Genomic DNA, 54,913 nt, shown 5'->3' with positions numbered 1-54,913 from the left:
GCCAAAAAGTGGCAGACTTTTACTCCGCCCGCAGCAACACAACGCCGCCGCTTCAGTGGCCTACTTTTACACCGCCCTATACAACGGTGACATCGCAGGTGGCCCTTTACGCGCAATTTGCACCCGCGTCGGTGAAGACGGCAACCTCAACCAAATACCTGCCAAAGAAAATACTTATGACAGCCCAGCATCAAAAAGCTACGTCGAGCCATCTCGAGCGGAAAAGTCGCTACCTAATGCCGTTTCACCGCGCCTCCAGAACCGCTTCAATCGTAAAATCACTCGACGACTTGTCATGGCACAGCTGTTGTCAGGCGCTAGCCACAAGGCCCTCAGTGACCAAGACATCGCACTCATCAAGAAAGAATGCTTCGAGCTCCTCAGCGCGGGAGACCTTCAAAGCAGTCCCGCATGGGAAAACGCTCTATTTATCATGCTCTCGTTGGTCACGGGTCGCTCCACTAGTTTTCTTCGAAGTTTGAAGGTAAAACCTCAAACAGCAAAAGGCTTTCCAAGCGAACCATGCTGGGCAATACTCGATTTTCGGTATTGTCTCTATGATGTGCCCAACATCCCGAGAGGCAGCCGCCCTGACATGATTGGCGAACGCAATGCCAATGAGGCGCTTCCACAGAAAAAAACAGCCGGCGTCTTCATACACATTCCAGATGAACTGGCTGAAGGGCTGGTACGCCTTCATAACCGCTTTTCCCCAAAAAAGACGAGACTGCCTGAAACAGAAAGTCAGACTCTATCCGCCTTCGCCTCACTCAAGGACCGCAATGTCTCGCCGGCAAAAATTCAAGCGCACCTTGCCCTTTCTTTGAAGCATCAGGGTGTTGACGATGTCATTGCCGGATATGTCAGCGGCAAAACCGCTGATCAGTTGCCCGCTATGTATTACACTCAGGTGTCGCAGGCCGACATTACTGCAGCGCACTCCAATTACTTGGTTGGGCTTGGCTTCGCACCGTCACCAGCCATGCCCGATGATCAGAAGATCGGTAGCATGCTCGTACCCACCCCTGAGTGGACTGGAGAGCTTTTCAACTACATGCGTACACAAATCGCGAAGGTTGACACTGGCAAGCGGGAGGACCTCTTCAATCATCACAACTACCTAATGTTTTATACCTATTTGGTCCTTTGCCTTTCCACCGGGCATAGGCCAGTAAAGGCGCCCTTTCAATACCTCAGAGACTTTGACCTGACCTCAGGATTTGTTTGGATCAGCGACAAAGTTGTAAGGACAAATCACGCATCCCGTGTCGTACCTTTGTGCGACACAGCTCTTCAACAAATGCGATACTATGTGGAGCATTTACGCCGACTCCGCGATAGGCTCCGGCACACTGATTACGAAACCTCAAGCTATATCGAAAATGCTCTCAGAAGCGTAAACCCTGTCCTGTTCGTGTTTGATGAAGAAGGCAAGAGCTTTCTTACACCCAAAATTCTGCAATCCTGGCATGGCTTCATCAGCGCCCTACCCGGCAACTGGAACCGCCATACGTTACGAAGTCTCTTAACGAACGCTGTGCCTTATAACTGTCTCAACGCGTTCATGGGGCATGCTTTGATCGGTATTGGTCCGTTAAGCGGCACGAGTGGTTTTGAGTTTGCGTCACTCCGGTCTCTGAACTGTCATTTAGAGCAAATCTTGCAGCGCTACGGGGCCATTGCCCTCGCAGACACACCGCAGCACTATGTCATCGAACCATATGAACCAGCCGGCAATCATACTGCGCATGTCGGTCGCAATGGAAGGGCGAAAGACCGCGCCCACCTGCTAAAGCGAGCTGTAGAAAAGTGTGATGAAATACAAAACGAGGTAGGTTTCTGTCGCGAAAAGATCACGACCGCGGAGGACTACGAAGTCGCTCTTGCTGAAGCCGAAAACCAGTTGCATGCCCTGAACCTGTCCGCGGAGCAATATTGCCGTGCGAAGAGCCACCTACAAAAACGTGCAAAGGAAATTATTGATGCCCATGGCATCGCCGTAAGTCTGCCATCGGTCCCTGCACAAGTGTCATTTGAACCGTCTTTTCGCACCGAAAAATGGTTCACCCTTGCCCGGTATATCCATGCTTGGGACAAAGCTTTCTATGAAAGACTGGAAGAGTTTGGCCGGTCATCGCAGGAAGACGATCTGACCCTGATCGGGCTCATTCTCTATGCCGCGACCACTAGAGGCGGGTTGGCCAATGCAAAGCTGCTAGCGGATCTGGCGGTACAACTCTCGGACCACACTGTAAAACCTCAAACCATGGGGCCGTATGTCTGGTTTGACCTCGACATTCCCATCGACGGGAAGGAAGGCCGATATAGCCTCAAAGTTGGAAATAAGTGTCACCAGCATCGACATTGGTTCGTTGACGAAGTCAGCCTTGCGTTGATCATTCGCCTCTATAAAAAACGGTCGCCCAACAGCGATGTACCGCTAGGCAAGGCGCGGCTTCTGAAGGCGAATGTCTTCGACCTCATTAAAAAAGCAATTTTTGGTGAAGACACAAATCAAACCCCTATTACGGATCTTGAAAAACTCACCTCCGCGGCACTCTGGCGGCACGACAGCATAGCGGGCCCGGGCATCAGCGAGGCCCTACAGTCCCTGGCATCCGGTCGGTTCCAGACTTTCTCCATTGACCGCCAGGCATGGATTGGCTTGTTCAACGACATACCGGTAGCCACCCATATGCCGGCATCCGTTTCCTATAAGGCAGATGAACGAAAAGCGCCGTCGCGATATCGGGCTGAGGACCCACATGTGTGGGGGTCATTTTACGAAAACCACCTAATTCCGGCACTGCGACCAGTGCTGCAAAACCACACCAAAGTCAAAATCTCTGAAGTGTTGGTAAATTTGGAAGCGCTCAAGGAAACCGAAGACCTTCCGACCCATCTCCACTTGGCCCTCGACTGGCTAATCGATGTAGGGAAGCGCGGTGACAAACCTTCCACACTTCAACGGTATTGTTCCGCCTTTGTTTCCGTTTGGTTGCTGGAAACGCATGGTAGGATTCCGGACCTGCATGATGCCGAAGAACTTGAAGAGCTCTATGGTAACCTGTTGACCTATCATGACAGCCCTAGCGAAGTTGCCTATATGCTTGGACGAATGGCTGATTTTCATGCCTTTGGCATGAGGGATAGCCGCTATCGACTACCTCAGATCGAGAACCAGCAATGGCACCAGTTTAAGCGCCATTCCCTTGTACGCACAAAAGTGCTGTCGTTCCGGCAGGTTCAGGCAGCAATTGATTTAATGACAAGCGGTGAGCCCAGTGCGCGAGAAAGGCGAAAAATCTCTCTTTTTGTCATGCTCGCGTATCGCACCGGCATGCGCCTCACTGAACTCGTGAAGCTGCAATTGAAAGATGTGGAGATCTCAAAAGACTGTGTCATTTCGATCCGGGACAATCAATTCGGCAACAATAAATCGCGCGCAGGCCGGCGGCAGATAAACCTAGGTGTTTTCCTCGATGATAGGGAGATGGGTGAGTTTAAATCGCTGATGGCACAATATGCCAGAAAGACAAACCGCAACCTTCCTGTCTTTTCCTTTGGCAGCACAGGAGCGCCGTACCATGGAGGGCAAATTTCCAAAATGTTCTCCCAGGCAATTGAGCAAGTCACGGGTGATGCAGATGTCGTTTTTCATAGCCTGCGCCATAGCTGCTTGTCCTGTCTGCACGCAACGCTTGAGGGCGAGGCCGAAATTGCGCACATGATCGCCGGCTTATCGGTGGAAAAAATGGAAGCAATTCGGGAACACCTGGTGGGTCACATCGGCAACCGCATGGGCCTTTATTACACACTTGCGGCCTTTGCCGGTCATGCTGGTCCCAGGGAGACGATGCTGAGCTATCTGCATCTCTCTGACCTGATCATTTTCTCCAAGCTTCAAAGGCAGCGGCTGGAGATTGGCACCGACAAACTAGCCCAAATCGCAGGTGTGCAAGGCTCGAAGATCGCAGACCTCGACTCTAATGAGCGCCATCAATATTTGGTTCGGCACAAGGTACCAGCGATCGCGTCATCCTACCCATTTGTGTTGCCCGCCGAACAGAAACCTTCCTCAAGTGGTACAGAAGAGGGTCATACGACCCAAGCCAAGCATGACTTAATGCTGGTTGATGAGATTTTACGCGCGCTGCAAGAAGGCTCTAAAGCGCGAGATCTTGCTTTCCAATACGACGTGGACAGGGAAGTGATCGAAAAATGGCACCAAAAAGCCATCGAGCTCCAATCCCTTAAAACGCGCCGCGGAAATTCTCGGCTGTTTGGAAAGGACAAAGAAGCCTCCATTCGTCTCCGGGCACGGAACGATAATCGAGTGAAAGCGGAACTCGATCGGGTTTGCCGCGGCATGCACGCAAAATTGGACTGCTGGTCAGCGGAAGAGATCGAAAGGTTTATGAAAGCCATTCTCTTGGCATCATCGCCAGACGCAAGATCATATCGAATTCATGATCCAATTTTTGCCGCCGAAATCGTTGAATTTTTCCTGCCCGAGATTCCGGTTGGGAGATGGAGAATGGAAATCGACATCCCCGAAGGTCCGGACTTCAAGGCATCCAGGGATAGATGGAAGCTGCACAACCCGTGGCTTTCAGAGAGTGACTTTAAATCACGCCCGCAAAAGATTTCTGCGCATCACCAGGATGGAATCGGGCTTTTGCGTCTAACCCACCCAGCCAAATCCGATAATTCCAGTCTCCCAAAGCTGGTCGCTTACCTGGTATCCGTTTCATATGACGAGGCCGATTAATTTTTTCTCGAGCAAGCCATACGCAGGGGCCATCCTTAGCATAAAAGAATGTTCAACTTTTTTATGGATGGACTTTGGACCGACTGGCTACAATTGAAAGGCAAAAGGTTCTGCGCATTGCTGAATGTGGGGCTAGGCAGTTGTTTGTCCTGACCGGTGATGGCGGATAACCTGCGTGGGCACCGGGTCGGTTATATTCATTGATGGGGATTTAATAATGCAAAAGCAGGCTCTTGTCCTTGGAGCGGGCGGTTTTATCGGCAGTCACCTTGTTAAACGGCTGAAGGCGGAAGGTTTCTGGGTTCGCGGTGTCGACCTGAAGTTCCCGGAATTTGCCGAAACCGAGGCGGATGACTTTGTCATTGGTGACCTGCGTGAGCAGTCGATCTGCCGCGAAGTTATCGACCGCCGCTTTGACGAGGTATATCAGCTCGCGGCAGACATGGGTGGTGCCGGTTATATCTTCACCGGCCAACACGACGCCGACATCATGCACAACAGCGCAACCATCAATCTCAACGTGGTAGACCTCTGTCACAAGCGGAACATCAAGCGTGTATTCTACAGCTCGTCCGCCTGCATGTACCCGGCCTATAACCAGGAAGACCCCGATAACCCCAATTGCGCCGAGGACTCGGCCTATCCGGCGGCACCTGATAGCGAATACGGCTGGGAGAAGCTCTTCAGCGAGCGTCTTTACCTCGCCTACAACCGCAACTTCGGCATGCAGTGCCGTGTCGCACGTTTCCACAATATCTTCGGCCCCGAAGGCACATGGACGGGCGGCAAGGAAAAGGCCCCGGCGGCTATCTGCCGCAAGGTGGCGTCCGCGGCGCAAGGTGGCGAGATCGAGATCTGGGGTGACGGCACGCAGACCCGCTCCTTCCTTTTCATCGATGAATGTGTCGAGGGCATCCTGCGCCTGACCCGTTCCGATTTCGAAGGCCCGGTCAATATCGGCTCCGACGAGATGGTCAGCATCAACCAGCTCGTGGACATGGTGACGGAGATTGCCGGCAAGCCGCTCAGGAAGCGCCATATCGATGGCCCGCTGGGCGTACGCGGCCGCAACTCTGACAACCGCCTGATCGAAGAGAAACTGGGCTGGCGTCCGAACCAGCCGCTCTCCGAAGGCCTGAAACAGACCTACGCCTGGATTGAACGTCAGGTCAGGGGCAACAGGTAGTCAAAGTTCAGCACGACCAACGACACAGTTCGGACCCAATTATCTGCACGTAACAGACCGAATATGTTTTGCAGGATTGTGAAAATATTCAAATAGCCTCGCGACATTGCGTGCGTCATCGAGGGCCGAATGATGTCGGCCCTCGAAGGTCAGATTGACCAGCTCCAAGGCTTTTAGAAGCCCGACCTGTCTACCTTTGCGGATGTGCTGCTTCTGGAACAGCTTCTTGGCATTCCGGTGTGGCGGCAAAGGAAGAACAAGGTTGGATCTTTTGGCGCTCGCATCCAGCTCGAGCTGCTTCAGGTCATAATTGCCCCAGGAATACCAGCAATCCGGCCACGCCTGTAAGCCGAACAACCATTGTCGTAGTGCTTCCATCATGTCAGCAAAACCCGGAGCGTCAGCCAGCGTATCCGCCGTGATGCCGGTTACGTCCGTGCAGTAAGGAGAAACCTCTGTATAGGCCGGTTTGACATATGAATGAAACTCACCAACGCCTTCCCCGGCCTCATCAAGGGCAACCACGCCGATTTCGATCGTTTCCATATCCTCGACCGTGAGATCACGACCAAGGGTCTCCCTGTCAAAGCAGGTAGCTTCCAGATCGATGCAGAGAAATGTTTTCATCTGACTATCCTGTTTCATAGTCACCAATCGGCTCATAGGTGAAGGGCAGAAAGTTGCAGCTTCGGTCCAACTCGATCCGCTGCTGAAGGTTCGCCTCAAGTTCTTCGAGGGACTGGCCAATCTCAACCATGGTGAGGCGTCCATTTCTGAAGCCCGCGCCTGTATCCAGGTAGATTACGTTCCCCAAGCGCAAAATGGCATTATTGGAGGTATGGCCGACCAGTACGAGATCCACGTTGGCAACTGAAGTCTGATCCTTGTCCTTGATCCGCCTTCTACCCCACAGGGTTTCCATACGTGGTTGGTGCCCCTCTACCGCGGCGTGCCAATCAGTTGGGGCATCGGCATGCATGAGGCCAATATGGGAACCGTCAGGCAGTAGCAAGGTCATGCTGAGCGGCAAGCGCTCGACAAAGCGGTCACAGAGATATTGTACTTCTTCCTGCTGCTCTTCGCTCAACAGATCGAACCAACCGCCCCCGTTGACGCGCCAGAAATGTTTATCGGAGCGAGGATTGACGGCATTGAGCATCATTTCATCATGATTGCCGAGCACGCTATGAAACCAGGGCTCGGCAAGCAATTTGACACATTCATAATTCTTGATGCCCCGGTCCGTCAGATCTCCAAGAACGATAAGGTGATCCCGGGCTCTATCGAAGCCAGCTTGGTGCATTTCCTGCCAGAGCTCATCGTAGCATCCATGAAGATCGCCACAGACAAACGTTCGCCCATCCCTAGCTACAGATACGACCCGGTGGCTAGGGTGAATATTGTTCGGTAGCTTTGGCATCGCAGGCCTCAATCTTCATACATATTCCCGAGCTCGCGGCGCGTAATAGAAATACATTGGCATCAATGTCTCAACGAGTAAAACATCGTGGCGCAAGCATGAAACATGAATACGCGTAGCCATAAATTCAACCCGAAAGTAGGTAGGCGGTAGACCTAAAAATTGGTTTCGTTCCAGTTAGAAGACAGGGTCTGCAGCTGTGATGAGCCCGGAGGTGGCGCAATATCCAGTGCACGGATGCTCGTCTCGCCTTTCCTTTTTTTCCTTACATTGGGGTTTATAGTGTAGTGGCCCATTCGCTGGGCCAACCCCTCGCTTGAACGGTAGACATAGGCGCCCCCTTGGTACTGAAAACGGTACCCCCTTCAACTTTCGTCCGAAGAAAGGTATCGAAATCGATACTTTTTTGTTGAACGGTACCGAAAAGGATACCATACTAATACCACAACACATTCAAGGTATGGAAATCGGTACCATGGAAGCTCTCAGACAAGGCATTGTAACCTTCAAGGGACAGAAAGTTGGACATCTCGAGGAAGTTCCCGAAGGTGGCACCGCATTCACATATGATGCCGACGCACCTGAAATTGGCTGCTCGCTGCCCCGTAAGGTGGACCGCCATGCCTACCGTGCCGGTGTGCATCCATTTTTCAGTAACCTTGCCCCTGAAGGGTGGCTACGTGCCCGACAGGAAGCAATTGCTGACACGGAGGACGAAGACGACTTCGGTCTATTGCTGGCATTCGGGCAAGACTGCATTGGTGCCGTCGGCATTGCGCCAACCAGTGGAGAACGTCCCACAATAGCCCTGGCCTTGGGGGCAGACGCCGAGACACAAGCGATTGCAGGAAGCCGGCGTACGATCTCCGGCGTGCAGGCCAAGCTTCTATGTGTAAAAGAAGGAAATCGTTTCACCCCTGCAGCGCACCAAGGGCCAGCCCCCTATATCGCCAAATTTGCCCGGGACGATCTCGGCGACCTAGTTCAGAACGAGGAAGCCTCATTGCTTCTGACTAAAGCACTATTGCCCGACGATCAGGTTGTTTCTTTCCAGCGGGGTATCGTACAGAATATCGACAAACCGGGACTCATCGTTGAACGCTTTGACCGCTACTATGGTGACGGCACGGAAAACAAACTCCGGTGTGAAGACTTCGCACAAGTCCTTGCAATTTCACCCGGGCGAGACCGGAAAAACAAATACCGGGTAGACTATGATGCTCTTTCTGAGGCGCTAAAATATTCAGCCGCGCCGAAACTGGATGCCTATACCTTGTTTCGCAGAATTGTGGCCTTTGCAATTCTTGGGAATACCGACTGCCACCTGAAGAACTGGAGCCTACTGGAAACACCAACAGGACTTCGCCTGTCACCTATCTATGATGTACTCAATAGCTACATCTATGGTGGAAAGGGCTATAGCACTGTCTTCGGCCTGGAACTCGATGGCAAACGTTTGCAGTGGCAGGAATATGACCGATCGATCCTCACAGAAGTTGGCGGGAAATTGGGCCTCAATCAGCGAACAATCGAAGCCGTTTTCGCCGAAATCAAGAAACGCAAATCTGCCTTAAAGGAATGCCTCCAGAACAAAGTGTCCTTGAATGATGACCTGCAGTATCAGTTCACCGCAACAATTGAAGAAAAGTGGGAGACCCTTTATGGCTGAATCCACAATTGAAATGCCGGTGAATTTCGGAAAGCTCCCCAACCTCAAAGCCTTGGGGCAGTATGCCAAAAGCAAACGTCGCTATGAGAAGATCAGCATTAAAAAGCTGGCCTTGCTGGTTGGATGTTCCCATACGTCGATCATCGAATTTGAAAAAGGGTCCGGCAAGATCAACCTTTCGACTGCTTGGCGTATTCTGGATACCCTTGGCCTTGTAAACCCTGACGCAGCCGAATATCAGCATGTGATACGTAACGCACCAAGCGATACAAATACCTAGGAAAACTGAACCAAGCTACCTGGCGTCGTTTCTTCTTAGTGAGCAAGACGTCCGGGAATCTTAGGGGCTACTCAGGGGAGCATTTCCTGCCATACGGTTGCGAGCACAAACGTTATTTTGCGAAAATGTACACAAGTATAACCATGTATAGTCCGCTTGCGATATACTTGGTTATACTTCGTTAGAAGCGATTGAGCTTAGCTCTATCGATCCGGGAGATTGCACGGCGGACAGGACTACCTCGCAATACTATTCGCAAATATTTTCAATCAAATGCCTCAATGGGCCGGTAATACCCCCAATAAATAGCGGTACTCAAAAGTAGAATTTTCTCGTAACCAGAACGCAGGAGATTTTACATGAAGACATCACGTTATTCGGACAGCCAGATCATCAGCATCTTGAAGCAGGCGGAGGCTGGCACGCCGGTGCCTGAACTGTGCCGGGAGCATGGAATGAGCAGCGCCTGCTTTTATCGGTGGCGTGCAAAATACGGAGGCATGGATGCCTCGCTGATGAGCCGAATGAAAGAGCTGGAAGCGGAGAATGCCCGGCTCAAGAAGATGTATGCCGATGTGCAGCTTCAGAATGATGTCATCAAGGAAGCCATGGCAAAAAAGTGGTGAAGCCGTCCCGACGTCGCGAGATGGCAAGAACTGCTGTCTGCAAGGGGCGGCTGAGTATCAGGGCGGCGTGCAGCGCCTTTTCGATCAGCGAGACATGCTACCGGTATAAACCGAAGCTCTCAGACGAGAATGCCGAGATCGCTGACTGGCTTGTCGGCATAACCGATCGTCAGCGCAACTGGGGTTTCAAACTGTGCTTTTTGTATCTACGCAACGTGAAGGGCTATGGCTGGAACCATAAGCGTGTGTACCGGGTCTACCGGGAACTGGAGCTGAACCTACGGATCAAGCCGAGGAAGCGTCTGTATCGGGAAAAGCCTGAGCCACTTTCTGTGCCTGAGGCGATCAATGATGTCTGGAGTATGGACTTCATGCATGACCAGTTGTCGGATGGTCGCAGCTTCAGGGCCTTCAATGTGATTGACGACTATAATCGCGAAGCCTTGGGCATCGAGATCGACTTCTCCTTGCCAGCTACGCGTGTCATCAGGGCCTTGGACCAGATTATTGAATGGCGCGGGGCTCCCCTGGCTCTTCGCTGTGACAACGGTCCTGAGTATGTCGGTCACCAGTTGGCAGAGTGGGCTTCAAAACGCGGGATCGCCTTACAGTTCATCCAGCCAGGCAAGCCTCAGCAAAATGCCTATGTTGAGCGCTTCAACCGGACAGTTCGTTATGACTGGTTGAACCAGTATATCTTTGAGACAATTGCGGAGGTGCAGGAGGCCGCCACGGCCTGGCTCTGGACTTATAACCATGAGCGCCCCAATATGGCGCTCGGCGGCATCACGCCAAAACAGAAACTGGCCATGGGCATGCCCATGGCCGCCTAAAGTATTCTACTTTTGAAGCCCTCTATTATTGGGGGTATTACCGGCCCCGCCGCTGATTGGCGATAATTTCCTCAATTGCAGCGCCTATCCTCGGCGGGCAACCTGGCCCAGAACGCGGATCGTCGCCAGAAAACCAGCCATCAAAGGTCGGTGTCAAGCACGCTCAGTATACGCTACAGCGTATATATCTGACTTATACGCTGTAGCGTATATTGACGAAATATGCGCTATAGCGTATATGCTATCTTAACTGATTATATGAGGCAGTTATGGATCATCAGCTTGTCAGGTCGGCCAAGGATATCGGGATCGCGCTCCGGCGGCGGCGGCGTACGCGCAATCTCACACAAGCAGAGCTCGCGCAGCGTGCTGGGCTCAGGCAGAGCACGGTCTCACAGGTCGAGAATGGCCTCGAGACGGTAAAGCTCAGTACCATCATTGAGCTTATGCGCGTGCTTGATCTCGAGATCCAATTGCAGCCGCGCAGCAAAAGCACACCCCAGGATATTGAGGACCTGTTCTGATGGCGCGGCAAAAAAGGGCGTCCCGCCTCCTGGTCGCCCTCAATGGCCGACATGTGGGCAATCTTGACCGCTCGAACAACGGTGCCGTCAGCTTCACCTATGCAGCCGATTGGCTTGCGGATATGCGGCGGGCTATCCCGGTTTCCCTGTCCTTGCCTCTTCGCGAAGAGCGCTATGTCGGTGCGCCCGTCTTGGCTTATTTTGACAACCTGCTGCCCGAGAATGATCCCATCAGACGCAAAGTTGCCGAAAGGGTCGGGGCTGAGGGCACGGACGCTTTCAGCATGCTTGATAAAATCGGCCGGGATTGTGTGGGAGCCCTGCAGTTCGTACCGGACGGAGACGATATTGCACAGCCGGGTCCGCCGGAAGGGGAACCGGTGGATGACGCAGCAGTCGCCGACATCATCCGCAATCTGGCCACGGCGCCTCTTGGCATCCGCACAGACAAGGACCGCGACTTCCGTATCTCGCTTGCCGGGGTTCAGGAGAAGACGGCTCTTCTATGGGCGGATGGATGGCAAATACCGAAAGCGGCCACACCGACCACCCACATTCTCAAGCCCCAGCTCGGCAAACTGCCGAACGGCCTTGATATGTCGGACAGCGTCGAGAATGAGCATTTTTGCCTCACACTGTGCGCCGAGTTTGGCCTCGATGTGGCAGGTAGCCAGATCATCGATTTCGAAGACAATCGCGTTCTGGTCGTGGAGAGGTTTGATCGGCGCCACACAAAAGATGGCCGGTTGCTGCGCTTGCCGCAGGAAGACTTCTGCCAGGCTCTTGGCGTACCGGCGACCCGAAAATACAATAATGAAGGCGGACCCGGTATCGGCGAATGCCTGCATCTATTGGGCGGCAGCGACTATGCCGATGAGGACCGCCGGCATTTCCTCAAAGCCCAGATGCTTTTCTGGCTCATGGGGGCAACTGACGGGCACGCCAAAAATTTCAGCCTGTATCTGGCGCCGGGCGGCGGATACCGGATGACTCCTTTTTACGACATCATGTCGGCCGAGCCCAATCTGGCTCGGCATGAACTGCGCCGGCAGGAGATGAAACTGGCTATGGCGGTTGGCGACAGACGGCATTATCCGATCGACACCATCTATCCACGGCACTTTCTGCAAAGTGGCAAGGCAGCTGCGATGGACCCCGACGAGATCGAGGAAATCCATGCATCGATACAGGAGGCCGCTGATGGCGCGACCGAGCGCGCCAGAACAAAAATGCTAGAGGACTTGCCTGAAGAAGTGGTGGTAAAAATCTCAGAGGCTGTTCAATTGCGGCTCCGCAGACCAATGCAAGAACTATGAACACTGCATCGGTCAAATGAGGTGGCTCGAGTTCTTGATTGCAGGCGATGCATCAGCACCGGAATTTCTACAGGCTGCCGAGTGCCAAAGCTCACCCCATTTGAGCTTCAGCTCCAGTTTGTATAGGTATCAAAACTTGAGATATCGAAATTTTTCTACTAAAAAAACTGAGACCATTTTTGAAAACTTTTTTACCTCGACGGCAAAACTCGAGACGGATCGGCGTTAATAGACCAAAAAAGTAAACTCATATTTATTCAATAAATTCAAATAATTATACGATAAAAGCCATTTAAAGCCACATCAAAACAACAGACAACTTTAGATCGGGTTACACTGGCAGTGTAGAGGTTTCGTTTCCTCCTTGTCGCCCTTGTGGCTTTCACCCAGCCCGCGCTTGGCGCGCCCGCGCTCTGGCGGGTGGCAGACAGCGACACGGAAATCCACATCTTCGGCACCCTGCACATCCTTTCGGATGGCATGAACTGGCTGAGCCCGGAGGCTCGCGTGGCCTTCATGGACGCCGACGCGCTGATCGTGGAGCTGAGCGGCGAGGAAATCGACCGCGCCGGCCCCCTCTTTACCACGGCTGGCAAATTGCCCGAGGGGCAGACCCTGCGTTCGCTTGTGGGCAGCGGCATCTATAATGACGTGGAGCGACTGTCGCGCAAGCTCGGCCTGCCGGCCAATCATTTCATGGAGAATACGCCCTGGTTCACCGGGCTGTCGCTTTCGGTCATTGGCCTTGTCAAAGCGGGCTATAATCCGGCGAGCGGGGCGGACAAGTTTTTCATCGCCCAGGCCGAGGGCATGGCAAAACCCGTTTTCGGGCTGGAGACCGCGGTGCAGCAGGTTGCCCTGTTCCAGAACCTGACCGTCCAGCAGGAGAAGGCCCTGCTCATCGATACGCTCAAACAGAATGCACAGATCGACGTGCATTTTGCCGCCATGCAGGCTGCCTGGCTTGAGGGCAACACCACGGAGCTTGATCATATCCTCAATGATGCACTCAAGATCGCGCCGGGGCTGAGGGAACAGATGCTCACAACCCGCAACCGCGACTGGGCCGGCAAGCTGATGCAGGTCCTGGACAAACCGGGCAAGTTTTTTGTCGCCGTGGGGGCCGGGCACTTAACCGGCAGCGATTCGCTCATCCTCATGCTGGAGGGCATGGGCGCGCCGCCCGCCCGGATTGAATAGGACAGACCATGACCGCAGGCTATTCTGGCACCCCGCTGATCAAGAAACTGGGCATCAAGGAAGGCTTCCGGGTGCGCCTTGAACATGCCCCGGTGCATTATGACACGCTGCTCGGCCCACTGCCCGTGGGCGTTGAGGATTCACAAGATGACTGTGACTTCATCCATGCCTTTTACAAGGAACGCGCGCTGTTCGCTGCGGAACTGCCAAGCCTGATGGCGGCCATCAAACGTGACGGCATGATCTGGATTTCATGGCCCAAGAAGGCATCGAAAGTCCCGACTGACATGACAGAGGATGTGGTGCGCGACGTGGCGCTCCCCATGGGCCTTGTCGACGTGAAGGTCTGTGCTGTCGATGAAGTCTGGTCCGGCCTCAAGCTCGTGATTCGCAAGGAACTGCGGTAGCTCAGCCGTCGGCCCTGCTGAGGTCGGCGAGGACATCGGGCCGGTCTGCAAACAGGCGGCGAAGCTGGGCCTGCGCCTCTGGTGCAGGCAGCGCGCCCTGCGGCTTCACAGTGGGATAGGCGCTGAAGTCCATACCGAACAGTGGCGGCGAAAGGTCCGGGCGGTAGCGGGCGCGCACGGCCTCGTTGCTGTCTTGATACTGTGCCACAAAACGCTCGGCTTCTGATCGGGTCGGCTGGACGGAGGGCGCAGCAGGCAGCGCCTCAAGGCGTTCGAGAAGCATGCCGCGCCAGCGCCCCGAAGGCGCAAACACACCGTCCTTTTGTGTATTCACATACGCCAGCAGGCGCTGCGCCTCTGCGGGCAAGGCTTCATTGCGCCGGGGTGGCACACAAAATCCTGCGTCCCACAAGATACCCGCAGCGAAACAGAAATCGCTCAGCAGGTTTTGATCCTGAAACGCTTCCTTGTCATACAGGCGCACCGTCAGCGCCCCTTGGCCAAAGGTATCCTCATACAGGGAGCAGGCCGCGTGGTAGTTGAAGCGGTGCGCCTGTGCGCCGAACGAAAGGTCCGGCTCCGTATGCGCATAGCCGGCCCGAAGCGCTGTCGAATAAAGACTGACCGCCACCTCATCCTGCCGGCGGACATAGAAGAGGACCCTGACCTTGCGCGCCAGCGGTCGCAGCAAATTGGCGAGGCGCGCAGCTTCCTCCGCGTTTTTCACCCGGGTATGGCAATGTTCGCCCGAGAATATGAGGCGCCGGAACCCCGCTGCGGCCGCATCAGCCAGCTCTGCGTGCAACGCCGCCAAAAAGGTCTCCTGAAAGGCTGCCAGCGCCTGCGGGCTTGCATCCCCCACCTCCTGCCGGAGGAAGCCCTGTTCACGCACGCTGTTCTGGGCAGCAACCGCAAGACGGGTGTGATTTTCTTCGCCAGGGGTGTGGGGATAATAGATATTCTGTGCGCCAAGCCGGTCCCGGTTCGCGCTCAGGAAACGCTGGATGGTGGACGTGCCGGTTTTCTCTGCACCGATGTGCAGAATGATTTTATCGAAAACCGGGGCCGCCATGGCCACGGTCAACCGTTGATGCTGTCGGCGATCGCGCGTGCCGCCGCCGCCGGATCATCCGCCCCAGTAATCGGGCGCCCGATCACGAGGATATCGGCGCCGGCTGTCACCGCGTCCGCTGGGGTCATCACCCGCTTCTGGTCACCGGCAGCGCTGCCGGCCGGCCGAATGCCGGGCACAATAAGCTTGAAGGTTTCGCCGCCCGCCTTGCGCGCAAGCGTGATTTCGCGCGGGCTGCACACGAGGCCGTCGATGCCGCTCGATTTGGCGAGGCCCGCGAGGCGTGCCACCTGTGCCTCGACCGCGTCCGCCACGCCGATAGCATTCAGGTCGCTGCCATCAAGGCTCGTCAGTACACTCACGCCGATCACCCAGGGCTTATCAAGCCCGTGTCGGTCAGCCTCTTCCGCCGCGGTTTCGGCTGCGCGGCGCATCATCTCCGGCCCGCCCTGCGTGTGGATCGTGAAGAGCTTCGGTCCAAGCGGTGCCACAGCGCGAATGGCGCCCGCCACCGTGTTTGGGATGTCATGGAACTTGAGGTCGAGGAAGATCGGCAGGCCTGCGTCTGCCACACGCTTGAAGCCGTCAGCGCCGTTCGCGCAGAAGAACTCGAGCCCCAGCTTGATGCCACCCACGCTGCCCTTGAGCGCTTCTGCAAGCGCTGTCGCCTTGGCGACATCAACAGTGTCGAGGGCGCAATAGATGCGGTCGCTGGGTTTTACGGTTTCAGGCATGGGCGTATTCCTTTTCGGCCGGGCGGTTGCCCCCGGATTAGCCCTGTTTGCCCCCATTTGGCAAGGCCTCGGTCGCACTGCGCACCGTTTCGTGGGCGCTCCTGGCGTGTGCCTTGTGCACATCTTCCGAGAGCGCAGAGACCTGGTCCTCCAGGTATCCGGCACGGCGTTCGGCCTTGCGCCGGCGGGCAAAGCCCTTGAGCCGCAGCCAGCCAGTCACACCGCCTGCAATCAGGAGGCCGACGAAGATGCCAAGAAACAGAACAAGGTAAAGCGGCACCGACACAGAGAGGGCACCAAAAGGCTCAAGTGCCAAAACCACATGCTGGCGGTTGGAAACCGAAAAAAGAATGAGGAGAAGCGCAAGCGCAAACCAGAAAATGCGGCGAATCAGGCTGCCGAGAGACTGTGCCATGACACTCTTTCGATTAGGTATCTGCGGTCCGGGCCTCGCCACACAAGCGCGGGGCCCATCGGTTTCTAGTCGTTCAGCCGCTCACGCAGGTCCTTGCCGGTCTTGAAGTAGGGCACCCGTTTTTCGGCCACCTCAACCTTCTCGCCCGTGCGAGGGTTGCGCCCGACACGTGCCGGACGTTTTTTCACGGAAAAGGCACCAAAACCGCGGAGTTCCACCCGGTCGCCACGCGCCAGCGCCGCAGTAATTTCATCAAAAATCTTGGATACGATGCGCTCAACGTCCCGATAATACAGATGGGGGTTGGCTTCGGAAATTTTTGCAATCAACTCGGACTTTATCATCTAGGTCCTCCCCTCGGGGCAATCTTGTCAGCAACACTCGGAACCAAGCTACCCGTGTCCAGCGCCTTAAGCGTGCCACCTGATCTCGCACACGTCAAGATAAGCCTTTCTAGGAAAAGGGCTTTTGTCACAGTTTTTTGAACCGGGCGCCGATGATGGACACGATGACGCCAAACTGAGCCGGAAATATGGCCACGCCCGGCCGAACCGGACGTGGCGTGTCAGGGGTTCAGGACCCCAGGTGCTCGAGGAACGCGCACAGCGCGGCAAGGGCGAAAAAAGCGGCCGCCGGCACAGCTGCAAGGCGAAAGGATTCCCGGTACATGGTGCCTTCCCTAGCTTGAGGCGTGTTCATGGGTTACCCGCCAGGTGTCACCCTTGCGTTCCAGGATGAAGGTGGCATAGCCGGTGGCACTGTGGTCACCGAAATCCAGCGTCCAGCGGCAGAAGATCATGCCGGAAGTGCCTGAAAACCGGCGAGCGCTGATTTCGGAAAAGGTCACCTGACCCATCTTGTCCCTGCCCGGATAATGGGTGGCATACCGTTCGCGGGTTGACTGCCAGCCGCGCGATGCCGATTTGCCAGCGGCAAAGACAAAACCTTCATCATTCCAGTAGCCATTCAGGAAGGCTGTCATGTCACCGCGGTTCCAGTCTGCCGCCATGGTATGCAGCCGTTCGATCATCGGCTCCGGGAGCGTCTCACCGGCACCGGCCGGCAGGGTGAAAACCGGCAGGGAGAAGAGAAAGACCGCCGCAAGGGCCGTCAATTTGAGCTGTCGTGTCATTATGGTCTCCTAAAAGAAAATGCGGGCCCGAAACAACGGACCCGCATTCCTTTTAGTCGCGCGTAGGGGGCACGGCTGTGCCCCACATCACAGGATGACTTATTTGTCTTCCTTGGCTTTCTCGAGTGCAGCACCGAGGATATCGCCGAGGCTTGCGCCCGAATCGGCGGAACCATACTGCTCAACAGCTGCTTTTTCTTCAGCAACTTCGAGGGCCTTGATGGAGAGGTTCAGCTTGCGGCTGCCTTTGTCCATGCCGGTAACCATGGCGTCAACCTTGTCACCTTCAGCGAAACGCTCAGGGCGCTGGTCAGCACGGTCACGGGCGAGGTCGGAGCGGCGGATGAACGCGGTAACGCCCGTGTCGCCAACTTCAACTTCGATGCCGTTCTCGTTTACAGCTTTAACCACACAGGTGACTTGTTCGCCTTTCTTCTTGGAAGAAACGTTGGAGAACGGATCGCCGGACAGTTGCTTGATGCCGAGGGAGATACGCTCTTTCTTCGTATCGACGTCGAGCACAACAGCCTTGACCATGTCGCCTTTCTTGAATTCCTGGATGGCTTCCTCGCCCGAACGCTCCCAATCGAGGTCGGAGAGGTGAACCATGCCGTCGACATCGCCGTCGAGGCCGATGAACAGACCGAATTCGGTGATGTTCTTGACTTCGCCTTCGATTTCGGTGCCGGCCGGGAATTTGGCAGCAAAAGCTTCCCACGGGTTTTCGCCACACTGCTTGAGGCCGAGGGAGATACGGCGCTTCGAAGGATCAACTTCGAGAACCATAACTTCGACTTCCTGGCTGGTGGATACGATTTTGCCCGGGTGTACGTTTTTCTTGACCCAGCTCATCTCGGACACGTGTACGAGACCTTCTACGCCGCTTTCGAGCTCAACGAAGGCACCGTAGTCGGTGATGTTCGTAACCGTACCGGTGAACTTGGCGCCAACCGGGTATTTGGCTTCGATGCCATCCCACGGATCGGCTGCAAGCTGCTTCATGCCGAGGCTGATGCGCTGCGTTTCCGGGTTGATGCGAACAACCTGTACTTTCACGGTCTCGCCGATCGACAGGACTTCCGACGGGTGGTTCACACGGCGCCAGGAGATGTCGGTCACGTGCAGCAGGCCGTCGATACCGCCGAGGTCAACGAAGGCACCGTAATCGGTGATGTTCTTCACAACGCCCTCAACAGCGTCGCCTTCCTGGATCTGACCCATGAGCTCAGCACGCTGCTCAGCACGGTCTTCTTCGAGGACGGCACGGCGCGATACAACGATGTTGCCGCGACGACGGTCCATCTTCAGGATCTGGAACGGCTGCTCGATGTTCATGAGCGGGGTCACGTCACGGATCGGACGGATGTCAACCTGGCTGCCCGGCAGGAATGCAACAGCGCCAGAGAGGTCAACCGTGAAGCCGCCTTTAACGCGGCCGAAGATAACGCCGTCAACACGGGCGTCGCCTTCAAATGCTTTTTCAAGCATTTCCCAAGCTTCTTCACGACGAGCTTTGTCGCGCGACAGGATCGCTTCGCCGAGCGCGTTCTCAACGCGGTCCACGAATACTTCTACGGTGTCGCCGATCTTGATCTCAGCCGCTTTGCCAGCCGGGGCAAATTCTTTGAGCGGTACACGGCCTTCAGCTTTGAGGCCAATGTCCACAATCGCAAAGTCGTTCTCGATGGAAACGACGGTACCCTTTACAACACGGCCTTCAAAGCCGTCGTCTTCGGAGGGGAGGGTTTCGTTAAGCAGTGCCTCAAAATCGTCGAGGCTCGGCATCTTTGCCGCTTCAGACATGTAGTCTTCCTTTCAGGTCTATACTTTTCGTGCCAGCCGGTTGGCTCCGGCGGTCTTCTTCCGGGTTTCTCAAGTGCGGGACCACCCCGCGCTTTTCTGTGGTCCGGAAGCCTCAAACACCAACAAATTATGACCCCTCGGGCCAAGCTTCCCAGTATGGTCAGCGTCTGGCCCGGGAGTCGCTCTCGTAAAGCGTCATCGGTTATTGGGGCGCCATGCGTTCTTTCACAAGTGCCGCCGCCCTTAAAAACACGGCGTCTATATCCAAATTGCTCGTATCAAGCAAGAGGGCATCTTCCGCGGGCTTCAGGGGCGCATCCTCGCGGTTCATGTCGCGTTCGTCCCTTTCGCGCACGTCGGCGAGTATAACACCAAAATCGGGCTCGACGCCACGCTCCTCCAGCTCCTTGAAACGGCGCTTCGCACGCACCTCCGCGCTTGCGGTCACAAAGAGCTTCACGTCCGCGCCGGGGCACACGACCGTGCCGATGTCCCGGCCATCCAGCACCGCGCCGGGTCGGCCTTCCGGTGGGTTGGCTGCAAAATTACGCTGAAAATCCAGAAGGTTAGCTCGAACGCCCGGGAGGGCTGCCACCTTGGAAGCTGCGTTACCTGTCGCCTCCGCCCGCAGTTCGGGGTCAGAGAGCAGCGCAAGGTCAAGGCTTTTGGACTGCGCCTCCGCCACACCGGCATCGGCCGGGTTGCCACCGACGCGCAGCACGCTGAGGCCCACGGCACGGTAGAGCCCGCCGGTGTCGAGATAGGCGAAGCCGAACTCATCCGCCAGCCGCCGCGCCAAAGTGCCCTTGCCCGCCGCTGCCGGCCCGTCAATTGCGATAATCAATGCGAATCACCTCCCAAAGTTCGAGCTAGGGTTATAGGCCCATCCGCAAACCCTGCCAATTTTTTTGCTTGATTTCCCATTGTACCCCATGTACCCCTATTACAGATGGTACATATCAAAAACAGCGAACAGCCATGAACATCACAATCGATATCGACAGCGAGGAACCGCTTTTTGCCCAGGTGGTGGAGCAGGTCAAAGGCGCGGTACGAGCCCAGGCCCTGAAGCCGGGCAACGCCCTGCCGTCCATCCGCCAGCTTGCGGGCGACCTTGGGCTCAATAACAAGACGGTTGCCAAGGCATACCGCCTGCTTGAGCGTGACAATGTCATCGTCACCCGCGGCTATCGCGGCACCTTCATCCATGATGACGCGGAGCAACATTGCTCCTTCGACCTGGCTGGCTGGACCCGGTCCCAGCTCGCCACCGCCATTGAAGCCTGCCGCAAGGCGGGCGCCACTGACAGCGAGATCCGCATCGCCTTCGCAAGCGCGATGCAGGAATAGAAAGGAAGAGCAGAAAATGCCTGCCGATTTCAACATGACCGCCGTACTCACCCTGATGTACGCCGTGTTCCTGAGCCAGATCTACCTCATCTCCGTGCATTATCCGCGCAAGATGTGCGCGCGTATCCGCGAGGTGATCGAAGCCTACCCGCCCGCAGACTATCCCAAGCTCTACCCCGGCCCCTATGCCTGGTACGCCGAAAGCGCAAAAAGCCGCGGCCTCAGCCTTTTCATGGCGATAAATTACGCCATCGCGGCCCTTGGCCTTGTCATCCTTGGCGTCATGCTGGGCACGGGGTATGAGCCAGCGCTTCTGGGCGGTGATGAGGTTTTTGTCATGCTGTATTTCATGCTGCAGATGTGCCCGCTTTTTTACATCCAGATTGCCGAATTTCGCCACTATGCGCTGATGCGGCAGCAGTTTGCGGAAACGCGCCGTTCGGCGTCTCTGGCCCCGCGCCGCATGAGCCAGTTTGTGCCGCCAAAGCTTGTCGCGCTGGCCGCCCTTCTCTTCGCCCTGTGGCTGGTATTTTACCTCAGCGGCAAGGGCGACATAGCTACATGGGGCAGCGAGGTTTATGCCACGCTTGTGATGATCACCGGCATGAACATCTTCTACGTGCTCTATATGCGCCGCATGGTGTTTGGCAAGAAGATCGACCCCTACCGCGCGGACGAGGATCGCGACCGCCAAATCCGCGTGATGGGCAAGATCTATGTGCTGTCCAGCATCGGTGTCAGCCTGTTCCTTGCCCTCACCCAGGCCGCAGACCAGTATGGCTTCGAGATTTTCGATCCCGTGCTTGTCAGTTTCTACCTGCAGCTTTGCATCATCGGCGGCCTCGGTTTTGTGTTCCGGGACATTTCCGTGAACAGCCTGAATTTTGAGGTTTACCGCAAGCAAACGGCCAGCCAGCCCTGACATAGCCACTCGTCATCATATGCCCGCACCCTCCCGACGTCCCTAAGCGCGAGGGGGTTCGCTTTCACGACAGCGAGGGACATATGGCACGGCAGCGGGCTCCATGCGGGGCCCGCTGTTTTGTTTGGCCGGTAACCCAATATGGATTCGACTCTCCGCCATATCAGTGATAAGAACAAAAAGCGAACACATGAGAGGGACGGACCATGATTGAAAGCGCAACGGCGGTGCTGCCGGTTGACCGCATTGAACCCAGTATCGACTTTTTTGCCCGTGTCGGCTTCGAGAAGGTGGTCGAGGTGCCGGAAGGCGACCATCTGGGTTTTGCCATCCTGATGCAGGGCGGTGTGCAGCTCATGTACCAGACCCGAACCAGCATCTTTGAGGACAGCGGCATGCTGCCAAACCCGAATGAGGGCACGCCCGTGCTGATGTTCCTGAAAACGGACGACCTTGAGGGATGCAAAAAAGCGCTGGAGGGTTATGAGGTGGTAATGAAAGAACGCACCACCTTCTACGGCGCGCGTGAAATCGGCTACCGCGAGCCCGGCGGCCATATTGTCACCTTCGCGGAATTCGCTGAAGAAGCCGAGGGCTGATCAACGCGCGAGCTTGAGCCCCGCACCAAGGCCGGTTAACAGGTCGATGAACACGGGGAAGCTCGTTTGGATGGGTGCGGCGTCATCGATGGTGATGGCGCTTTCCGCCATCTGGCCGAGGACCGAGAAGCTCATGGCGATGCGGTGATCAAGGTGGGTGGCGACAATGCCGCCGCCCTTCACCTTGCCGCCCGCACCCCTGATCTCGATCCCGTCTTCAAATTCGGTCAACTCAACGCCGTTGGCCTTCAGGCCCGCCGCCATCACGGCGAGACGGTCCGATTCCTTGACCCGCAGCTCCTCAAGGCCCTTAAAGCGGCTGGTGCCTTCCGCGACCGCAGCGGCACAGAAAAGCACAGGGAACTCGTCAATCATCGTCGACGGGTCAACCGGCAGTTCAGATACGGCCTTGAGCTTCGCCGCACGCACCCGCAGGTCCGCCACCGGCTCACCGCCAAGCGTACGTTCGTTCAAAATCTCGATATCCGCGCCCATGGCCTTGAGCGCGTGCACGATGCCGGTGCGCAAGGGGTTCATGCCCACATTCTCGACCGTGATGTCCGAGCCCGGGATGATGGATGCGGCGACCAGCAGGAAGGCGCTCGAGGAAATGTCACCCGGCACCTCGAAGTTCACGGGCTTCAGCTCAGGCTGGCCGGTGAGGCGCACGACATAAAGCCCGTCTTCTTCTGCCGTCTCAATCTCCGCGCCCATGGATTTGAGCATGCGTTCGGTGTGGTCGCGGGTGGCGACCTTCTCGCGCACCGTGGTCACACCCGGTGTATTGAGCCCCGCCAGCAGCACGGCGGACTTCACCTGCGCGCTCGCCATCGGCGTGGTGTAATCGATCGGCAGCGGGTTCTGGCTGCCGGTGACCGTAAGCGGCAGGAACTTGCCGTCGCGTGCACTGAAGGTGGCCCCCATGGTGGTGAGCGGGTCGATCACGCGGCCCATGGGGCGGCCACGCAAGCTCGCGTCGCCGGTCATGGTCACGGTAATGTCATGACTGGCAATCAGGCCCATGATCAGGCGCGTGGACGTGCCCGAATTGCCCATGTCGATCACATTATCGGGCGTCTGCAGCCCGCCAATGCCCACGCCGTGCACAACCCAGTGCCCTTCGCCGATTCGCTCAACGCGGGCACCCATGGCACGCATGGCCTCGGCCGTCGCCAGCACATCCTCGCCTTCGAGAAGCCCTGTAACCTCGCTTTTCCCCACGGCCAGTGCCGAAAGCATGATGGAACGGTGGGAAATGGACTTGTCACCCGGCACTTTCACAGTGCCGTTCAACGGACTACGGGGCGATGAAATAAGACTTGGCACGAGAGGAATTCCGGCTTTAGAAGTATGGACAGACACTAATGCTTTGACAGGCGCAAACGATCATGGCAAGGGATGCGCCGAATTCTTGGCCGAAAAGCGCAATGAGCGCAAGGCCTGATAAGTGCGGAAACGCAAGGAGAGAGACGTGGCGAAACCCGAATGGGGCACAAAGCGCACCTGCCCGAAATGCGGCACGCGCTTTTATGATCTGGGTAAAGACGACCCGGCAACCTGCATCGATTGCGGCAACCAGTGGGCGCCTGAGCCTGTTCTGAAAGCCAAGCAACCGGTTATCATTGAAGACAAGCCTGCCAAGGAAGCCGACAAAGACGAGGACGATGTGGATCTCGACGACGAGGACGACATCGATATCGATGACGATGATGATGTTCTCGGTGACGTAAGCCTTGACGACGACGATGATGACGAAGTGTCGGGCATGGTCGACACGTCGCTTTCGGACGACGAAAACTAAGCAAATTCGCTCTGCGGGCGGCAGTTTTGCCGCCCGGGGCACCCTGGTTCCCCGAACTGTTTTTTTTGCTTGCGCGAGAATAGGGCTCCGCCTATAGTCCGCGCCGTTCCGGGGACGGAACACCACCAGCAGATCGTCATGATCATGGGGCCGTAGCTCAGCTGGGAGAGCGCTACACTGGCAGTGTAGAGGTCGTCGGTTCGATCCCGATCGGCTCCACCACTCACAAGTGGTTGATATTAAAGGAAAAATTCTTATTCCTTGTCGCTCTGCAGCAAAGTGCTAGAGCTCTGAGTCAGAGGCGGTGAGTCTCTCGACCAATCCATCTCCAAAACTTCGGCTAAATGGTCTCTCTTTTGCGGATTCGATTCAGGAATCAAATTTATCCCGTGTTTACGCGGGCTTGCGCGGACGATTTTTTGCGAATTGGTCGCTGGTTCGTCTCACTGGAAGCCCACCACCAGTAAAGCATTGATATAGAACGATATTTTTTGATTCGGCACTTCCCGCAGTTCTGCGGGAGATGGGCTGATCGAATTGGATCAGAGACCCTTCATTTCAGCTCAAAATCGGTCATTTCCAGCCCCGGTCTCTGTTGGGCTTTTGACGTCCAATCCGTTGAAGCAGTCTGGTGTCAGATAAACACCCATCCATCCGGGCGATAGCCTCCTAAAACCAGACTATCAATACGAATGACCGTGCCTCGAGAGGCCGCCCTCGGCACAGGCAAAACCAGGATGTCATAAGGAAATCAGGGCAAGCCAGACCAGACGAATCCGAGCACGCGTCTCTGGTCCTGCCAGTCGAGGGGGAGGTCCTTGAGACGCTTGAGTTTCTGGGGCGTGAGGTCGACGGGCTGTTCGCCATGGAGGATGGCGGTGACGATATCCGGAGCGAGGAAAGCCAATGGCAGGATGCGACTCACATCTGCCGGATGCACCTGTTCCCGTTCGGCAATGTCCCGGACCTTTTCGACTTTGCCGGTCTTCAAATCCTCGAACCAGCAGTGGGCTCGTGCCACAAGTTTCACGAGGGTTTCATCGGTGGGTTTTGATTCAGACTTCTGGCCCGGTATGACCAATCTCATTTCCGCTCCGCGACGCTTGAGTTGAACGGGAACGGTGATCCGGGGAGGGTCGTTCTTCTGTTGATCAGGAGTCTCATCTGAATCCGATATTGGGCCTATCGCGCCTAAACGCTCCCGAAGCTCCAGGGGATCAAAGGTGATCCTGATTTCGTAGAGGCTGACATCGATGCGCTGGATCAGCGGGCGCAGGAGATGTTTGAATGTATCCGGGTCGGTCTTCTCTTTGGCGGTCTGGATATGTTTCGAGAACCTGGCGCAGGCTATGGTGACTTTATCCAACCGGGTTGACGTCAAGATGTCACTGCCCGTCAGTTTCAGGACCTGCACTGGATCTCTCAGAAGGTCCAGGATGCTGGTGAGAATGATGTCCTCCACCTGTCTGGCCGGGAGACGCCAACCCTTGTTGGGATCGGTCTTCTTGTCCCTGAGAGATGCTGAGATGTAATAGCGATACCGTCTGCCACCTTTCTGACTGTGGCTGGCGACCATGCGTTCTCCGCTGTCGTCATAAAGAAGGCCTGCGACCCAGGAAGGTGAAGGAAGGGTCCTGTTTTTGTTCTTGCCCGGACCATTCTTGTCGAGAAGGGCCTGGACCTTCTCCCAGATATCGTGGTCTATGATGGCCTCATGTTCGCCCTCATAGAGCTTGTCCTTGTGACGGATCTTTCCGGCATAGAGCGGGTTGCGGAGAAGATAATAAAGCTGGCCCCGTGAGAAGTAATGCCCACCAACTGTCTTACCGCTTTGCTGGGTATAGCGCTTGCTCCTCAGGCCTTGGTCCCGGGCGGTAAGGGTCAGGTGTTTGACGTTCCCGAGGTCGAGGTAAGTCTCGAAGAGCCAGCGGACTGTCCGGGCTTCTCCTTCATTGATGTAAAGCTTCCTGTCCCTGAGATCATAGCCGAGGGGCACCGGCCCTCCCATCCATATGCCCTTCTTCTTAGACGCCGCAATCTTGTCCCGGATGCGCTCTCCGGTGACTTCCCGCTCGAACTGGGCAAAGGACAAGAGGACATTCAGGGTCAATCGTCCCATGGAGCTGGTGGTGTTGAAGGACTGGGTCACTGAGACAAAGGACACGCCCTTGTCTTCCAGTCTCTGGACAATATGGGCGAAGTCCAGCAGGGACCGTGTCAACCGATCCACCTTGTAGACCACCACCACGTCGACTCTACCGGCATCGATATCGCCCAGAAGCGTCTGCAAGCCCGGACGGTTCATGGACCCGCCCGAGAAACCGCCGTCGTCATAGCGATCCCCTAAACAATTCCACCCCTCATGGGCCTGGGACTTCACATAGGCCTCGCAGGCCTCTCTCTGGGCATCCAGACTGTTGAACTCCTGCTCCAGTCCATCCTCCGTGGACTTCCGGGTGTAGATGGCGCAGCGGAGCCTGGTCATGGGGTGGGGTCCGGTTCGGGGTGAGGCATGGCGTCAGTCTTGGCATCTTCTGTGAGTAACTCTGGATAAGCGGGAGCGTTGACACTGCTATTGTTTGGCGACCTGGAGGCTGGGCGTTTTGCGCTGGAATTCGGGGTTGGGGGCTTTGCTCGCGCTGGATTGTAGGCGTCCACTGCATCCGACCGCTTCCGCAGGCCAAAGAAGCGGTTCCCGCTCCAGCGGGTGCCGGTGATGGTCCGGGCGATGGCGGAGAGCGATGCGTAAACACGTCCGTTCCACACCAGCCCGTCCTCGGTCACATCCACCACATGGACGGTACCGCGCCATTCTCGCATCAGCCGGGTGCCGGGCGTAAGTTGGAGAGAGTCGGTAGAAGCCTTTGATGAGCTTGGGTCGGCGACCTGACGGAGTTCTTGCCTTACGGCAGATTTCAAACCCCCTGAGCCTAGTTTCTGAACTTCATAGGCCAGAGCATAAATCATCAGACGGTGGCTCAGGCCCTTGGGAACGGCGGCGCCGAACGTCTCTACCCATTGCGATTTGAGTTCTGCATGAGAGAGGGAGGGCAAGGCGGCAAGGCCGGTTGCCACCTTGGCTGCGCTCTCGGCCGTCCCTCTGTTTCCGTTCGGGACGCTGGAGTGTTTAGGCCTTCTTGCGGTACGAGCAGTCATGATTTATCTCTGCTCCAAATGATACAGAGCGGTACCGTCCCGAGTTGTTCGTCGAATTGTATATCCCCGCGCCCGAAGTCGACTGAGTGCACCGCGAACCGTTGCTTGCTTCCACCCGGTTAGCGTCGTCAGGTCATGCAGGGAAGTCGCTTCTGACGCTTCAAGGCAGTAAACAATCTCTCCAAGCTTGCCGGCAGGGGGAGTTAGGCGGATGCGGTCCCTTGGTCTGGCGTTTAGAACAGTTTTCCAGCGGCTAATCATCGACCTCACCTGTGTCGCAAGGCCTGATCGCGTTACTCCGTCTCCGGGGGCGTCCAGCATTGTCTGTCTCCACTTCTCATTTTCGTCTCGTCCATGCATCCATGGAACCGACACCAATGCCAGTGGAATGTAGAGATAGAAAGGTTCTATTCGAACGAGTGTAGCAGAGGGGAGACTGATGTTGGGCAAGTCGGCTTCAGATTGCGTGCGATCTCCTTCCCAAATTTCAGGAACCAGAGACGCACAGTTTCATAAGAAATTTCCAAGCCTCGTTCGACCAGCAAGTCCTCAACGTCACGGTAGCTCAAAGTAAACCGGGCATATAGCCAGATCGCATGGTGGATAACCTCAGGAGGAAAACGATGGCGATTGTATGAGATTTTCTGCATGCCAAAATTATAGTGCAGCTTCAAGTACAGTGGTAGACAAAGTAAATGTGACAGTACCATTCGAAAAACGTCGGTGTTGAATTTTCACTGAAAAAATGCAGCATATGGTTACAGAAGTAGTATTAATCACTGGTGAAATCGAAGTTCATGATGCTGCGCCTATTTCAGGTCGTCATTCTTTCTTCGCGAAGTTTTGATCTGCGTGTCTTGCCATCGAAATCGCGTAATCTTTCCTGCGTGAACTCGAATGTTCGAGGGATTTTATATGGAGTGAGAAACTCAAGTAAGAACTCTCTAAGTTCATTTTCAGTGGGTGCAATGTCCCCATGTTCAGTTTCCATTATTGCATGGACACTCTGGCCAAGATCATTGTCCGGAAGCCCGATAACCACACAAGATTGAACATTTGGATGAGCCTCAAGGGCACCTTCGACCTCTGCCGGATAAATATTTGCCCCACCAGAGACGATCATATCTGTTCGCCGATCAGCTAGATAGATATATCCTTCGTGATCGACCCAGCCGATATCTCCTAGGGACTCCCATCCATCAGGCCGTCTTCTGGGAACTGCCCCAATGTAATGTGATCTTGACCCTGGCCCTGATTCCGGTAGCAGATATAGAATGACCTGCTTCCGTGAAACTGGACCGTTCTATGTGAGAATTTTCTCGTAATATGTCTGGCAGGCAACGCGAGGACGGATGATGAAGAAATCCAGGTTCAGTGAGCAGCAGATCGCCTTTATTCTGAAGCAGGCAGACGACGGTTTCAGTGTCGAGGAGGTCTGCCGGAAAGCGGGCGTTTCGCAGCAGACGTATTATATCTATGGACGGCTCTCCCGTTGCAAGCCGATTTTGACATGATCTGCATTGGTCCGTTGCAAACATCTATCCGGCGTCACCTGGTTTGTCCAGGGCGCCCAAATGGGGAATCCGCGCACACACGCCTCTACAGCTGGTAGGCCATTGAATGAAGGCCTCGATAAAAATCAGGCTCGTTGCATGCCGGTCCGACCTGTGCAGTTCATTTCTCCGTCGTCTCGCAAACCTTGGGCGGGTCTTCAGAAAGCGGCACGGTAAGGTTCACCTTTGTGCAGCACGGCCCAGATAATCCGTGCGTTCTTGTTGGCGACCGCAACCGTGGCCCGGTTGAAGCCGCGCCGCTCTCGAAGCTGATTGACCCACTGATTGTTTGGGTCGGTTTTGTTCGGTGCCGTTCGCACGACGGCTCTCGCCCCATGAACCAGCAGGCTTCTTAAATGTTGACTTCCCCGTTTGGATATTCCCATCAGCGTCGTCCGGTCGCCACTGGAGAACTGTCGTGGTACGAGGCCAACCCATGCGGCCAGGTGTCGCCCGTTTCTGAACTCCGATCCGTCACCGATGGCGGCGATGACTGCAGTCGCTGTCTTGGGGCCCACACCTTTGATTTTTGCAATGCGCTGACAGGACTCGCTCTGTCGAAAGACAGCGTCTATCTTCTTGTCGAAGCTGGCTATGCGGCGATCAAGGTCGCGGAACAGGTCATGGAGTTCAGCGATGGCTTCACGCGCCAGAGGTGTGAGCTCATTGTCGTGATCCGACAAGATCTCCGGAATGAGGCGCCGCGCCCGCGTTATTGATTTCGCCATGGCAAAGCCGCGATCGAGAAGCAGGCCCCGGATCTGGCTGACAACAGCTGTGCGGTGGTTCACCATACGCTGACGCGCGCGGTGTAACGCCTGAATGTCCTGTTGCTCAATCGACTTCTTCGGCACAGAGGGAATATGGGGCTGGCGGGCCGCTGTGCAGATTGCTTCGGCATCGTTTCCGTCGTTCTTCTGCCTTCGCACAAAAGGCTTCACATATTGCGGGCTGATAACCTTCACCTTGTGGCCGAGTTCTTCAAATTTACGGGCCCAATAAAACGCGCCGGTGCACGCCTCGACGACAATCATGCAGGGCTCAATCCGGGTAATGACCTGGAGCAACTGGTCGCGCATCACGCGCTTCTTGAACACCGCCCGTCCGGCCTTGTTCACTCCATGCAGCTGGAACACATTCTTCGCGATATCTATGCCAAGGGTTTCTATGCTCATCTCCATTCTCCTTTCGTTGCGCACATCAAGTCTGCGCTACCTGAGGGAGAGCCGTCCATCCCATTGATGGCGCAAGAAGTATGGCGGGCTTATGCCGTCTGAGGTGAAAAGGCTGAAGCAGCTCGAAGAAGAGAACGGCCGGCTCAAACGGATGGTGGCGGACCTGTCCCTGGACAAGGCGATGCTGCAGGATGTTCTGGCAAAAAAGCTGTAGCGCCTGTGGCGTGCCGACGCCTGGTTGACTATCTGCAAGGTATTTTTCAGGTTTCGATCCGCCGTGGCTGTTCTGTTCTTGGCCTGCAGAAATCGACCTACTTTTACAAGGCGCGGCGGCCGTCACAGGCAGCTTTGAGGAGGCGCATCCGGGAGATTGCGGAGACCCGCGTTCGCTATGGATATCGGCGGATTCATATCCTGTTGAAACGGTAGGGGTGGGAAGTGAATGCTAAACGGGTTTACCGGCTTTATGTGGAGGAAGGCCTGCAAATCAGGAACAAGCGACCGAAGCGAAAGGTGGCTGCCAAGCTGCGGGAAGACCGCAGGCCGCCCGAGAAGCCCAATGACGTTTGGGCGATGGACTTTCTTTCGGACCAGCTCTTTGACGGCTCCAAAATCCGCATCCTGACCATTGTGGACGCTTTCTCGAAGATCTCTCCGGCCATTGATGTCCGAACGCGCTACACAGGGGCCGATGTTGTCCGGACGCTTGAGCGAGTTACGGCCGAACACGGGATGCCAAAATCCATCCGGGTTGATCAGGGGCCGGAGTTCATCTCCAGGGATCTCGATCTCTGGGCTTACATGAACGGTGTAGTGCTCGACTTCAGCCGGCCCGGAAAGCCCACCGACAACGCTTTCGTGGAGGCATTCAACGGCAAAGTCCGGGCCGAGTGCATCGACCAGAATTGGTTCTTGTCTCTGGATGATGCCCAAGTAAAATGTGAAGCGTACCGCCACGAGTACAACACCGACCGACCGCACAGCTCAATCGGGGCCACCTGCCCTCCGATGAGTTAGAAGACGGGAAAACGCTCCAGGCAGCGGTCCAGCGTTGGGGGCAAGTCCAAGATGAAGAACAGACTAACCTTAAATCGAGGACTTTCCAGGGGTGCAGGTCAAAGCACTGGGGCAGGGGAGGTATATTCCCCTGCCCCTCAGTTGCTGAACGGCCTTGCGGTTTAGAAGTTCTTGCGAAGTGAAACGCCCCACCATCGTGGCTTGGCGTAGCTATATACAGCGTTACCCCCCGAGGCTATGAGGTCAAAGGCAAAGTTCCGACGATCCACATCGCTGATGTTGTCAACAAAGGCAGAAATTTCGAGGTCTTGGTCCGGTAGGAAATAGCTCACCCGCGCATTATGCACGAAGGATCCGGGCACAAATGTAGCAAAATTATTATCAAGCGATGCATAGCGATCATCAATGTAATCAAAACTCCACTGGAGTGTCAGAGATCCCGGGCCCACATCAAAGCTCTTGCTGGCGAGGCCATTAATTGTCCATTTTGGCGCCAGCACACCATCCTGATCCTGAACTCCTGAATAGGTCGGGATGCCTTTCAATGTTGAGTGAAGATATGAAATACCGAGGCTTAGATAAATACTGTCGTCCGGGCTGGCATTGATTTCCAGTTCACCGCCGTAGAACTCACCATCGTAATTCGCCACGATGTTCTGGAATGCGGCAAAGGTATAACCCTGGAAGTTATTATAATCGTAGTAGTAGCCGCTGACATTTAGCTGCACCATACGTTCAGCAAGGGCCATCTTTGTACCCGCTTCGTAAGCCCACACCGTTTCAGAACCATATGGTGTTTCATTGAGACCCAAGGCACCGTTTGAGTTGGTGTTAAACCCTGGACCTTTTTGACCGCGGGACGCACTTATGAAAATGAGTGTATTGTCGTCCGGTGTGTAATCAAGCTGTAGTTTGCCAGTCCAGAGATCTTTATCCAGAGAAGAGAGAGCGCCGACGGTTTCCGGGCTGAAGTCATAGTCCAGCAAGGGCAGATCATACACTGTGGTGCCGGTGCCGCCGAAATATCCATTGCCGAGTTCCAGATAGTACAGCTTGGAGTCGATGTCACGTTCGTCTTTTGTGTACCTCAAACCAAAGCTGGCTCTCACTTTCTCTGAAATCTGATATTCCAACTGCCCAAATGCAGCGTAGGACTTTGCGCCCTGATCGATAATGTTGATGTCGCTGAAGGCAAAGTCACTTCCAGACAGGCTCGGATACTCAAACGAAATATAGGAATCTTGGCTGATATTCAGGTAATAGAGACCCGCCGTCCAGACCAGCTTTTCATCTGCGCTGGTGCCAGTGGCGCGCAGTTCCTGGCTATATTGCTCAAGCTCCTGTCCAAGGCCATAAGCACAATAGTTGACTGGACCGCCATCACAGTCTTCCACATAATCAAATTCAAAGTCAGTGTAGTTTGAAATCGAGGTGACGGTTAAGTCATCGCCACTCCATTCCAGCTTCAACGTACCGGTCATTTTCTCGTTTCGGAAAAGGCCGATATTGTTGAACTCACCTGTCTGGGCGTTGGGGAAAGGATCCCGATAACCATTAAAGTCATTTCCAGGTCCGGTGCCATAGGCATCGACATCCGCAGGCAAGGGTGCCGGAGCTCCGGTTACAGGGTCTAGATATGCTACAATGCCCTTGTAATTCCCTGACTCATGTTCCGGCTTTTTATCATAAGTGATGATCAGGTTGGCAACAAGGTTTTCAGAAAGGTCGGCTTCAAGCTGGCCGCGGACGCCATAGAATTTATTTTCCATGGTGTCTTTCCCTTCGGGTAATTTGTTTTTCCACCAGCCGTCGGCATCTTCAAACCGGCCGGTGATGCGCCCGCGCACCTTGTCTGAGATCGGACCGCTGATTGCGCCTTCAAGGTTGATGCTGTTAAAACGGCCATACTCGGCAAAAGCATAACCTTCAAATTCTTCAGTCGGGCCTTTGCTGATGAAATGGGCCAGGCCGCCGCTTGATGCACGACCGAATAGGGTGCCTTGAGGGCCTCTTAGAATTTCCACCCGCTCGAGATCATAAATCGGAAACGCCGCCGCACTGGAAGACGCCAGATATACGTCGTCAATATATATAGAATTTGGTGACTCCTGAGTTGGCGAAAAATCCGACTGGGCGATGCCTCGTATGGTCAGGTTACTTGCGAGACTGCCGCTGGAGACGGAATCCAGCAATACGCCCGGCGCGACACGAAGAATATCCTTGGATTCGCGGACACCAGCCGCGTGCAACTGATCGCCGGTGCGGGCGGTAATGGAAATGCCAACGTCGTTAACGTTCTGTTCCCGCTTCTGAGCTGTAACTGTGATTTCCTCCAACAGCCGGGATTGCTGCGCAAATGCCCCCTGTGCCACCAGAATGCCCGCGCTTAGAGCGGTTAAAGTCAGTAAAGGGGTATTTGTCATTTTCCTCTCCTTGCGATGTAACTTAGTTTTTACGATTGATTAACTTTCACGAAATTTTCGCTGCATTCGCCACAATGCTGGTTCACTAGAGGAAGGTTACGGACTGCCATCGTAAATACGGCTAATAGATCACCCCTCTTAGGGAACTTGATAACGTCATTGATACTAACTCGTCGAACAACGCTAACTTCACCGTGGATTGCTCAGGTTTTATACACCGTCACATGACGGACGTTATTTAAGGCGATTATTTTTGTCAATAGGGTAATAATAACTGGGCCAATTTCCCATTTGTCGGGAAGGGCCCGGAAGCTTGAGAAGCATTGAACGGATAACCCGGTACGGGTTTTCAGAGAAGGTATGCAACTGTCTGCTATTAAATGAAAAAAACGCCTGGAAAGCTCAAATTATTGGCTAATTCTGGCTACTGGTGCAGAATATTGACAATAGCTTTACAGGTACCTCCTCAAGGTGTATCGGGCCGTGGGGCACCAGTGAATCAAAGGTAAGGCTATCAAAAGGCTCGAGGTCATATGTGTCTTCCCCGACCCGGTAGGTGAGCTTGCCCTGAATGATGTAAAGGAATTCAATTCCCGGGTGGGAAAAAGCAGGAATGACCTCGCTGGCATCATTCAAAGTGATAAGGAAAGGCTCAAAAACTTTTTCATAGCCCTTCTCATAAAACAGTAGTTGATAGGAATGGCCTTGGCTCGTCCCTCGGCCGATGACTTCGGGGCCCTGATCAGCTTTCACATATTGGGCAGTGGACCGCGGTCTGTCGTAGTCCCCAAATACTTCAGATATGGCCATTCCCAGTGCCTTGCAGATGCTCTCAAGGACATCAAGGCTTACATTGGTCTGGTTGTTTTCAATCTTGCTAAGCATGCCCTGGCTGATACCTACGAGATGGGCAACCTCACGTAATTTGATTCCTTGGGCGAGTCTTCGCCGCCTGATTTCGAATCCAACATGTCCACTAAGTTTTCCGACCATTATTCTTCCCAGTCGCCCAAATAATTTTTACCAACAGGATAGAATATTCATATCATGAATAAAATTTTCATGAAATTAAAATTCTTATTGCGGAGGGGAGTAGTCTGAATATCCTCGGGAGGTGCAGTTGATCGCAAGGAGACCACTTCATATGTCTTTAGCTCTTCTCAAGCAGGTTCTTTTCCCCTGGCAGGAGGCTATACGGTTTTTCCCGGATGAAAAGCCGTTGAGGGACTCATATGATGTGGTTGTTATTGGTGCCGGCGGTCACGGACTGGCAACCGCCTACTATCTGATCCGTGATCATGGCATCAAGGATATTGCCGTTCTTGAGCAGGGCTATATCGGTGGTGGCAACACCGGCCGCAACACTACGATTATTCGGTCGAACTACCTGACGCCAGAGGGTGTCAGGTTTTATGATGAGAGCGTCAAGCTTTATCAGGACCTGTCTGACGACCTAGATATCAACCTGTTTTATTCAACCCGCGGCCACTTTACGCTGGCGCATTCTGACAGCGCTTTGCGAACCATGCGCTGGCGGGCCGAAGTCAACAAGCATTTCGGTATTGATAGCGAGGTGTGGAACCGTGACCAGATCGCAAAAGATGTTCCGTTCCTCGACCTTGACTGTGGCGGCGAGCATCCGATCTTGGGGGCGCTCTATCATGCGCCTGGGGCCCTGGCGCGCCATGATGCTGTGGCTTGGGGCTATGGTAGGGCGGCGGCGCAACGCGGCGCGGAAATTCATCAAAAGACCCGGGTAACAGGGATAAAAACCTCTGGCGGCGCGGTGACCGGCGTCGAGACCAATCGTGGATCTATTGCTACCAATCAAGTGGTCTCTTGTGTAGCCGGTTCAACACCTCGAATTACAAAAATGCTGGATATTGAAACCCCGCTGGAGATCTACTCCCTTCAGGCGTGCGTCACCGAACCGCTCAAGCCGTTTCTGGATCGTATTATCGTGTCTGGCAGCTTACATGTCTATATCAGCCAATCTTCCCGAGGTGAACTGGTAATGGGAGCTTCCCTGGATCCCGCGCCGTTGCATTCCACCAGGTCCACGTTTGATTTTACCGAGGGCATGGCGGACATGCTTTTGGACCTGTTTCCCTTTGTTGGGGACGTGAAGCTGGTTCGCCAGTGGGCGGGTATGGCGGATATGACGCCGGATTTTGCGCCCATTATGGGGCTGACTCCTGTTGATGGCTTCTTCATCAACGGTGGCTGGGGTACCTATGGCTTCAAGGCGACCCCGATCAGCGGCAAGACGCTGGCTTACACGATCGCCAATGGCCGCGCTCATCCATTGATTGAGCCCTACGCTCTGGAGCGTTTCGCCAACCTGTCACTGGTCGGCGAAAAGGGCGCAGCGTCAGTTGGGCATTAGGGGAGGAGGCGGCATCATGAAACAGATCAAGCTTGATCGCATCGGTACCCGTCCGTTGTCAGAATTCAGCTACGGCGGAGAAGTGGTCGACGAACCTGAAGGAGACACGCTCTCTGATCGCGAATGGGCTGGCTATCTATTCAATGCGGATGGTGCTCCAGGCGTCAAACTGGAATGGTGGCGCCATGTACCGACCGGCATCTGGTACCGTCTGCGTCGCAATACCATCACCGATGAGTTCATCATTGACCAGCCCAAGGTGGAGGCAAAGGCATGACCCGACGCTTACCTCCCATTGCCGGTGAATGGATTAACCGTGAAAAACGTCTGGACTTTACTTTTGAAGGGCGGTCGGTCAGCGGCTTTGAGGGCGATAGCATCAGTGCCGCGCTGATGGCCAATGGTGAAGTAGTCCTTGGACGCAGTTTCAAATACCACCGCCCACGGTCCGTGATGAGTGCCGCGAACCATGATGTAAACGTGCTCGTCCAGACTGCTGAACGCACCAATATCAGGGCAGATGTGGAGCGCGTAGAAAGCGGCATGGCACTGATGCCGGTAAATGTCTTCGGATCGCTGAAGCGAGACCGGGCAAGCCTGTTGCAAAAATTCAAAAGATTTTTACCGGTAGGGTTTTACTACAAGGCATTTTACCGCCCTAAAGGTATGTTCCCTTTTTGGGAAAGGCGGATTCGTGCCATTGCTGGGCTGGGTCGTGTGGATACCAGTTGGCGTTCTGAACGTCCTTTCGCCACCTCTCATCATACGGATGTACTGGTTGTCGGGGGCGGCGCGAGCGGTATGTCTGCAGCGCTGTCAGCTGCCGAGGCCGGCGCTCGGGTTGTTCTCGCTGACGAAAACCCTCAACTGGGCGGCAGTCTGCACTATCAGAGTTTCTCTGACGCTAGCAGGCACAGGGCGCTGAAAAAGCTGATCGCGGCTGTTGAGGCTGAGCCCGGCATCACAATCCTGACCGGTGCCGAGGCCTGTGGCTATTATGGCCATCATCTGGTGCCGCTTGTTACCAGGGAAGGTATTACCAAGGTTCAGGCAAAGGCGGTTGTAGTTGCCACAGGTGCATTCGAGCAGCCCGCTGTCTTTGGTAATAATGATGTCCCTGGTGTGATGCTGGCGTCGGGCGCGCAACGGTTGATCGCGCGTTATGCTGTGCAGCCTTGCCAGCGTGCCGTAATTCTTACCGCCAACGAGGAGGGATATCATGCGGCGCTTGATATGCTCTCTGTTGGTCTTGAACTCGCAGCCGTTGTTGATCTGGCGGCAAGTGCCGATCGTGGGGGCGCGGCGGCAGAAATCAAGAACAAGGGTATCCCGGTTTTTGATCACTCCGCAATATATGAAACTGTTACGGGAAAGTCCGGTGTTGCCGCTATAGAAATTTGCCCTCTGGATGAGGGTGGCAACCTTGACCGCAGCAAGCGCACCCTTATTAGTGCTGATGGTGTATTGACTAGTGTTGGCTTTGCGCCTGCAGCTGCTCTCCTCTACCAGGCGGGGGTGAAATTCAGCTATGACCCCGTCCTGCATCAGTTGGTACCGGGCGACCAGCCAAAGGGCCTATATGCAGTTGGCCGGGTAAACGGTGTTTATGATCTGTCGGACAAACAGGTCGATGGAAAGGCCTGTGGCAAGCTCGCAGCGGCGGATGCGCTTGGACAAACTGTCGGTCAGCCGAAGCGGCCAGGCCGCAGCCAGACAGCGCATTCACACGAATACCCTGTATTTGAGCATGCCAAAGGCTGGAACTTTGTCGATATGGACGAGGATCTGACCCTGAAAGATCTGACCCGCGCCGCAGAAGAGGGCTTTGACAATATTGAATTGATGAAGCGTTTTTCGACCATCGGTATGGGACCAAGTCAGGGCAAGCATTCAAACATGAATGGGATCCGCATTCTGGCCCGGAAACGGAATCGCAGTATCGATGAGACCGGATCTACAACAGCGCGGCCCATGTTCCATCCGGTACCGGTCAAGGCTTTGGCCGGCCAGCGGCTGCGGCCCATGCGCCGCACTGTGCTGCATGATTTCCATGCTAGCCACGGCGCACAGTTCATGGAAGCCGGGCACTGGTTACGACCCGAGTTTTATGGCCTCGAAGCTGACCGCGGAACCGCAATATCTGCCGAGGTCGCAGCAGTCCGAAGTGGCGCCGGGCTGATCGACATTTCAACTCTTGGGAAAATCGAGATTTTCGGTGTCGATGCTGCGGAATTGATGGATAGACTTTACACCATGCGCATGTCCAATATTAATGAGGGCATGACGCGTTATGCCTTGATGGTGGATAAAACGGGCATCGTCATCGATGATGGGCTTGCGGCGCGGCTCTCTGAAAACAGGTTCTATGTTACAACGACGTCCGGCACCTCCGACAGCTCTTTTGCGGAAATGCAGAAGCGGATACTGGAGTGGGGTCTGGATGTGGATATCCTGAACCTGACAGGGCAATTGGGCGCGATCAATATCGCCGGCCCGCTATCACGGCAAGTACTGGGCCCGCTGACCGACATTGACCTTTCAGAGGAGGCTTTTCCCTTCCTCGCGGTGCGTCAGGGTCTGGTGTTCGGCGAACCGGCGCTGCTAATGCGGGCCGCCTTTGTTGGAGAGCTGAGCTATGAAATACACATGGCGCCTGCGGCGCTTGAAAAAGCGGTTGCCGCCATTATGGACACGGGAGAAAGTGTCTCCATCCGGCCCTTTGGTGTTGAGGCACAGCGGCTGCTGAGGCTCGAAAAGGGACACATCATTGTTGGTCAGGATACGGATGGTCTCACAAATCCGTTTGAGGCGGGGATGTCATGGGCGGTCCACGCCGAGAAGAATTATTTTGTTGGCAAGCGTACGCTCGAATGTCTTAAGCCGAAGAGAGCGCGCAGCCTTGTTGGTTTCACCGCGGACATCGATGAAGCCGCGTTAAAGATGGCCGAGTGCCATCTGGTGATCGCTGATGGTGACATCCGCGGCCGTATCACCAGTGTTGCCCAGAGCCGCACTATCGGCAAGGTGATTGGTCTTGCTTACGTGGATGACGGCACGGTGCGGGCCGATGGCAGCTTTCATGTCAGGATCAGTGACGGGCGGATGGTCAAGGTCAGTCGTGCCGATCTGCCTTTTTATGACCCTGACGACTCCCGTCAGAGGCTGGGCGTTGATACCCTTGATGGTGTCGCAGTGCCGGGAGAGGCTGCATGACCGGGATACCGACAATTGCGTCGCTCGACGGCTTTATCCTGTTTCATATTCGGGGCACGGCAGCGCGTGAAGCGGTGGAAGCAGTCCTGCCGGATGCACCGACCGCGGTGTTGACGGTACATGACCTGGTGGACGGCGGATTTATCGCCTGCCTCGGCAAGAAAGAATATTTTCTGCTGACACATTCCGGTCAGCCGTTGTTGCAGCCGGAACGGCGGGACAATCTGACCGTTTATGCTCGATCTGACGCCTTGTTTCTGCTGTCCGGCGATGGTGTCGAAGAATGGCTAAAGCGGACATCCTCGCTGGATTTGAGAAACAGGCCGCCGGAAGAATTTTTGATGTCACGCCTTTTGAAAATCAGTTGCTGGCTGAAAAAGGCGTCAGGCGCTCTGGGTGATGGCTATCTGATTGGGTGCGACCCAACCTACAGCCGCTATTTCACGCGGGCGTTGGAGACTTCGATGCAGTCATGTGCGGCCGGCAAGTAATGAAATCGAAATAGGGCGGGAAACAGAAACAGAGAAGGGAAAAAAGTGGTGGAACTCAAGGAAGCTCAGAAATTTTTGAAAGAAAATGACGTCAAGTTTGTAATGGCGCAGTTCGTGGACATCCATGGAACGGCGAAAACCAAGGTTGTTCCGACGTCGCACCTTGAAGATATCGTCACCGACGGCGCTGGTTTCGCTGGCGCTGCCATCTGGGGCATGAATCAGGAGCCCCACTCACCCGATTACATGGCAAGGGCCGCTCTCAGCACCCTTTGCCTCATGCCCTGGATGCCGGGTTTTGCCCGTGTTGTCTGTGTCGGCCATGTCAACGATGAACCCTACCATTATGACAGCCGTTACACACTTATGCGGCAGATCGAAGTGCTAAAGAAGCGTGGCTGGACCATGAATACGGGTATCGAGCCTGAAATGAATCTTCTCAAGCGGGACCCGGACGGCACACTGAAACAGGCTGACGAGACGGATACCCTGCAAAAACCCTGTTACGATTACAAGGGGTTGGCTCGATCCAGTGCCTTCATTGAAAAATTCGTTGGTTCCTTGCAGCAAGTTGGCTTCGATGTTTACCAAGTTGACCATGAAGATGCCAATGGACAGTTCGAAATCAACTACACCTATTCTGACTGCCTGACATCTGCGGACCGTCACGTCTTTGTCCGTATGGCAGCCAGCGAAATCGCCCATCAAATGGGGCTGATTTGTACGTTCATGCCGAAGTATGACTCAAAGCGCACCGGTTCCGGCATGCATTTGCATATTTCGATGTCCAGCGCAGAATCAAATAACATTTTCCATGATGATTCTGACGCGCGCGGATTGGGGTTGTCCAGAACCGGCTATCATTTCCTTGGTGGCATCATGAAGCATGCCAAGGCTCTGTGTGCTTTGGCGGCTCCAACGGTGAATTCCTATAAGCGGCTTATTGTCGGCACCACTCTCTCGGGCGCGACCTGGGCCCCGGCGATTATCGCCTATGGCGGTAACAACCGTTCAACGCTCGTGCGTTGTCCCTATGGCCGCCTTGAGTTTCGCATGGCGGATGGGGGCTGCAATCCCTACCTGCTGACCGCGGGGCTAATCGCAGCGGGCCTTGACGGCGTCGACAAGGAAATCGATCCGGGAGATCCCTACCACGTCAACCTGTTTGCTTGCGATTTCAAGGAAATGGGCCTGGATATTCTGCCGCAAAGTCTGGATCGGGCCCTCGATGAACTGGAAGCAGACAAGGTTCTGGCCGAACGTATGGGAGAGGGGATCATCGAGGAATTCATCAAGGTCAAGCGCCAAGAATGGCAGGACTATATGCGTCACGTCTCTGATTGGGAAGTTGATCGCTACCTAGAATTCTTCTGATCATAATCTATTCAAATAAAGGACAAAGCAATGTGTGGAATTGTGGGTTTATACCTCAAGAACAGTGCGCTTCAGGGCAAGCTCGGTGCTCTCTTTGCGCCAATGCTGATTGAGATGGCGGATCGTGGCCGGGACAGTACGGGCATCGCCATTTATGGCGACGAGGTCGATGACAGCCATGTTAAACTGACCCTGCAGCATGAGGATATTAATTTTGACTGGCCGGCGGTCGTGGCCGCCCTTGAGAAGGGCGTTGGCGCGCCGGTCGACTGGTTTCAGAATGCCGGTGCCATAGTTGCCAAGGTCAAAGGCGACGGTACAGCTGCCCGGTCGCTATTGTCATCGGAGTTTCCGGATGTCGCGGTTCGCAGTATTGGCCTCAGTATAGAGATCCTGAAAGATATAGGGTCGCCGGAAGCTATTTCTGAAAAGTTCAACATCCCCGGCATGAAAGGCACTCACGCCATTGGGCATACCCGCATGGCTACAGAAAGCGCAGTCACGACCGACGGATCCCACCCCTTCTCCACGGGATATGACCTGTGTCTCGTGCATAATGGGTCGTTGTCCAATCACAACCGACTGCGCGCCTATCTGAAAAAGCAGGGCATTGTCTTTGAAACCATGAACGATTCAGAGGTTGCCGCAGGCTATGTGATGTGGCGCATGCAACAGGGCAAAAGCCTGGAAGAAGCGCTGATTGCCGCGCTGGATGACCTGGACGGCTTTTACACCCTGACAGTGGGCACACGGGACGGCTTTGCAGTTGTTCGCGATCGGATTGCCTGCAAGCCTGCGATTCTGGCTGAAACGGATGATTATGTGGCGATGGCCTCGGAATACCGGGCGTTGGCAAGTCTCCCCGGCATCAAGAATGCCCGGCTGTGGGAGCCGGAACCGGGCGAGGTTTATGCCTGGGGCCATACGGCCCATGAAGGAATATCTAGACAGGAACTGGAACTGGCATGAGCGAATATGACCTGCAAAAAGTCTCGATAAGAGAAGTCAATCAAGCGCTACATGACCTGACCGACGGCGCAAATGACACGGAAATCACCATTTCCAACCCCGGTGGTATGCACAATATTGCCTGCGGTGTTGACTCCCCGGTGTCTGTGAAAATCGATGGCCATACCGGCTATTATTGCGCAGGCATGAACAAGCTTGCCAATATCGAGGTGAATGGAAACGTCGGCACAGGTGTTGCTGAAAATATGATGTCCGGTACCGTGCGCGTGCGCGGCAACGCCAGCCAGTCTGCGGGAGCGACCGCCCACGGCGGCCTGCTGGTGATCGAAGGCGACGCCGCGGCGCGCTGCGGTATTTCAATGAAGGGCATCGACATTGTCGTTAAAGGCTCGGTTGGGCATTTGGCCGCTTTCATGGGGCAATCGGGACGCATGGTGGTCTGTGGGGATGCCGGGGATGCGCTTGGCGACTCCCTGTATGAAGCCCGGCTCTACGTGAAGGGAAAGGTGAAGTCTCTTGGCGCAGATTGTATTGAAAAAGAAATGCGCCCCGAACACCTGGAAGAGCTGAAGGCTCTGCTCGATGCTGCCGGTATGGATGAAGACCCGAAGGCTTTCAAACGTTATGGCTCGGCACGCCAATTGTACAATTTTAAAGTCGACAACATGTCGGCTTATTAAAGGAGAGGGCAACATGACCACTCAGAGGCCTGGATTGCGGGAATCCGCCCTTTTTAACCGCGATGTCATCCATGATATTCAACATGCGGCAGAGACCGGTATCTATGATATTCGGGGATTTGGCGCCAAGCGCCCTGTGCCGCATTTTGATGATCTTCTGTTTCTTGGCGCCAGTGCGTCGCGGTATCCATTGGAAGGCTACCGTGAGCGCTGCGACACCAATGTAATACTCGGCACACGTTACGCGAAAAACCCGATCGAGCTTGATATCCCGATTACGATTGCGGGCATGAGTTTTGGGTCACTTTCAGCCAACGCCAAGGAAGCGCTTGGCCGTGGCGCCACCGAAGTCGGCACCAGCACCACGACGGGCGATGGCGGTATGACGCCTGAGGAGCGGGGCCATTCCAAAAAGCTGGTCTATCAATACTTGCCATCCCGGTACGGTATGAATCCGGATGACCTGAGGAAAGCAGACGCCATTGAAATCGTCCTTGGACAAGGTGCAAAACCCGGCGGCGGCGGCATGCTGTTGGGCCAAAAGATTACCGATCGCGTGGCGCAAATGCGCAATCTGCCTAAAGGTATCGACCAGCGCAGCGCTTGCCGACATCCTGACTGGACGGGTTCTGACGACCTGACCCTCAAGATTCTGGAACTCAGGGAAATCACCGACTGGAAGGTGCCGATCTATATCAAGGTCGGTGCGACCCGCACCTACTACGATACCATGCTCGCAGTAAAATCTGGTGCAGATGTGGTGGTGCTGGATGGCATGCAGGGAGGCACGGCAGCGACCCAAGACGTGTTTATTGAACATGTCGGCATACCGACACTGGCGGCACTGCCGCAGGCGGTTGAAGCCTTGCAGGAGATCGACATGCACAGAAAAGTGCAGCTGATTGTTTCTGGTGGTATTCGGTCTGGCGCTGATGTGGCCAAATGTCTGGCGCTCGGCGCGGATGCGGTTTCTATCGGCACTGCGGCGTTGATCGCGCTTGGCTGTAACCATCCGCAGTGGCAGGCTGAGTACGAAAAAATCGGCTCCAGCGCCGGTTTTTATGATGACTATCAGGACGGCAAGGATCCTGCCGGCATTTCAACACAGGACCCTGAATTGATGAAACGCCTGGATCCGAAAGCTGCCGGACACAGGCTGGCCAATTATCTGCGTGTTTTGACCATGGAGACGCAGATACTGGCTAGGGCCTGCGGTAAGTCTCACGTTCATAATCTGGAGCCGGAAGACATGGTTGCGCTGACTATTGAAAGCGCCGCTATGGCGCGGGTGCCATTGGCCGGTACAAGCTGGATACCGGGACAGTAAGGAGAAGACTGAAGGTTTGCCATTTTATCTGGTCATCTGTCCACCGGGACAGTGACTGGAGCATCCACGGAAATGGCATATTCACTGACACCGCTTCGGCGGTGTCTTTTTTTTGTGCTTTCATCCAGCGGGAATATGGTAGGGGGCTTGGCTCAGATTTTCGATCTATTCGGGCGACAGAGCATAGCGCATGAGCTGGTCATGGATCTCGTCCTTTATCCCAGCCATCTCCGGGTGTTTGGGTTTGTTGTGACCAATGAACATCACCAGGCCTTCGATATGTTCAGCGACGACCGCGGCGCGGAGCTGGACAGTAGACTCTGACAAGGCTGGATTGGCGTGGGAGATCAGGTTCGCAATCTGGTGGCGATGGCGGACGTAAAAGCTGTCCAGCGCCATACAGGCATCAGGGTCGCGCGCTGCCAGTGCCCATATTTCAACGAAGAAAAGCCCTGTTTCCATGGTGGTACAATCGTCGATCAGAAACTTCAATACCCAGGACAACGCCTTTTCGGGGCTCAGGTTAGTGATGCCACCATCAATTTCCTCGTACATTGCCAGATAGTGCTCATCAAGCGTGAAATTCATCGCCGCGGTTATCAGCTCGCTCTTGCTGTTGAAATAGTGCTGAAGCGTTTTCAGGTGAACACCAGCTCTCTTGGCGACCCTGCGCATCGAAAAGGAGCCGTACCCCTCATCAATAAAGACCTGGCGGGCGGAATCGAGAAGTTCTCTCTCCCGCTTGGTCCAAGTGTGTCTGACCTCTTTTTGAGACGAATGGAATGGAGACTCGGATTCTTGCCACTCATCAATAACTGTTTCCTGATCAGACAAAATATCCCTTCCTTCGGAGTTTCCTGATAGCCGCCCGGCGGAAAAATCTTATTTAGCGTTCTATATGGTATGTGTCACACGTGCCGTTTTATAGCTTTTTCCCGAGCAATCTGTGCGGTGAAGGCCGCACATTCATGCTTCTTTATCCGTGGACAAGGGCACTGAAATTTCGCCCAGCCACGAATGCTTATCTAGCAGACAGGATATTCTGTTGACAAGAGTTGGTGATGTAACTAGCGTATACCGTCACATGACGGATAAAAGAAAGAATCGATCCGCAAAGACGTTTTTGAAGCGAATTTGACTCTAAAAATAGACGAGGGAGAGGCGGGCTTGATGTTGACTGGCGGTGGGTTCCGAAAGTTCAGTCGAATAATCCGATCAGCAGATTATTCTTGTACCCTTGGCGGTTTCCTCGCTTCTTCAGCTCAGTCCTTCATAAGAGAGGAGACAGAATGTGCTTATAGCCATTGACCCGAGCAAACTGACAGAAGCTGATTTTACGCCTAGCCAGGCCTTGAAACCAGATTGGCTTATTTCGGGTGCAATCGATGAGCATCTGAAAATGCTCTACACGGCGCCTGATGAGAAATTCATGGTTTTGGTTTGGGAAAACCGTTGCTCTATTGAGACCAAACTTCCCGATTATCCAGTGGACGAATTTCTGACCATCATATCGGGTAATGTGGAAATCGAAAATGAGGATGGCAGCAAGGCCTTCTATGGGGCAGGGGACAGTGTTTTCATAGAAAAAGGCACCACCTGCATTTGGCGGCAAAACGGGCCTTTGCGCAAATACGTTATATGGAACATCCGCTGAGGGAGAGGGTGATGAAACTGGCAAAGATTATAAATGCAGGTGCAGGGGTATGGCTTGGTCTGGCTATGGCCGGTGGCGCATATGCGGGCGAAAGCTGTGACGTGGTAGCGGGGGAGCAGGCCGCGAAAAAATGTGTAGCCTGTCATGCCCTTGATACCGACGAGAATAAGGTGGGCCCAAGCCTGAAGGGCGTCTATGGCCGCACCATTGCAAGCTATGAAGGCTTCCGGTTCTCGCGCGCCCTCAGCAAAGTTGAAGGCGAGTGGACAGAAGAGGAACTGGATAAGTTTCTGCTCAAGCCACAGGCATATGCCCGTGGTACCAGCATGGGATTTGGTGGGCTTCGTAAGGAGCAGGAGCGCGCTGACGTGATTTGTTACCTCAAGAATATCAGCGAGTAAGGCTGCATCCTGTCGTGCTTTTGGCATGGCGAATTTTGATGTTGGGAGAATGGATATGAGCGACAATGAGAAAAAAGAAGTAAGGCGGCCATACGCCGGACCGACAGCGCCATCACGGCGCGGATTTCTGGCAGCGGGTGCTGGAGCCTCTGTTCTGGTTGCCTCAGCGGGGGCGCTGGCGGCCAGTACTGCAGAGGCAGGGGAATACAAGGGCAAGAGTAAAGGTCATGTGATTGTTATTGGTGGCGGGTTTGCCGGTTGCACCGCGTCGAGGGAGCTAAGCCGGAGCGGCTACAAGGTTACCCTTCTGGAAGCCAGGAACCGTCTTGGAGGCCGGACATTTACATCCAAGTTTGCTGGTGAAATGGTCGATATGGGGGGGACTTGGGTACACTGGTCGCAGCCCCATGTGTGGTCCGAGATCCGACGCTACGGGATGGAATTGGATGAGACTGTCGGCGCTGTAGCTGAGAATGTGATCTACATTGACTATGATGGTAAGCGGCACGAGGCAAAATGGTCGGACATCTGGCCAACTGCAGAGGATCACGACAAAGTCTGGCGGAAATATTATCCTGACGCCTATGAGATGATGCCGTTTCCTTCCATGCCTTTCCAGGACCTGAAGTGGATTGAAACCGACAATATAACTATGCAGGAAAAACTGGACACGGCAGATCTATCCGAAATCGAGAAGATTTATATAGATTGCTACCATTCGACCTGTGGCGCCAATGCAATGGATCAAGTGTCCTATGCCTACATTCTGCGCTGGTATGCCCACGCAGGATACAGCGGCACTTGTATTAATGATCTGGGACTTCGGTTCAAAATCAAGGGTGGCACGAAAGCGCTTCTGGAGAAGATCATCGGCGACGCTAATGCTGATATCCACTTGTCGACCCCGGTTCGCAAAGTGACTCAGACGAAAAACGGTGTTGAGGTTCTGACCGATACGGATAAGAAATTCACTGCCGACGCTGTCGTCTGCGCGATGCCTCAAAACGTTTTGCGGGATGTTGAATTCTCACCTGCGCTTCCGGCCGGCAAGCTGAAAGCTTCCGAGGATACTCATGCCGGATCTGGCACCAAATTGCATGTCCAGCTTGAAGGTGAATACGAGGCCTTTGGTGGTTGGGCTCCTGGTGGCGACGTGCCAATCAACTATGTGCTGTGGGACAGCGCCAAGAATGGCCATACTCATCTGATCTGTTTTGGCCCAGGCACTGATACCCTTGATATGAACGATACCGAAGCCGTTCAGAAAGCCATTGAGACTTTTTTGCCGGATGCGAAAGTAATTCAGGCATTTGGCTATGGCTGGAATGATGACCCCTATTCGCAAGGTGTCTGGTTCTCGCCTCGCCCGGGTCAGGCCTATGGTATATTGGAAGACATGCAGTCGTCCCATGGCCGTATACACTTTGCAAGTGGTGATTGGGCCAATAGTTGGCGTGGCTTTATTGACGGCGCCATCGAACAGGGACTGGTTGCCGCTGATAAAGTGCGTGATCAGCTCAAGGGCTGAACGGCGCCGGGCTGCTGGATGACTAGAGGCCAAGTATAGTGAAAACGGATTGCTCTGATGATGCAATCCGTGGCTATTTCACCGACGCTGTTATCGTGACGCCGGCGCATTAGGGTTTCTCGCGGGAGTGGACCACGCCAGCGCATAGGCTAGCGCCGGAGCCGATAGTCGGGGGAGGCATGGGCGGATTGGAGAAGACAGTACGCCTGAAATCTGTGCTCATGGCGGATGTTTAGAGATTTCAAGACGATCGAGGATCATTGATTTTATCGAATGGAGGGCAAGATGCCTTTTGATGTACCCAAGTTTAAAGAAAAATATGACAATTATATTGGTGGCAAATTTGTTGCGCCGGTTGGCGGACAGTATTTTCCCAATACGTCGCCGGTGGACGGCAAGGCCTTTACCAAAGTTGCACGCTCCGACGCTCGAGATATCGATCTTGCTCTTGACGCCGCGCATGCTGCAAAGGATGGCTGGGCCAAAACCTCGGTAACAGAGCGCAGCACCATCCTTCTGAAGATTGCTGACCGCATTGAACAGAATCTCGATTCTCTGGCTATGGTTGAAACCTGGGATAACGGCAAAGCAGTCCGGGAATGTAAGGCCGCTGATCTGCCGCTGGCGATTGATCATTTCCGTTATTTTGCGGGCATCATCCGTGGCGAATCCGATGATATTGCGGATCTCGGTGGTGATACTGTCTCCATGGAGATCAAAGAACCGCTTGGTGTAGTTGGTCAGATTATTCCGTGGAATTTTCCGATCCTGATGGCGACATGGAAACTGGCGCCAGCACTTGCGGCAGGTAACTGTGTGGTTATGAAGCCAGCCGAACAGACCCCGACATCAATCCTGGTGTTAATGGAGGTGATTGGCGACTTGTTACCCCCCGGCGTTGTCAATATCGTCAATGGTTTTGGTGAGGAAGCTGGCGCGCCGCTCGCCAGTTCTACCCGTGTTGCCAAGGTAGCATTCACTGGCTCCACGTCGGTTGGTAAAGCTATTTATGAAGCGGCGGCTCCAAATCTGATTCCGGTCACGCTGGAATTGGGTGGGAAGTCGCCGAACATCTATTTTGAAAGTATAGCCTCCGAAGATGACGAGCTTTTCGACAAAGCGATTGAAGGCTTCGTTATGTTTGCCCTTAATCAGGGTGAAGTCTGTACCTGTCCGTCTCGTGCGCTGATCCAGGAAAGTATCTATGAAAAATTCATGGCGCGCGCCATCGAGCGCGTTAAAGCCATTAAGGTGGGTAATCCGCTGGATCCAGAGACGATGATTGGAGCCCAAGCATCCAACGAGCAGTATGACAAGATCCTGTCATACATCAACATTGGCCGTGATGAGGGTGCCGAGGTGCTGACCGGGGGCGCTGCACGAGAGGTCGATGGCCTTGAAGGTGGCTATTATATTGAGCCAACCATTTTGAAAGGCAGCAACTCTATGCGGGTTTTCCAGGAAGAGATTTTTGGCCCGGTGGTCGGCGTTGTGACCTTTAAGGATGAGGCAGAAGCCATTGCTATCGCCAATGACACCGAATACGGCCTTGGCTCTGGTGTCTGGTCCCGGGATATGCATCAGGTGCACAATGTGTCCCGGCAGATTGAAGCAGGCAGAGTTTGGGTGAATTGTTACCATCTGTATCCGGCTCATGCTTCCTTCGGCGGGTTCAAGAAATCCGGTATCGGTCGCGAGACACACAAGTGTGTTCTGGATGCCTATCGCCGCACCAAGAATGTCCTGATCAGCTACGACAAGAACCGGCTCGGCTTTTTCTGATCGGATTCAATGAGGTTTTGACTGACGGGCAAAACTGCCCGTCGGTCATAAGAGTATAAACCGTCCCGGTTTGCATACACGTACCTGATAGATAGGGAAGCCGTTCATTGATCAATAAGTTCTTGAGAAAATTTGTTGTTTTTTCAGCTTTTCTCATCGTCTCAGGCTGTTCGCAAGCTGACAACAACAGTGATGATCACGCAGCTTCGGTTGAAGCTGAAATTGATGAAGTTGCGATCATTAAAACCATAGAAGGCCGGTTTGATACCGCCTTCCATACGGTCTGGTCAAAAGACCATGATGCCGAAACTTTTGTACATGAATACTTGACTCCAGACGCTGTCATTACAGCGTCAGACAGTCCGACAACCTGGTCCGGGTATGATGAATTAGTTCCGTTGATGGTCGATTTGATTGCGTCCTATCCTGGCATCACAGCAGAATCTGTATTCACCCGGGTAGCCAGCGAAACAGTTGTCTACCAGTTTGCCCAGTTCACCTTTCACCCGGCCGATTCGAACGCTGATACCATTCCGGCTAAGTCCCTCTATGTCTGGGTGCACAGGGATGGAAAATGGAAGATTACCGCAGATCATTTTAGCTACACGCTGATGGATGTGCCTTCAATCGCAAAATAGAGTTTCCTTTCCCGGTTTCTAGATCCTGGACAAGGGTCGTACTTAAGCGCGGCAAGCGAGGGACCTCCCGAATTTGACAGCGCTGCCCAGCCGCCTTGACTCTGGCTCGAATCGGGATGGAATACGTGGGGAGAAATTACAATGTCTGAGATCGCCGTTTATAAGGTGCCCGAATCTGTTGCCGCAAACACCTTTTGTACAGAGGGGCAGTACAGGGACCTATACAAACAATCCATCAACGACCCCATCGCTTTCTGGAGTGAGCAAAAAAACTGTGTTGACTGGTTCCGCGACCCCCAGATTATCAAGAACACTTCGTTCAGCGGAGAAGTATCGATCAAATGGTTCGAAGACGGCGAACTGAATGTCTCCTACAATTGCATAGACCGCCATTTGCCATCCCGCGCCAATGAAATCGCCTTGATCTGGGAAGGCGATAATCCGGCTGAAAGCGCGAAGGTGACATATGGCGAATTGGCCCGGGAGGTGAATCGCTTTGCCAATGTCCTCAAGTCGCTGGGTGTGAAAAAAGGCGATCGGGTCACCATGTACATGCCGATGATCCTTGAAACTACTTATGCGATGTTGGCTTGCGCCCGGATCGGGGCGGTGCATTCGATCGTCTTTGGCGGCTTTTCTCCGGATGCTGTTGCCAGTCGGCTGGACGATTGCCAGTCAAGTTTCATTATTACCGCTGATGAGGGATTAAGGGGCGGTCGCAAAGTGCCTTTGAAGGCCAATGTAGATGCCGCTATCGTGGAGTTGGCCGCATCTACCGGTCGGTCAGTGGATACCGTTCTGGTGGTTAGGCGAACCGGCGCGGATATCGCCATGACCAAGGGCAGGGATGTCTGGTACCACGATGTGTCACAAGATGTCAGTGATCATTGTGACCCGGAGCCGATGAAGGCGGAAGACCCGCTTTTTATCCTTTATACCAGCGGATCGACCGGCAAACCCAAAGGCGTGTTACACACTACGGGCGGGTATCTGGTCTGGGTAACCATGACCTTCAAATATATCTTCGATTACAAGCCGGGTGAGGTCTACTGGTGTTCAGCCGATGTCGGCTGGATTACCGGGCATAGTTATATCGTATATGGACCTCTGTCCAATGGGGCCACCAGCTTGGTTTTTGAGGGGGTGCCAAACTATCCGGATGCCTCGCGGTTCTGGAATGTCATAGATAATTTCAAAGTCAATATCTTCTACACTGCCCCCACCGCCATTCGCGCCCTTATGCGCGAAGGCGAGGATTTTGTGAAAGCGACGGATCGATCTTCCCTCAGGTTGTTGGGGTCTGTTGGTGAACCCATTAATCCCGAGGCATGGAACTGGTATTACACTGTCGTTGGGGAAGGGCGTTGCCCGATTGTTGATACTTGGTGGCAGACCGAGACGGGCGGCGTCCTCATATCGCCTTTGCCGGGCGCAACGCCACTGAAACCTGGGTCGGCGACCCGGCCCTTTTTTGGAGTAAAGCCCGCGCTGGTTGATGCAGACGGTAATATTCTTGATGGTGCGACAGAGGGGAATCTGGTCCTTATGGACAGCTGGCCAGGCCAAATGCGGACCGTCTATGGTGACCATGAGCGGTTCATTCAAACCTATTTCAGCTCTTATAAAGGCCTTTATTTCACAGGGGACGGCTGCCGCCGCGATGAAGACGGTTATTACTGGATTACGGGCCGTGTTGATGATGTCATCAACGTATCAGGCCACCGTATGGGGACGGCCGAGGTGGAGTCCGCTCTCGTGGCTCATGAAGATGTCAGCGAGGCCGCCGTGGTAGGCTATCCGCACGATATCAAAGGACAGGGCATATTCGCCTATGTCACCTGCAAGGCCGGGGTGGAACCCACCGATCAATTGCGATCCGATTTGGTCAAATGGGTGCGCAAGGAAATCGGGCCAATTGCGTCACCTGATGTTATTCTCTTTGCCCCTGGCTTGCCAAAAACCCGCTCCGGCAAGATCATGCGCCGTATCCTGAGAAAGATTGCAGAGAATGACACCGATAGTCTCGGGGATACATCCACCTTAGCGGATCCGTCCGTGGTGGATGATTTGATAAGGACCTACCGCGTGGCGACATCTGTCTGAAAGGTTCTGTAATCCATTTATAGGGCCTGATCTTAAGTACCAATATTTGCTATAAGAGGCTTTGTTGACGTTTTGGAGGCTATCCATGCCCAGAAACACATCCGTCTCTCTCGGTGATCATTTTGCCGGGTTTATCGAGTCCAAGGTTAGAACGGGCCGTTATGGTTCCGCCAGCGATGTCGTGCGGGCCGGTCTCAGGCTTCTTGAAGAACATGAGGCCCGGGTCGAAGCGCTGCAGGCTGCTCTTGCCGAAGGGGAAGCATCGGGCACGCCCCAATCGTTTGATGCCGGTGCATTCCTGAACGAGATGCGGGACAAATATGCCGACTAGGCCGGATGGATACCGGCTTTATCTGCGCGCCCGTACCGATCTCGAGGGGATCTGGCTTTATACCTTCGAAACATGATCGTCAGGCCAGGCCGACGACTACATCTCCGAATGCTTCAGAGCCTTTGAAGGATTGGCCCTGGGCCATATCCTCTCTGCAAGTGGGAAGTTATTCCCAAGGATTGATAATATCGAGTTCGGCAAACGCGAAGTCCTTGGTGTTTCGCGTCACAAGGGTGAGACGGTGATGGATGGCCGTTGCGGCAATCAGGCTGTCAATGGCAGGAAGGGAACGTCCCGCCTTGGCCATAAGACGTCCCCACTCGTCGGCTACTTTGGTGTCAACGGAGAGAATATGGCTTCCAAACCAGGTCGGCAGATCATGCTCCAGCCAGTCCACGATCCTGGCGTATCGGTTGCCTTCGGTAAGTCCTGCAACGCCTTTGCGGATTTCGCCAAGGGTCAGGACGCTCAGGTAAAGCCCTTCCTGAGGAGCCGTCCTGAACCATGCCCGGACTTTGGGGTTCGGTCTTGGCCGTACCAGTTCCGATATGGCGCAAGTGTCAATGAGGTAGCTCACAGATCAACATCGCGCGTGGGCGATTGATCCCGTTCGATGTCGATATCGAGACCTGCCAAAGGCGATTTCCTGAGAAAGCTTGCCAGGTCCGGTTTTCGCCCGACCATTTTCTCGTAATCCGCTCGTGACATAAGGACGGCTGCAGATTTACCCCTTAAGGTGATTTCCTGGGGGCCTTCCTTGGTGAGCTTTACAACTTCACTGAACTTTGCCTTGGCGTCCTGAAGAGGCCACTGTTTCATGTCTTGCTCCATACTAGTCAGACTGGTCATATGATATTGGGGATCGGGGCGTTGATCAAGGAAGTTTATGTCATCTGAACCGGGGCGCGGTCGCCGAAGGTACTTTTCGTCCGACGGTTTCTGTACCCTTTATTTAGGGTCCTTGTTCGTTCCTGTGTCAGGGAAGCCAAATTCCCTGTTGTCCTGCATCAGAGCATGCAGGTAGAGGCGCGGCAAAGACAACGGTGGCCATCACTTGCCATCAGCCTTTGAGCGGACCCATCCTGGCCGCCAGGGCTTAACGGTCGTTCCGGAAAGCGAAAGCTCATCCCACCAAAAGGGCGATCTGTCCCATGGTCGTCCCACTAATGACGATGTTCATCCCGCTTCAACGCAGATCTATCCCACATCCGTCCCACCAAACGGCATTCTCATCCCGCTAAACCCGTTTTTCATCCCACATTCATCCCGTTAAACGGCATTTTCATCCCACTAAAAATACGGCCATCCCGCTTGAAGGTTGGGCGGTTTCTATAATCGAAAGCATAGGAAATGCGAAAAATAATATGGCGATTACAGTGGGTTAGTCTCTCCAAGAAGCGAAAAGAGGTACGGATTCAGTGAAAAATCGGACAAAATTCCGTACAGCTGTTCCACTTGGCATAATTCGCTGTTATGGCCCGAAAATTTCCTGTTCTGAGAAGGAACAGGGAAGGGGCGTTCCCTGTTCTTACCAACGGGAATTTGACTCTTAACTCACTGATATGGCGGGGTTTATAAGGGAAAGTGGAGTACCCAAAGGGCCCAAAACCGGTTCATTACCCTGTAAATTAGCCATTATCAGGGTATTTGAGCCAGGAACAGGGAAGAGACCGGTTCGAGGGTGACTGCAACCGCCACCAATAATTCCAAGGGCTTAGGAAGCATTTCCTAGGCCCTTATTCTTTGTGGGACCACCAAAGGGACCATGATGGGACCAGTGAAATTTGTAGAGCTGGCGTTCCTACGTTTCCGGATCTCTATACAAGTTAGTCGGTACGGTCAGGAATATGCTCAACCAGCTTTTCAACCGGCACCCGAAAGTAATTGCATAGCTTGTCAATGATCTCCGTCGAAGCGTTATAGCCCTTCTGGTTCGCGACTTTGGTCAACGTCGTCCGATGAATGCCGGTCTCCCGCGACACCTCATCAAATGTGACCTTACGACCTTCATTGAAGCCCTTGTCAGCCATTACCTCTCTCAAGCGAAAACGAATCATCACCAACTTACATTCATCAAATGATGTGTATGAACATCTTTTTTTGTTGACATACATCATTGCAGCGATATAAATGATGCGTACACACATCATTGGCCGCGTGGGAGTAACAAAAGATGAGCCCAACATACTTAACAACCGAAGAGTTGGCTAGTAGAATCAAATACGATGTCCGCACCATCCGTGAACGCCTTAAAGATAGCGTCCTTCTGGAGGGGGTTCATTACATTCGGCCGTTCGGCGGGCGCAAAATTCTCTATCTCTGGGAAACTATTGAAAGAGATATGCGCGAGCAGCACAGCCTACCCACCAGCTTCTCGAGTCTGGCGGTTTAACATGGCCGCAATCGGATCTCGGAATGGACGACTATATATTGACTTCCGCTACCAGGGAATTCGATACAAAGAATACACCGGCGCACAAGATACGCCGGCGAACCAAAGAGCAGCTCAGCAACTTTTGAAGCGCATGGAAGCCGAGATTACACTCGGAACGTTTAGCTATCTCAAGTATGTCAAGGGCGGAGCAAAATTAGGCCATAGGGCGGCGTAAAAGTGAGCCAGTATGGATATGGTTGATATGATAGCCGGGGGCA

At 54.4% G+C, this 54,913-nt stretch carries 51 protein-coding genes, 1 tRNA gene and 3 pseudogenes; 34 read left to right on the top strand and 21 right to left on the bottom strand.

Annotated elements, in window-relative coordinates; all coding sequences use genetic code 11:
* Nucleotides 1–55: 55 nt before the first annotated feature.
* Nucleotides 56–4,771, top strand: coding sequence for a tyrosine-type recombinase/integrase (locus tag ACFO5Q_RS15320; protein ID WP_380084404.1), 4,716 nt, complete (start codon nucleotides 56–58; stop codon nucleotides 4,769–4,771).
* Between the two features lie 217 nt (nucleotides 4,772–4,988).
* Nucleotides 4,989–5,957 (top strand): NAD-dependent epimerase/dehydratase family protein, encoded by a 969-nt coding sequence (locus ACFO5Q_RS15315; protein WP_068147223.1) that lies wholly within the window; start codon nucleotides 4,989–4,991, stop codon nucleotides 5,955–5,957.
* Nucleotides 5,958–5,996: 39 nt separating this feature from the next.
* On the opposite strand, the gene ACFO5Q_RS15310 is transcribed toward ACFO5Q_RS15315, so the two are convergent.
* Together ACFO5Q_RS15310 and ACFO5Q_RS15305 are read right to left on the bottom strand one after the other, a co-directional pair.
* On the bottom strand, nucleotides 5,997–6,584 hold the full coding sequence (locus tag ACFO5Q_RS15310; RefSeq protein WP_197421046.1) for a 3'-5' exonuclease: 588 nt from the start codon (nucleotides 6,582–6,584) through the stop codon (nucleotides 5,997–5,999).
* Between the two features lie 4 nt (nucleotides 6,585–6,588).
* Entirely contained in the window at nucleotides 6,589–7,377 is a 789-nt protein-coding gene (locus ACFO5Q_RS15305) for a metallophosphoesterase (RefSeq protein WP_082719847.1), read from the bottom strand.
* A 475-nt stretch (nucleotides 7,378–7,852) separates the two neighbouring features.
* Between ACFO5Q_RS15305 and ACFO5Q_RS15300 the strand changes: the two genes are divergently transcribed.
* The 8 genes from ACFO5Q_RS15300 to ACFO5Q_RS15265 all read left to right on the top strand — a co-directional run bounded on the left by ACFO5Q_RS15300 (nucleotide 7,853) and on the right by ACFO5Q_RS15265 (nucleotide 14,232).
* Entirely contained in the window at nucleotides 7,853–9,046 is a 1,194-nt protein-coding gene (locus ACFO5Q_RS15300) for a type II toxin-antitoxin system HipA family toxin (RefSeq protein WP_068147232.1), read from the top strand.
* The gene (locus tag ACFO5Q_RS15295) at nucleotides 9,039–9,326 is read left to right on the top strand and encodes a helix-turn-helix domain-containing protein (RefSeq protein WP_068147234.1); all 288 of its coding nucleotides are present in this window, start codon (nucleotides 9,039–9,041) and stop codon (nucleotides 9,324–9,326) included. Before ACFO5Q_RS15300 ends, ACFO5Q_RS15295 begins: the two co-directional genes overlap by 8 nt.
* 191 nt (nucleotides 9,327–9,517) lie before the next feature.
* Nucleotides 9,518–9,619, top strand: coding sequence for a helix-turn-helix domain-containing protein (locus ACFO5Q_RS15290; RefSeq protein WP_156431940.1), 102 nt, complete (start codon nucleotides 9,518–9,520; stop codon nucleotides 9,617–9,619).
* A 66-nt stretch (nucleotides 9,620–9,685) separates the two neighbouring features.
* Nucleotides 9,686–10,785, top strand: a protein-coding gene (locus ACFO5Q_RS15285; RefSeq protein WP_231727107.1) for an IS3 family transposase whose coding sequence is annotated in 2 segments (ribosomal slippage) — nucleotides 9,686–9,947 and nucleotides 9,947–10,785 — 1,101 coding nt in all. Because the reading frame shifts where the segments join, the coding sequence is not laid out codon by codon here.
* Between the two features lie 269 nt (nucleotides 10,786–11,054).
* The gene (locus ACFO5Q_RS15280) at nucleotides 11,055–11,309 is read left to right on the top strand and encodes a helix-turn-helix domain-containing protein (protein ID WP_068144227.1); all 255 of its coding nucleotides are present in this window, start codon (nucleotides 11,055–11,057) and stop codon (nucleotides 11,307–11,309) included.
* On the top strand, nucleotides 11,309–12,625 hold the full coding sequence (locus ACFO5Q_RS15275; RefSeq protein WP_068144224.1) for a type II toxin-antitoxin system HipA family toxin: 1,317 nt from the start codon (nucleotides 11,309–11,311) through the stop codon (nucleotides 12,623–12,625). The genes ACFO5Q_RS15280 and ACFO5Q_RS15275 overlap by 1 nt, the downstream gene beginning before the upstream one ends.
* Before the next feature lie 375 nt (nucleotides 12,626–13,000).
* Entirely contained in the window at nucleotides 13,001–13,825 is an 825-nt protein-coding gene (locus ACFO5Q_RS15270) for a TraB/GumN family protein (protein WP_068144221.1), read from the top strand.
* An 8-nt stretch (nucleotides 13,826–13,833) separates the two neighbouring features.
* Nucleotides 13,834–14,232: a DUF3052 family protein gene (locus ACFO5Q_RS15265; protein ID WP_068144218.1), complete on the top strand. Its 399-nt coding sequence runs from the start codon at nucleotides 13,834–13,836 to the stop codon at nucleotides 14,230–14,232.
* Between the two features lies 1 nt (nucleotide 14,233).
* Here the strand turns inward: ACFO5Q_RS15265 and ACFO5Q_RS15260 are convergent, their stop codons facing one another.
* From ACFO5Q_RS15260 to cmk, 7 genes are all read right to left on the bottom strand, one after another.
* Nucleotides 14,234–15,304 carry a hypothetical protein gene (locus tag ACFO5Q_RS15260; protein WP_156431871.1) on the bottom strand — a complete coding sequence of 357 codons (1,071 nt, stop codon included), beginning with the start codon at nucleotides 15,302–15,304 and terminating at the stop codon, nucleotides 14,234–14,236.
* An 8-nt stretch (nucleotides 15,305–15,312) separates the two neighbouring features.
* Complete coding sequence (gene pyrF, locus ACFO5Q_RS15255; protein WP_068144211.1) at nucleotides 15,313–16,038, bottom strand: orotidine-5'-phosphate decarboxylase; 726 nt, start codon at nucleotides 16,036–16,038, stop codon at nucleotides 15,313–15,315.
* A 37-nt stretch (nucleotides 16,039–16,075) separates the two neighbouring features.
* Nucleotides 16,076–16,453 carry a lipopolysaccharide assembly protein LapA domain-containing protein gene (locus ACFO5Q_RS15250; RefSeq protein ID WP_068144209.1) on the bottom strand — a complete coding sequence of 126 codons (378 nt, stop codon included), beginning with the start codon at nucleotides 16,451–16,453 and terminating at the stop codon, nucleotides 16,076–16,078.
* A 65-nt stretch (nucleotides 16,454–16,518) separates the two neighbouring features.
* Entirely contained in the window at nucleotides 16,519–16,797 is a 279-nt protein-coding gene (locus ACFO5Q_RS15245) for an integration host factor subunit beta (RefSeq protein WP_068144206.1), read from the bottom strand.
* 335 nt (nucleotides 16,798–17,132) lie between these two features.
* Nucleotides 17,133–17,585 carry a YybH family protein gene (locus tag ACFO5Q_RS15240; protein WP_068144203.1) on the bottom strand — a complete coding sequence of 151 codons (453 nt, stop codon included), beginning with the start codon at nucleotides 17,583–17,585 and terminating at the stop codon, nucleotides 17,133–17,135.
* 99 nt (nucleotides 17,586–17,684) lie between these two features.
* Complete coding sequence (gene rpsA, locus ACFO5Q_RS15235) at nucleotides 17,685–19,388, bottom strand: 30S ribosomal protein S1 (RefSeq protein ID WP_068144200.1); 1,704 nt, start codon at nucleotides 19,386–19,388, stop codon at nucleotides 17,685–17,687.
* 202 nt (nucleotides 19,389–19,590) lie between these two features.
* Nucleotides 19,591–20,232, bottom strand: coding sequence for a (d)CMP kinase (cmk, locus tag ACFO5Q_RS15230; protein WP_068144198.1), 642 nt, complete (start codon nucleotides 20,230–20,232; stop codon nucleotides 19,591–19,593).
* Between the two features lie 134 nt (nucleotides 20,233–20,366).
* Between cmk and ACFO5Q_RS15225 the strand changes: the two genes are divergently transcribed.
* From ACFO5Q_RS15225 to ACFO5Q_RS15215, 3 genes are all read left to right on the top strand, one after another.
* Nucleotides 20,367–20,738 (top strand): GntR family transcriptional regulator, encoded by a 372-nt coding sequence (locus ACFO5Q_RS15225; protein WP_068144195.1) that lies wholly within the window; start codon nucleotides 20,367–20,369, stop codon nucleotides 20,736–20,738.
* Nucleotides 20,739–20,754: 16 nt separating this feature from the next.
* A complete protein-coding gene (locus ACFO5Q_RS15220) occupies nucleotides 20,755–21,660 on the top strand; it encodes a hypothetical protein (protein WP_068144192.1) in 906 nt (301 codons plus the stop codon).
* Nucleotides 21,661–21,866: 206 nt separating this feature from the next.
* The gene (locus tag ACFO5Q_RS15215) at nucleotides 21,867–22,259 is read left to right on the top strand and encodes a VOC family protein (protein ID WP_068144189.1); all 393 of its coding nucleotides are present in this window, start codon (nucleotides 21,867–21,869) and stop codon (nucleotides 22,257–22,259) included.
* Here the strand turns inward: ACFO5Q_RS15215 and aroA are convergent, their stop codons facing one another.
* Entirely contained in the window at nucleotides 22,260–23,585 is a 1,326-nt protein-coding gene (gene aroA / locus ACFO5Q_RS15210) for a 3-phosphoshikimate 1-carboxyvinyltransferase (RefSeq protein ID WP_082719703.1), read from the bottom strand.
* A gap of 145 nt (nucleotides 23,586–23,730) precedes the next feature.
* Here aroA and ACFO5Q_RS15205 point away from each other — a divergent pair, with 145 nt between their 5' ends.
* Both ACFO5Q_RS15205 and ACFO5Q_RS15200 read left to right on the top strand, forming a co-directional pair.
* Nucleotides 23,731–24,060, top strand: a complete 330-nt coding sequence (locus ACFO5Q_RS15205) for an FYDLN acid domain-containing protein (protein WP_068144187.1) — start codon at nucleotides 23,731–23,733, stop codon at nucleotides 24,058–24,060.
* A gap of 146 nt (nucleotides 24,061–24,206) precedes the next feature.
* Nucleotides 24,207–24,282: transfer RNA gene (locus ACFO5Q_RS15200), tRNA-Ala, on the top strand.
* A gap of 529 nt (nucleotides 24,283–24,811) precedes the next feature.
* Here the strand turns inward: ACFO5Q_RS15200 and ACFO5Q_RS15195 are convergent.
* The 4 genes and pseudogenes from ACFO5Q_RS15195 to ACFO5Q_RS15185 all read right to left on the bottom strand — a co-directional run bounded on the left by ACFO5Q_RS15195 (nucleotide 24,812) and on the right by ACFO5Q_RS15185 (nucleotide 28,339).
* A complete protein-coding gene (locus ACFO5Q_RS15195; RefSeq protein WP_068144185.1) occupies nucleotides 24,812–26,545 on the bottom strand; it encodes a recombinase family protein in 1,734 nt (577 codons plus the stop codon).
* Nucleotides 26,542–27,216, bottom strand: coding sequence for a DUF2924 domain-containing protein (locus ACFO5Q_RS15190; protein WP_068144183.1), 675 nt, complete (start codon nucleotides 27,214–27,216; stop codon nucleotides 26,542–26,544). Before ACFO5Q_RS15190 ends, ACFO5Q_RS15195 begins: the two co-directional genes overlap by 4 nt.
* A gap of 434 nt (nucleotides 27,217–27,650) precedes the next feature.
* A pseudogene (locus tag ACFO5Q_RS18870) lies at nucleotides 27,651–27,866 on the bottom strand (IS6 family transposase); the annotation flags it as partial.
* Between the two features lie 164 nt (nucleotides 27,867–28,030).
* Entirely contained in the window at nucleotides 28,031–28,339 is a 309-nt protein-coding gene (locus tag ACFO5Q_RS15185; RefSeq protein ID WP_068144181.1) for an AMP-binding enzyme, read from the bottom strand.
* 232 nt (nucleotides 28,340–28,571) lie between these two features.
* Between ACFO5Q_RS15185 and ACFO5Q_RS15180 the strand changes: the two are divergent.
* Nucleotides 28,572–28,688: pseudogene (locus tag ACFO5Q_RS15180) on the top strand (transposase); the annotation flags it as partial.
* Between the two features lie 239 nt (nucleotides 28,689–28,927).
* Here ACFO5Q_RS15180 and ACFO5Q_RS15175 read toward each other — a convergent pair.
* On the bottom strand, nucleotides 28,928–29,944 hold the full coding sequence (locus tag ACFO5Q_RS15175; RefSeq protein WP_068144179.1) for an IS110 family RNA-guided transposase: 1,017 nt from the start codon (nucleotides 29,942–29,944) through the stop codon (nucleotides 28,928–28,930).
* A gap of 67 nt (nucleotides 29,945–30,011) precedes the next feature.
* Here ACFO5Q_RS15175 and ACFO5Q_RS15170 point away from each other — a divergent pair.
* A pseudogene (locus tag ACFO5Q_RS15170) lies at nucleotides 30,012–30,961 on the top strand (IS3 family transposase); the annotation flags it as partial.
* A 161-nt stretch (nucleotides 30,962–31,122) separates the two neighbouring features.
* Here ACFO5Q_RS15170 and ACFO5Q_RS15165 read toward each other — a convergent pair.
* Nucleotides 31,123–33,384 (bottom strand): TonB-dependent receptor, encoded by a 2,262-nt coding sequence (locus ACFO5Q_RS15165; protein ID WP_068144175.1) that lies wholly within the window; start codon nucleotides 33,382–33,384, stop codon nucleotides 31,123–31,125.
* Between the two features lie 414 nt (nucleotides 33,385–33,798).
* Entirely contained in the window at nucleotides 33,799–34,377 is a 579-nt protein-coding gene (locus ACFO5Q_RS15160; RefSeq protein ID WP_068144172.1) for a helix-turn-helix domain-containing protein, read from the bottom strand.
* Between the two features lie 151 nt (nucleotides 34,378–34,528).
* Here ACFO5Q_RS15160 and ACFO5Q_RS15155 point away from each other — a divergent pair, with 151 nt between their 5' ends.
* From ACFO5Q_RS15155 to ACFO5Q_RS15120, 8 genes are read left to right on the top strand one after another with little or no spacing between them, the layout of a single operon-like run.
* Nucleotides 34,529–35,770, top strand: coding sequence for an FAD-dependent oxidoreductase (locus ACFO5Q_RS15155; protein WP_068144170.1), 1,242 nt, complete (start codon nucleotides 34,529–34,531; stop codon nucleotides 35,768–35,770).
* Nucleotides 35,771–35,786: 16 nt separating this feature from the next.
* Complete coding sequence (locus tag ACFO5Q_RS15150) at nucleotides 35,787–36,047, top strand: sarcosine oxidase subunit delta (protein ID WP_068144169.1); 261 nt, start codon at nucleotides 35,787–35,789, stop codon at nucleotides 36,045–36,047.
* On the top strand, nucleotides 36,044–38,983 hold the full coding sequence (locus ACFO5Q_RS15145) for a 2Fe-2S iron-sulfur cluster-binding protein (protein ID WP_068144163.1): 2,940 nt from the start codon (nucleotides 36,044–36,046) through the stop codon (nucleotides 38,981–38,983). Before ACFO5Q_RS15150 ends, ACFO5Q_RS15145 begins: the two co-directional genes overlap by 4 nt.
* The gene (locus ACFO5Q_RS15140) at nucleotides 38,980–39,474 is read left to right on the top strand and encodes a hypothetical protein (RefSeq protein WP_068144161.1); all 495 of its coding nucleotides are present in this window, start codon (nucleotides 38,980–38,982) and stop codon (nucleotides 39,472–39,474) included. The genes ACFO5Q_RS15145 and ACFO5Q_RS15140 overlap by 4 nt, the downstream gene beginning before the upstream one ends.
* Before the next feature lie 48 nt (nucleotides 39,475–39,522).
* Complete coding sequence (gene glnT, locus ACFO5Q_RS15135) at nucleotides 39,523–40,848, top strand: type III glutamate--ammonia ligase (RefSeq protein WP_082719705.1); 1,326 nt, start codon at nucleotides 39,523–39,525, stop codon at nucleotides 40,846–40,848.
* A gap of 30 nt (nucleotides 40,849–40,878) precedes the next feature.
* Nucleotides 40,879–41,817 carry a class II glutamine amidotransferase gene (locus tag ACFO5Q_RS15130; RefSeq protein WP_068144158.1) on the top strand — a complete coding sequence of 313 codons (939 nt, stop codon included), beginning with the start codon at nucleotides 40,879–40,881 and terminating at the stop codon, nucleotides 41,815–41,817.
* Complete coding sequence (locus ACFO5Q_RS15125; protein ID WP_068144155.1) at nucleotides 41,814–42,497, top strand: GltB/FmdC/FwdC-like GXGXG domain-containing protein; 684 nt, start codon at nucleotides 41,814–41,816, stop codon at nucleotides 42,495–42,497. The genes ACFO5Q_RS15130 and ACFO5Q_RS15125 overlap by 4 nt, the downstream gene beginning before the upstream one ends.
* 13 nt (nucleotides 42,498–42,510) lie before the next feature.
* Nucleotides 42,511–43,824 (top strand): FMN-binding glutamate synthase family protein, encoded by a 1,314-nt coding sequence (locus ACFO5Q_RS15120; RefSeq protein WP_068144152.1) that lies wholly within the window; start codon nucleotides 42,511–42,513, stop codon nucleotides 43,822–43,824.
* A gap of 165 nt (nucleotides 43,825–43,989) precedes the next feature.
* On the opposite strand, the gene ACFO5Q_RS15115 is transcribed toward ACFO5Q_RS15120, so the two are convergent.
* Nucleotides 43,990–44,658, bottom strand: a complete 669-nt coding sequence (locus ACFO5Q_RS15115; protein WP_197420939.1) for a TetR/AcrR family transcriptional regulator — start codon at nucleotides 44,656–44,658, stop codon at nucleotides 43,990–43,992.
* A 457-nt stretch (nucleotides 44,659–45,115) separates the two neighbouring features.
* Here ACFO5Q_RS15115 and ACFO5Q_RS15110 point away from each other — a divergent pair, with 457 nt between their 5' ends.
* The 7 genes from ACFO5Q_RS15110 (at nucleotide 45,116) to ACFO5Q_RS15080 (ending at nucleotide 52,261) form a co-directional block, all read left to right on the top strand.
* On the top strand, nucleotides 45,116–45,478 hold the full coding sequence (locus ACFO5Q_RS15110; protein WP_068144143.1) for a cupin domain-containing protein: 363 nt from the start codon (nucleotides 45,116–45,118) through the stop codon (nucleotides 45,476–45,478).
* Between the two features lie 11 nt (nucleotides 45,479–45,489).
* Nucleotides 45,490–45,879 carry a c-type cytochrome gene (locus ACFO5Q_RS15105; RefSeq protein WP_068144138.1) on the top strand — a complete coding sequence of 130 codons (390 nt, stop codon included), beginning with the start codon at nucleotides 45,490–45,492 and terminating at the stop codon, nucleotides 45,877–45,879.
* A 55-nt stretch (nucleotides 45,880–45,934) separates the two neighbouring features.
* A complete protein-coding gene (locus ACFO5Q_RS15100; RefSeq protein ID WP_068144136.1) occupies nucleotides 45,935–47,407 on the top strand; it encodes an NAD(P)/FAD-dependent oxidoreductase in 1,473 nt (490 codons plus the stop codon).
* Nucleotides 47,408–47,692: 285 nt separating this feature from the next.
* A complete protein-coding gene (locus tag ACFO5Q_RS15095; RefSeq protein ID WP_380084402.1) occupies nucleotides 47,693–49,189 on the top strand; it encodes an aldehyde dehydrogenase family protein in 1,497 nt (498 codons plus the stop codon).
* 107 nt (nucleotides 49,190–49,296) lie between these two features.
* The gene (locus ACFO5Q_RS15090) at nucleotides 49,297–49,827 is read left to right on the top strand and encodes a YybH family protein (protein WP_068144133.1); all 531 of its coding nucleotides are present in this window, start codon (nucleotides 49,297–49,299) and stop codon (nucleotides 49,825–49,827) included.
* A gap of 141 nt (nucleotides 49,828–49,968) precedes the next feature.
* Nucleotides 49,969–51,930 (top strand): acetate--CoA ligase, encoded by a 1,962-nt coding sequence (gene acs / locus ACFO5Q_RS15085; RefSeq protein WP_068144131.1) that lies wholly within the window; start codon nucleotides 49,969–49,971, stop codon nucleotides 51,928–51,930.
* 85 nt (nucleotides 51,931–52,015) lie between these two features.
* A complete protein-coding gene (locus ACFO5Q_RS15080) occupies nucleotides 52,016–52,261 on the top strand; it encodes a type II toxin-antitoxin system ParD family antitoxin (protein WP_068144130.1) in 246 nt (81 codons plus the stop codon).
* A gap of 166 nt (nucleotides 52,262–52,427) precedes the next feature.
* On the opposite strand, the gene ACFO5Q_RS15075 is transcribed toward ACFO5Q_RS15080, so the two are convergent.
* The 3 genes from ACFO5Q_RS15075 to ACFO5Q_RS15065 all read right to left on the bottom strand — a co-directional run bounded on the left by ACFO5Q_RS15075 (nucleotide 52,428) and on the right by ACFO5Q_RS15065 (nucleotide 54,318).
* Nucleotides 52,428–52,838: a type II toxin-antitoxin system VapC family toxin gene (locus tag ACFO5Q_RS15075; RefSeq protein ID WP_068144127.1), complete on the bottom strand. Its 411-nt coding sequence runs from the start codon at nucleotides 52,836–52,838 to the stop codon at nucleotides 52,428–52,430.
* The gene (locus tag ACFO5Q_RS15070; RefSeq protein ID WP_068144126.1) at nucleotides 52,835–53,080 is read right to left on the bottom strand and encodes a type II toxin-antitoxin system Phd/YefM family antitoxin; all 246 of its coding nucleotides are present in this window, start codon (nucleotides 53,078–53,080) and stop codon (nucleotides 52,835–52,837) included. Before ACFO5Q_RS15070 ends, ACFO5Q_RS15075 begins: the two co-directional genes overlap by 4 nt.
* 1,007 nt (nucleotides 53,081–54,087) lie before the next feature.
* Entirely contained in the window at nucleotides 54,088–54,318 is a 231-nt protein-coding gene (locus ACFO5Q_RS15065) for a helix-turn-helix domain-containing protein (protein WP_068144236.1), read from the bottom strand.
* A 116-nt stretch (nucleotides 54,319–54,434) separates the two neighbouring features.
* Here ACFO5Q_RS15065 and ACFO5Q_RS15060 point away from each other — a divergent pair, with 116 nt between their 5' ends.
* Both ACFO5Q_RS15060 and ACFO5Q_RS15055 read left to right on the top strand, forming a co-directional pair.
* Nucleotides 54,435–54,653 carry a hypothetical protein gene (locus ACFO5Q_RS15060; RefSeq protein ID WP_020400099.1) on the top strand — a complete coding sequence of 73 codons (219 nt, stop codon included), beginning with the start codon at nucleotides 54,435–54,437 and terminating at the stop codon, nucleotides 54,651–54,653.
* 1 nt (nucleotide 54,654) lies between these two features.
* Nucleotides 54,655–54,870 carry an Arm DNA-binding domain-containing protein gene (locus ACFO5Q_RS15055; protein ID WP_068144124.1) on the top strand — a complete coding sequence of 72 codons (216 nt, stop codon included), beginning with the start codon at nucleotides 54,655–54,657 and terminating at the stop codon, nucleotides 54,868–54,870.
* Nucleotides 54,871–54,913 lie beyond the last annotated feature (43 nt).

Origin of the sequence: Kordiimonas lipolytica (genome assembly GCF_042651265.1) — a bacterium.
Classification (GTDB): Bacteria; Pseudomonadota; Alphaproteobacteria; order Sphingomonadales; family Kordiimonadaceae; genus Kordiimonas; species Kordiimonas lipolytica.
This window is presented reverse-complemented; position numbering and strand designations above follow the sequence as displayed.

Coding starts and splice junctions, on each gene's coding strand:
- ACFO5Q_RS15070 (WP_068144126.1), bottom strand. CDS start 53,080: ATGAAACAGTGGCCTCTTCAGGACGCCAAGGCAAAGTTCAGTGAAGTT.
- ACFO5Q_RS15195 (WP_068144185.1), bottom strand. CDS start 26,545: ATGACCAGGCTCCGCTGCGCCATCTACACCCGGAAGTCCACGGAGGAT.
- ACFO5Q_RS15275 (WP_068144224.1), top strand. CDS start 11,309: ATGGCGCGGCAAAAAAGGGCGTCCCGCCTCCTGGTCGCCCTCAATGGC.
- ACFO5Q_RS15080 (WP_068144130.1), top strand. CDS start 52,016: ATGCCCAGAAACACATCCGTCTCTCTCGGTGATCATTTTGCCGGGTTT.
- ACFO5Q_RS15280 (WP_068144227.1), top strand. CDS start 11,055: ATGGATCATCAGCTTGTCAGGTCGGCCAAGGATATCGGGATCGCGCTC.
- ACFO5Q_RS15130 (WP_068144158.1), top strand. CDS start 40,879: ATGTGTGGAATTGTGGGTTTATACCTCAAGAACAGTGCGCTTCAGGGC.
- ACFO5Q_RS15055 (WP_068144124.1), top strand. CDS start 54,655: ATGGCCGCAATCGGATCTCGGAATGGACGACTATATATTGACTTCCGC.
- ACFO5Q_RS15065 (WP_068144236.1), bottom strand. CDS start 54,318: ATGATTCGTTTTCGCTTGAGAGAGGTAATGGCTGACAAGGGCTTCAAT.
- ACFO5Q_RS15240 (WP_068144203.1), bottom strand. CDS start 17,585: ATGACACGACAGCTCAAATTGACGGCCCTTGCGGCGGTCTTTCTCTTC.
- ACFO5Q_RS15265 (WP_068144218.1), top strand. CDS start 13,834: ATGACCGCAGGCTATTCTGGCACCCCGCTGATCAAGAAACTGGGCATC.
- rpsA (WP_068144200.1), bottom strand. CDS start 19,388: ATGTCTGAAGCGGCAAAGATGCCGAGCCTCGACGATTTTGAGGCACTG.
- ACFO5Q_RS15145 (WP_068144163.1), top strand. CDS start 36,044: ATGACCCGACGCTTACCTCCCATTGCCGGTGAATGGATTAACCGTGAA.
- ACFO5Q_RS15175 (WP_068144179.1), bottom strand. CDS start 29,944: ATGAGCATAGAAACCCTTGGCATAGATATCGCGAAGAATGTGTTCCAG.
- ACFO5Q_RS15165 (WP_068144175.1), bottom strand. CDS start 33,384: ATGACAAATACCCCTTTACTGACTTTAACCGCTCTAAGCGCGGGCATT.
- acs (WP_068144131.1), top strand. CDS start 49,969: ATGTCTGAGATCGCCGTTTATAAGGTGCCCGAATCTGTTGCCGCAAAC.
- ACFO5Q_RS15215 (WP_068144189.1), top strand. CDS start 21,867: ATGATTGAAAGCGCAACGGCGGTGCTGCCGGTTGACCGCATTGAACCC.
- ACFO5Q_RS15160 (WP_068144172.1), bottom strand. CDS start 34,377: ATGGTCGGAAAACTTAGTGGACATGTTGGATTCGAAATCAGGCGGCGA.
- ACFO5Q_RS15245 (WP_068144206.1), bottom strand. CDS start 16,797: ATGATAAAGTCCGAGTTGATTGCAAAAATTTCCGAAGCCAACCCCCAT.
- ACFO5Q_RS15295 (WP_068147234.1), top strand. CDS start 9,039: ATGGCTGAATCCACAATTGAAATGCCGGTGAATTTCGGAAAGCTCCCC.
- ACFO5Q_RS15100 (WP_068144136.1), top strand. CDS start 45,935: ATGAGCGACAATGAGAAAAAAGAAGTAAGGCGGCCATACGCCGGACCG.
- ACFO5Q_RS15150 (WP_068144169.1), top strand. CDS start 35,787: ATGAAACAGATCAAGCTTGATCGCATCGGTACCCGTCCGTTGTCAGAA.
- ACFO5Q_RS15225 (WP_068144195.1), top strand. CDS start 20,367: ATGAACATCACAATCGATATCGACAGCGAGGAACCGCTTTTTGCCCAG.
- ACFO5Q_RS15095 (WP_380084402.1), top strand. CDS start 47,693: ATGCCTTTTGATGTACCCAAGTTTAAAGAAAAATATGACAATTATATT.
- ACFO5Q_RS15140 (WP_068144161.1), top strand. CDS start 38,980: ATGACCGGGATACCGACAATTGCGTCGCTCGACGGCTTTATCCTGTTT.
- ACFO5Q_RS15125 (WP_068144155.1), top strand. CDS start 41,814: ATGAGCGAATATGACCTGCAAAAAGTCTCGATAAGAGAAGTCAATCAA.
- ACFO5Q_RS15155 (WP_068144170.1), top strand. CDS start 34,529: ATGTCTTTAGCTCTTCTCAAGCAGGTTCTTTTCCCCTGGCAGGAGGCT.
- ACFO5Q_RS15300 (WP_068147232.1), top strand. CDS start 7,853: ATGGAAGCTCTCAGACAAGGCATTGTAACCTTCAAGGGACAGAAAGTT.
- pyrF (WP_068144211.1), bottom strand. CDS start 16,038: ATGCCTGAAACCGTAAAACCCAGCGACCGCATCTATTGCGCCCTCGAC.
- ACFO5Q_RS15105 (WP_068144138.1), top strand. CDS start 45,490: ATGAAACTGGCAAAGATTATAAATGCAGGTGCAGGGGTATGGCTTGGT.
- ACFO5Q_RS15305 (WP_082719847.1), bottom strand. CDS start 7,377: ATGCCAAAGCTACCGAACAATATTCACCCTAGCCACCGGGTCGTATCT.
- ACFO5Q_RS15310 (WP_197421046.1), bottom strand. CDS start 6,584: ATGAAAACATTTCTCTGCATCGATCTGGAAGCTACCTGCTTTGACAGG.
- ACFO5Q_RS15185 (WP_068144181.1), bottom strand. CDS start 28,339: ATGATCGTCTCTGGTGGGGCAAATATTTATCCGGCAGAGGTCGAAGGT.
- ACFO5Q_RS15220 (WP_068144192.1), top strand. CDS start 20,755: ATGCCTGCCGATTTCAACATGACCGCCGTACTCACCCTGATGTACGCC.
- ACFO5Q_RS15060 (WP_020400099.1), top strand. CDS start 54,435: ATGAGCCCAACATACTTAACAACCGAAGAGTTGGCTAGTAGAATCAAA.
- ACFO5Q_RS15190 (WP_068144183.1), bottom strand. CDS start 27,216: ATGACTGCTCGTACCGCAAGAAGGCCTAAACACTCCAGCGTCCCGAAC.
- ACFO5Q_RS15260 (WP_156431871.1), bottom strand. CDS start 15,304: ATGGCGGCCCCGGTTTTCGATAAAATCATTCTGCACATCGGTGCAGAG.
- ACFO5Q_RS15315 (WP_068147223.1), top strand. CDS start 4,989: ATGCAAAAGCAGGCTCTTGTCCTTGGAGCGGGCGGTTTTATCGGCAGT.
- ACFO5Q_RS15120 (WP_068144152.1), top strand. CDS start 42,511: ATGACCACTCAGAGGCCTGGATTGCGGGAATCCGCCCTTTTTAACCGC.
- ACFO5Q_RS15250 (WP_068144209.1), bottom strand. CDS start 16,453: ATGGCACAGTCTCTCGGCAGCCTGATTCGCCGCATTTTCTGGTTTGCG.